The sequence below is a fragment of the Pseudomonas sp. OA65 genome (genome assembly GCF_017498305.1).
GTDB lineage: Bacteria > Pseudomonadota > Gammaproteobacteria > Pseudomonadales > Pseudomonadaceae > Aquipseudomonas > Aquipseudomonas zanjanensis.
The window spans coordinates 115,343-173,013 of record NZ_JAGDEZ010000004.1 but is presented as its reverse complement, the minus strand read 5'-3'; the positions used below and the strand labels follow the sequence as shown (position 1 = coordinate 173,013).

Annotated in this window: 49 protein-coding genes (2 of these 49 running past the window's edge); 26 read left to right on the top strand and 23 right to left on the bottom strand. The window is 60.4% G+C overall.

The window, feature by feature from the left end; genetic code table 11:
- The 4 genes from pip to mdoH form a co-directional block, all read left to right on the top strand.
- A protein-coding gene (gene pip, locus J3361_RS05100) for a prolyl aminopeptidase (protein WP_003196909.1) crosses the window boundary here: on the top strand, nucleotides 1-382 show its 3' end. It extends 590 nt beyond the left edge of the window; only the last 382 of its 972 coding nucleotides appear in the window; its start codon lies beyond the left edge, outside the window; the stop codon is at nucleotides 380-382.
- The gene (gene dtd / locus J3361_RS05095) at nucleotides 379-816 is read left to right on the top strand and encodes a D-aminoacyl-tRNA deacylase (RefSeq protein WP_207963016.1); all 438 of its coding nucleotides are present in this window, start codon (nucleotides 379-381) and stop codon (nucleotides 814-816) included. Before pip ends, dtd begins: the two co-directional genes overlap by 4 nt.
- Before the next feature lie 321 nt (nucleotides 817-1,137).
- Entirely contained in the window at nucleotides 1,138-2,907 is a 1,770-nt protein-coding gene (locus J3361_RS05090) for a glucan biosynthesis protein G (RefSeq protein ID WP_347709616.1), read from the top strand.
- The gene (mdoH, locus tag J3361_RS05085; RefSeq protein WP_207963013.1) at nucleotides 2,900-5,470 is read left to right on the top strand and encodes a glucans biosynthesis glucosyltransferase MdoH; all 2,571 of its coding nucleotides are present in this window, start codon (nucleotides 2,900-2,902) and stop codon (nucleotides 5,468-5,470) included. The genes J3361_RS05090 and mdoH overlap by 8 nt, the downstream gene beginning before the upstream one ends.
- A gap of 61 nt (nucleotides 5,471-5,531) precedes the next feature.
- On the opposite strand, the gene J3361_RS05080 is transcribed toward mdoH, so the two are convergent.
- The gene (locus J3361_RS05080; RefSeq protein WP_207963011.1) at nucleotides 5,532-6,605 is read right to left on the bottom strand and encodes an RHS repeat-associated core domain-containing protein; all 1,074 of its coding nucleotides are present in this window, start codon (nucleotides 6,603-6,605) and stop codon (nucleotides 5,532-5,534) included.
- A 511-nt stretch (nucleotides 6,606-7,116) separates the two neighbouring features.
- On the opposite strand from J3361_RS05080, the gene J3361_RS05075 reads away from it, so the two are divergent.
- Nucleotides 7,117-8,301 (top strand): aminotransferase class I/II-fold pyridoxal phosphate-dependent enzyme, encoded by a 1,185-nt coding sequence (locus J3361_RS05075; protein WP_207963010.1) that lies wholly within the window; start codon nucleotides 7,117-7,119, stop codon nucleotides 8,299-8,301.
- The gene (locus J3361_RS05070) at nucleotides 8,298-9,239 is read left to right on the top strand and encodes an NAD(P)-dependent oxidoreductase (RefSeq protein WP_207963006.1); all 942 of its coding nucleotides are present in this window, start codon (nucleotides 8,298-8,300) and stop codon (nucleotides 9,237-9,239) included. Before J3361_RS05075 ends, J3361_RS05070 begins: the two co-directional genes overlap by 4 nt.
- Nucleotides 9,240-9,372: 133 nt before the next feature.
- On the opposite strand, the gene J3361_RS05065 is transcribed toward J3361_RS05070, so the two are convergent.
- The 11 genes from J3361_RS05065 to ubiE all read right to left on the bottom strand — a co-directional run bounded on the left by J3361_RS05065 (nucleotide 9,373) and on the right by ubiE (nucleotide 18,366).
- Nucleotides 9,373-9,810 (bottom strand): VOC family protein, encoded by a 438-nt coding sequence (locus J3361_RS05065; RefSeq protein ID WP_207963004.1) that lies wholly within the window; start codon nucleotides 9,808-9,810, stop codon nucleotides 9,373-9,375.
- 345 nt (nucleotides 9,811-10,155) lie between these two features.
- Nucleotides 10,156-12,072, bottom strand: coding sequence for a methyl-accepting chemotaxis protein (locus J3361_RS05060; RefSeq protein WP_207963002.1), 1,917 nt, complete (start codon nucleotides 12,070-12,072; stop codon nucleotides 10,156-10,158).
- Nucleotides 12,073-12,275: 203 nt separating this feature from the next.
- A complete protein-coding gene (locus tag J3361_RS05055; RefSeq protein WP_207963000.1) occupies nucleotides 12,276-12,983 on the bottom strand; it encodes a 16S rRNA (uracil(1498)-N(3))-methyltransferase in 708 nt (235 codons plus the stop codon).
- Nucleotides 12,980-13,777 (bottom strand): twin-arginine translocase subunit TatC, encoded by a 798-nt coding sequence (tatC, locus tag J3361_RS05050; protein ID WP_207962999.1) that lies wholly within the window; start codon nucleotides 13,775-13,777, stop codon nucleotides 12,980-12,982. The genes J3361_RS05055 and tatC overlap by 4 nt, the downstream gene beginning before the upstream one ends.
- Complete coding sequence (gene tatB, locus J3361_RS05045) at nucleotides 13,774-14,193, bottom strand: Sec-independent protein translocase protein TatB (protein WP_207962994.1); 420 nt, start codon at nucleotides 14,191-14,193, stop codon at nucleotides 13,774-13,776. The genes tatC and tatB overlap by 4 nt, the downstream gene beginning before the upstream one ends.
- A 10-nt stretch (nucleotides 14,194-14,203) precedes the next feature.
- Nucleotides 14,204-14,491, bottom strand: coding sequence for a twin-arginine translocase TatA/TatE family subunit (locus J3361_RS05040; RefSeq protein WP_207962993.1), 288 nt, complete (start codon nucleotides 14,489-14,491; stop codon nucleotides 14,204-14,206).
- Between the two features lie 24 nt (nucleotides 14,492-14,515).
- Nucleotides 14,516-14,848 carry a phosphoribosyl-ATP diphosphatase gene (locus tag J3361_RS05035; protein ID WP_186706101.1) on the bottom strand — a complete coding sequence of 111 codons (333 nt, stop codon included), beginning with the start codon at nucleotides 14,846-14,848 and terminating at the stop codon, nucleotides 14,516-14,518.
- The gene (gene hisI / locus J3361_RS05030; protein ID WP_003196931.1) at nucleotides 14,841-15,239 is read right to left on the bottom strand and encodes a phosphoribosyl-AMP cyclohydrolase; all 399 of its coding nucleotides are present in this window, start codon (nucleotides 15,237-15,239) and stop codon (nucleotides 14,841-14,843) included. Before hisI ends, J3361_RS05035 begins: the two co-directional genes overlap by 8 nt.
- A gap of 131 nt (nucleotides 15,240-15,370) precedes the next feature.
- Entirely contained in the window at nucleotides 15,371-16,975 is a 1,605-nt protein-coding gene (gene ubiB / locus J3361_RS05025; RefSeq protein WP_207962991.1) for a ubiquinone biosynthesis regulatory protein kinase UbiB, read from the bottom strand.
- 3 nt (nucleotides 16,976-16,978) lie between these two features.
- Nucleotides 16,979-17,596, bottom strand: a complete 618-nt coding sequence (locus J3361_RS05020) for an SCP2 domain-containing protein (RefSeq protein WP_207962987.1) — start codon at nucleotides 17,594-17,596, stop codon at nucleotides 16,979-16,981.
- Nucleotides 17,596-18,366, bottom strand: coding sequence for a bifunctional demethylmenaquinone methyltransferase/2-methoxy-6-polyprenyl-1,4-benzoquinol methylase UbiE (ubiE, locus tag J3361_RS05015; protein WP_207962986.1), 771 nt, complete (start codon nucleotides 18,364-18,366; stop codon nucleotides 17,596-17,598). The genes J3361_RS05020 and ubiE overlap by 1 nt, the downstream gene beginning before the upstream one ends.
- A gap of 155 nt (nucleotides 18,367-18,521) precedes the next feature.
- On the opposite strand from ubiE, the gene J3361_RS05010 reads away from it, so the two are divergent.
- From J3361_RS05010 to J3361_RS05000, 3 genes are all read left to right on the top strand, one after another.
- Nucleotides 18,522-18,797: a polyhydroxyalkanoic acid system family protein gene (locus J3361_RS05010; protein ID WP_053117622.1), complete on the top strand. Its 276-nt coding sequence runs from the start codon at nucleotides 18,522-18,524 to the stop codon at nucleotides 18,795-18,797.
- A gap of 254 nt (nucleotides 18,798-19,051) precedes the next feature.
- Nucleotides 19,052-19,474, top strand: coding sequence for a phasin family protein (locus J3361_RS05005; protein ID WP_207962985.1), 423 nt, complete (start codon nucleotides 19,052-19,054; stop codon nucleotides 19,472-19,474).
- 10 nt (nucleotides 19,475-19,484) lie between these two features.
- Nucleotides 19,485-20,420: a phasin family protein gene (locus tag J3361_RS05000; RefSeq protein ID WP_207962984.1), complete on the top strand. Its 936-nt coding sequence runs from the start codon at nucleotides 19,485-19,487 to the stop codon at nucleotides 20,418-20,420.
- 218 nt (nucleotides 20,421-20,638) lie between these two features.
- On the opposite strand, the gene J3361_RS04995 is transcribed toward J3361_RS05000, so the two are convergent.
- From J3361_RS04995 to J3361_RS04950, 10 genes are all read right to left on the bottom strand, one after another.
- Nucleotides 20,639-21,259, bottom strand: coding sequence for a TetR/AcrR family transcriptional regulator (locus J3361_RS04995; protein ID WP_207962982.1), 621 nt, complete (start codon nucleotides 21,257-21,259; stop codon nucleotides 20,639-20,641).
- Between the two features lie 60 nt (nucleotides 21,260-21,319).
- Nucleotides 21,320-23,002, bottom strand: coding sequence for a class II poly(R)-hydroxyalkanoic acid synthase (phaC, locus tag J3361_RS04990; RefSeq protein ID WP_207962980.1), 1,683 nt, complete (start codon nucleotides 23,000-23,002; stop codon nucleotides 21,320-21,322).
- A 112-nt stretch (nucleotides 23,003-23,114) separates the two neighbouring features.
- On the bottom strand, nucleotides 23,115-23,972 hold the full coding sequence (gene phaZ / locus J3361_RS04985; RefSeq protein WP_003186648.1) for a poly(3-hydroxyalkanoate) depolymerase: 858 nt from the start codon (nucleotides 23,970-23,972) through the stop codon (nucleotides 23,115-23,117).
- A gap of 91 nt (nucleotides 23,973-24,063) precedes the next feature.
- A complete protein-coding gene (gene phaC, locus J3361_RS04980) occupies nucleotides 24,064-25,743 on the bottom strand; it encodes a class II poly(R)-hydroxyalkanoic acid synthase (protein ID WP_207962978.1) in 1,680 nt (559 codons plus the stop codon).
- 277 nt (nucleotides 25,744-26,020) lie between these two features.
- Nucleotides 26,021-26,398 carry a DUF971 domain-containing protein gene (locus tag J3361_RS04975; protein ID WP_207962976.1) on the bottom strand — a complete coding sequence of 126 codons (378 nt, stop codon included), beginning with the start codon at nucleotides 26,396-26,398 and terminating at the stop codon, nucleotides 26,021-26,023.
- 81 nt (nucleotides 26,399-26,479) lie between these two features.
- Nucleotides 26,480-27,817: an ATP-dependent protease ATPase subunit HslU gene (hslU, locus tag J3361_RS04970; protein WP_207962974.1), complete on the bottom strand. Its 1,338-nt coding sequence runs from the start codon at nucleotides 27,815-27,817 to the stop codon at nucleotides 26,480-26,482.
- 50 nt (nucleotides 27,818-27,867) lie between these two features.
- Nucleotides 27,868-28,398, bottom strand: coding sequence for an ATP-dependent protease subunit HslV (hslV, locus tag J3361_RS04965; RefSeq protein ID WP_003196958.1), 531 nt, complete (start codon nucleotides 28,396-28,398; stop codon nucleotides 27,868-27,870).
- Nucleotides 28,399-28,673: 275 nt separating this feature from the next.
- Entirely contained in the window at nucleotides 28,674-29,378 is a 705-nt protein-coding gene (locus J3361_RS04960; RefSeq protein ID WP_039592418.1) for an SPOR domain-containing protein, read from the bottom strand.
- 1 nt (nucleotide 29,379) lies between these two features.
- Entirely contained in the window at nucleotides 29,380-31,116 is a 1,737-nt protein-coding gene (gene argS, locus J3361_RS04955) for an arginine--tRNA ligase (RefSeq protein WP_207962972.1), read from the bottom strand.
- A gap of 243 nt (nucleotides 31,117-31,359) precedes the next feature.
- A complete protein-coding gene (locus J3361_RS04950) occupies nucleotides 31,360-33,579 on the bottom strand; it encodes a primosomal protein N' (RefSeq protein ID WP_207962970.1) in 2,220 nt (739 codons plus the stop codon).
- A 291-nt stretch (nucleotides 33,580-33,870) separates the two neighbouring features.
- Here J3361_RS04950 and rpmE point away from each other — a divergent pair, with 291 nt between their 5' ends.
- The 3 genes from rpmE (at nucleotide 33,871) to J3361_RS04935 (ending at nucleotide 36,372) form a co-directional block, all read left to right on the top strand.
- Complete coding sequence (gene rpmE / locus J3361_RS04945) at nucleotides 33,871-34,095, top strand: 50S ribosomal protein L31 (RefSeq protein ID WP_053117645.1); 225 nt, start codon at nucleotides 33,871-33,873, stop codon at nucleotides 34,093-34,095.
- Between the two features lie 11 nt (nucleotides 34,096-34,106).
- Nucleotides 34,107-34,919 carry a thermonuclease family protein gene (locus J3361_RS04940; protein WP_207962969.1) on the top strand — a complete coding sequence of 271 codons (813 nt, stop codon included), beginning with the start codon at nucleotides 34,107-34,109 and terminating at the stop codon, nucleotides 34,917-34,919.
- A gap of 184 nt (nucleotides 34,920-35,103) precedes the next feature.
- Nucleotides 35,104-36,372 (top strand): malic enzyme-like NAD(P)-binding protein, encoded by a 1,269-nt coding sequence (locus J3361_RS04935; protein ID WP_207962968.1) that lies wholly within the window; start codon nucleotides 35,104-35,106, stop codon nucleotides 36,370-36,372.
- Nucleotides 36,373-36,725: 353 nt separating this feature from the next.
- Here the strand turns inward: J3361_RS04935 and J3361_RS04930 are convergent, their stop codons facing one another.
- A complete protein-coding gene (locus J3361_RS04930; protein ID WP_207962967.1) occupies nucleotides 36,726-39,173 on the bottom strand; it encodes a penicillin-binding protein 1A in 2,448 nt (815 codons plus the stop codon).
- Between the two features lie 205 nt (nucleotides 39,174-39,378).
- Between J3361_RS04930 and J3361_RS04925 the strand changes: the two genes are divergently transcribed.
- The 14 genes from J3361_RS04925 to J3361_RS04860 form a co-directional block, all read left to right on the top strand.
- The gene (locus tag J3361_RS04925) at nucleotides 39,379-40,443 is read left to right on the top strand and encodes a pilus assembly protein PilM (protein WP_207962966.1); all 1,065 of its coding nucleotides are present in this window, start codon (nucleotides 39,379-39,381) and stop codon (nucleotides 40,441-40,443) included.
- Nucleotides 40,443-41,009, top strand: a complete 567-nt coding sequence (locus J3361_RS04920) for a PilN domain-containing protein (RefSeq protein ID WP_207962965.1) — start codon at nucleotides 40,443-40,445, stop codon at nucleotides 41,007-41,009. The genes J3361_RS04925 and J3361_RS04920 overlap by 1 nt, the downstream gene beginning before the upstream one ends.
- Nucleotides 41,006-41,629, top strand: a complete 624-nt coding sequence (pilO, locus tag J3361_RS04915) for a type 4a pilus biogenesis protein PilO (protein ID WP_207962964.1) — start codon at nucleotides 41,006-41,008, stop codon at nucleotides 41,627-41,629. Before J3361_RS04920 ends, pilO begins: the two co-directional genes overlap by 4 nt.
- Nucleotides 41,626-42,156 (top strand): pilus assembly protein PilP, encoded by a 531-nt coding sequence (locus J3361_RS04910; protein WP_207962960.1) that lies wholly within the window; start codon nucleotides 41,626-41,628, stop codon nucleotides 42,154-42,156. The genes pilO and J3361_RS04910 overlap by 4 nt, the downstream gene beginning before the upstream one ends.
- Before the next feature lie 13 nt (nucleotides 42,157-42,169).
- Nucleotides 42,170-44,257, top strand: coding sequence for a type IV pilus secretin PilQ (gene pilQ, locus J3361_RS04905; protein WP_207962959.1), 2,088 nt, complete (start codon nucleotides 42,170-42,172; stop codon nucleotides 44,255-44,257).
- Between the two features lie 4 nt (nucleotides 44,258-44,261).
- Nucleotides 44,262-44,780: a shikimate kinase AroK gene (gene aroK / locus J3361_RS04900; protein WP_207962953.1), complete on the top strand. Its 519-nt coding sequence runs from the start codon at nucleotides 44,262-44,264 to the stop codon at nucleotides 44,778-44,780.
- 148 nt (nucleotides 44,781-44,928) lie between these two features.
- The gene (gene aroB, locus J3361_RS04895) at nucleotides 44,929-46,029 is read left to right on the top strand and encodes a 3-dehydroquinate synthase (RefSeq protein WP_207962950.1); all 1,101 of its coding nucleotides are present in this window, start codon (nucleotides 44,929-44,931) and stop codon (nucleotides 46,027-46,029) included.
- A gap of 10 nt (nucleotides 46,030-46,039) precedes the next feature.
- A complete protein-coding gene (locus J3361_RS04890) occupies nucleotides 46,040-47,632 on the top strand; it encodes an AAA family ATPase (RefSeq protein ID WP_207962948.1) in 1,593 nt (530 codons plus the stop codon).
- 350 nt (nucleotides 47,633-47,982) lie between these two features.
- Entirely contained in the window at nucleotides 47,983-52,431 is a 4,449-nt protein-coding gene (gene gltB, locus J3361_RS04885; protein WP_207962947.1) for a glutamate synthase large subunit, read from the top strand.
- Between the two features lie 126 nt (nucleotides 52,432-52,557).
- The gene (locus J3361_RS04880; RefSeq protein ID WP_207962946.1) at nucleotides 52,558-53,976 is read left to right on the top strand and encodes an FAD-dependent oxidoreductase; all 1,419 of its coding nucleotides are present in this window, start codon (nucleotides 52,558-52,560) and stop codon (nucleotides 53,974-53,976) included.
- Nucleotides 53,977-54,156: 180 nt separating this feature from the next.
- The gene (hemE, locus tag J3361_RS04875) at nucleotides 54,157-55,224 is read left to right on the top strand and encodes a uroporphyrinogen decarboxylase (RefSeq protein WP_207962942.1); all 1,068 of its coding nucleotides are present in this window, start codon (nucleotides 54,157-54,159) and stop codon (nucleotides 55,222-55,224) included.
- 331 nt (nucleotides 55,225-55,555) lie between these two features.
- Nucleotides 55,556-57,022, top strand: a complete 1,467-nt coding sequence (gbpA, locus tag J3361_RS04870) for an N-acetylglucosamine-binding protein GbpA (RefSeq protein WP_207962941.1) — start codon at nucleotides 55,556-55,558, stop codon at nucleotides 57,020-57,022.
- 67 nt (nucleotides 57,023-57,089) lie between these two features.
- Complete coding sequence (locus J3361_RS04865) at nucleotides 57,090-57,632, top strand: cytochrome b/b6 domain-containing protein (RefSeq protein WP_207962938.1); 543 nt, start codon at nucleotides 57,090-57,092, stop codon at nucleotides 57,630-57,632.
- Nucleotides 57,629-57,671: the 5' end (the start) of a type II secretion system protein N gene (locus J3361_RS04860; protein WP_207962936.1), read on the top strand. It continues 485 nt past the right edge of the window; only the first 43 of its 528 coding nucleotides appear in the window; its start codon is at nucleotides 57,629-57,631; its stop codon lies beyond the right edge, outside the window. The genes J3361_RS04865 and J3361_RS04860 overlap by 4 nt, the downstream gene beginning before the upstream one ends.

The following is a 57,671-nucleotide window of genomic DNA, read 5'->3' as shown; positions in this document are numbered from 1 at the left end:
GTCCACCTGGGAGGGTCGTACCGCGACCCTGCGTCCGAACCCGCTGGTGGTCGATCGCTTCTCCGAGCCGCAGCGAGCGCTGTCGATCGCCCGGATCGAATGCCACTACTTCACCAACAACGCGTTCCTCGAACCCAACCAGTTGATTCGCGACATGGGCAAGATCGCCCATTTGCCGGGCGTCATCGTGCATGGTCGCTACGACGTCATCTGTCCGCTGGACAATGCCTGGGAATTGCATCAGAACTGGCCCAACAGTGAGTTGCAGGTGATTCGCGACGCCGGTCATGCAGCCTCGGAGCCGGGCATCACCGATGCGCTGGTGCGCGCCGCTGCGCAAATGGCCCGGCGCCTGCTCGACCTGCCGCCCGAAGAAGCATGAAGGGCCTGTTGCAACGTGTGCGCGGCGCACGGGTCGAAGTAGCCGGTGAGATCGTCGGGGCCGTAGACCAAGGCTTGCTGGTGTTGGTGGCCGTCGAGCCCGGGGATACCCGGGCCAGCGCCGACAAACTCCTGCACAAGCTGCTTAACTATCGTGTGTTCAGCGACGCCGAGGGCAAGATGAACCTGTCCCTCGTGGATGTCGGCGGTGGGCTGCTGCTGGTGTCGCAGTTCACCTTGGCGGCGGACACCAAAAGCGGCCTGCGTCCAAGTTTTTCCACGGCCGCGCCTCCGGCCTTGGGCGAAGAGCTGTTCAACTATTTGCTGGCCCAGGCGAAACAGGTGCATGGCACTGTGGCATCAGGTAGATTCGGCGCCGACATGCAGGTGCATCTGGTCAATGATGGTCCGGTAACCTTCCTGTTACAGTCCTGAAAGCGTTTGAAACATCTTTTCGGTTCTGTTTCGAGGCTAAACAGGGAGTTTTCTCGATAAATACTTTGCTACCCCTGATGCGTTGTCACGCGGGCTACTAGATAATCGCGCGCTACGGGGGATCAGCGTTCGCTGGTCCATTTGACTTTAGGTAGAGACTTGTCCTGAACCGTTTGGGGAATCATTTTGCCCCGTCGGAGTCGGAACAATGCTCGCCAACTTGGCAAGAGTGGTCGGCAGGGACGGTTTTTCAGCGCCGTTACCGTGCAGATACTTTATCTGGCCGTTGGTTTTTTGATCAGTTTTCGGCGAGGGTTGCTCGTGATTGTTAGTCCCTGTAATGCACCAAAAATGACTGCCAAACGGCTTAGACGCGCCATGGTAGCGGGCTCGGCCCTGCTGTGCCTGCTCGGCGCGGGCCAACTGTGGGCATTCAGCCTGGATGATGTATCGGCGAAGGCACAAGAACTGGCCGGGCAGAAATTCGAAGCCCCGCGCAGCAATTTGCCGAACGAATTCCGCGAAATGAAGTTCGCCGATTATCAGAAAATCCGTTTCCGCACCGAAAAAGCGGAATGGGCCGACCAGAAGACCCCGTTCCGGCTGTCCTTCTATCACCAGGGCATGCATTTCGACACCCCGGTGAAGATCAACGAAATCACCGCGACCACCGTCGACGAGATCAAGTACGACCCGACACGGTTCGATTTCGGCGACGTGAAGTTCGATCCCAAGGCCACGGAACAGCTGGGTTACGCCGGTTTCCGCGTGTTGTACCCGATCAACAAGGCCGACAAGCAAGACGAAATCATGACCATGCTGGGCGCGAGTTATTTCCGCGTCATCGGCAAGGGCCAGGTCTACGGCTTGTCCGCGCGTGGCATGGCCATCGACACCGCCTTGCCATCCGGTGAAGAGTTCCCACGCTTTCGCGAGTTCTGGATCCAGCGTCCGAAACCAACCGACAAGCACCTGGTGATCTTCGCCCTGCTGGATTCGCCACGGGCCACTGGCGCTTATCGCCTGACCGTGCGTCCGGGCACCGACACCGTTGTCGACGTGAAATCCCGGGTGTTCCTGCGCGATCGCGTCAACAAACTGGGTATCGCCCCGTTGACCAGCATGTTCCTGTTCGGCGCCAACCAGCCGTCCAAGGTGCTCAACTACCGTCGTGAACTCCACGATTCCAGCGGCCTGTCCATCCATGCCGGCAACGGCGAGTGGATCTGGCGTCCGCTGAATAACCCGAAACACTTGGCCGTGAGCAACTTCTCGGTAGAAAACCCGCGTGGTTTCGGCCTGCTGCAACGGGGTCGTGACTTCAGCCACTACGAAGATCTGGATGACCGTTACGAGAAACGGCCAAGCGCCTGGATCGAACCGAAGGGCGATTGGGGCAAGGGCTCCGTCGACCTGGTCGAGATCCCGACCGCCGACGAAACCAACGACAACATCGTTGCGTTCTGGAGCCCGGAAAAGCTGCCTGAGCCAGGCCAGCCGCTGGACTTCGCCTACCGTCTGCACTGGACCCTCGACGAAGCCAACCTGCACTCGCCAGACAGCGCCTGGGTCAAGCAGACCCTGCGTTCCACCGGTGACGTGAAGCAGTCCAACCTGATCCGTCAACCGGACGGCAGCGTGGCTTATCTGGTGGATTTCGAAGGGCCGTCCCTGCAAGCGCTGCCTGAAGACGCCGAAGTGCGTAGCCAGGTGAGCGTTGGCGACAACGGCGAGATCGTTGAGAACAGCGTGCGCTACAACCCTGAAACCAAGGGCTGGCGCCTGACGCTGCGACTGAAGATCAAGGACCCGAAACAGGCCACCGAGATGCGTGCGGCACTGGTTCGTCCGTTGACGCCTGTCGAAGCCCCGGCCGCTTCGCATTCCGCGACCACGACCCTGGCCAAGGCTGACAAGATCGCCCGCCAGCAGACTGAAAAAGAGCTCGCCAAAGAAAAAGCGCAAGACGAAGCCAAGGCTGTCCAAGCGGACACCGCTGCTGTTGAACCGACCCCAACCCAGCAGGAACCGGAACCGACTGAACAAGTCCTGACCGAGACCTGGAGCTATCAGTTGCCAGCCGATGAGTAATACTCCAGTACAGCCAGAGACGCTCAGTGAGTACCTGGCCCACTTGCCCATGACTGACGAGCAGCGCGCCGAATTGGCGGGCTGCAAGTCCTTCAGCGAATTGCACGAACGCCTGTCGTCTTCGACGTTCGACGCACCCGGCGAGGCAGCGCAAGCCTCGGTGGGCCGCCGGTTGACCCTGAGCACCGCCGAAGAGCTCGAAGAGGCCGAAATGCTGGGGCTCGACGCCAGTGGCCGGGTGTGCCTGAAAGCGACGCCGCCGATTCGCCGGACCAAAGTCGTGCCGGAGCCGTGGCGCACCAATATCCTGGTGCGTGCCTGGCGGCGCCTGACCGGTCGCACCAACCCGCCGAAGCCGCCCAAGGATGAGCGCGTGCTGCCCCATGCACGCTGGCGTACCGTGGGTTCGATCCGCCGCTACATCCTGCTGATCCTGATGCTCGGCCAAACCATTGTTGCCGGCTGGTACATGAAAGGCATCATGCCGTACCAGGGCTGGTCGTTCGTCGATCTGGAAGAAGTCCTGCACCAACCGCTGTTGCAGACGGCCACGCAAGTGCTGCCGTATGCGTTGCAAACCAGCATCCTGATTCTGTTCGGGATCCTGTTCTGCTGGGTTTCGGCAGGTTTCTGGACAGCGCTGATGGGCTTTCTCGAATTGCTCACCGGCCACGACAAATACCGCATCTCCGGCGCCAGCGCCGGCAACGAGCCGATTCCCAAGGACGCCCGCACCGCGTTGGTGATGCCGATCTGCAACGAAGACGTGCCGCGGGTGTTCGCCGGTTTGCGCGCGACCTTCGAGTCGGTGGCTGCCACCGGTGATCTGGATCGCTTCGACTTCTTCGTGCTCAGTGACAGTAACGAAACCGATATCTGCGTGGCCGAACAGCAAGCCTGGCTGGACGTCTGCCGTGAAGCCGGGGGCTTCGGCAAGATTTTCTACCGTCGTCGTCGCCGTCGTGTGAAACGCAAGAGCGGTAACCTCGACGATTTCTGCCGTCGTTGGGGCAGTGACTACAAGTACATGGTCGTGCTCGACGCGGACTCGGTGATGAGCGGCGAATGCCTGACCAGCCTGGTGCGCCTGATGGAAGCCACGCCGGACGCCGGCATCATCCAGACCGCGCCACGGGCTTCGGGCATGGACACGCTGTATGCGCGCATGCAGCAGTTCGCCACACGGGTGTACGGTCCGTTGTTCACCGCCGGTTTGCACTTCTGGCAGTTGGGTGAATCCCATTACTGGGGTCACAACGCGATCATCCGCATGAAGCCGTTCATCGATCACTGCGCCTTGGCGCCGTTGCCGGGTAAAGGTGCGTTCTCGGGCGCGATCCTCTCCCACGACTTCGTCGAAGCCGCGCTGATGCGCCGTGCCGGCTGGGGCGTGTGGATTGCCTATGACCTGCCGGGCAGCTACGAAGAGCTGCCGCCGAACCTGCTGGACGAACTCAAGCGTGACCGTCGCTGGTGCCACGGCAACCTGATGAACTTCCGGCTGTTTCTGGTCAAGGGCATGCACCCGGTGCACCGTGCAGTGTTCCTGACCGGCGTGATGTCCTACCTCTCGGCGCCGCTGTGGTTCTTCTTCCTGGTGCTGTCCACCGCGCTGCTGGCGGTGAACACGCTGATGGAGCCGCAGTACTTCCTCGAGCCACGCCAGCTGTATCCGCTGTGGCCGCAATGGCATCCGGAAAAAGCCATCGCCTTGTTCTCGACGACCATTGTGTTGCTGTTCCTGCCCAAGCTGCTGAGCATCGTGCTGATCTGGGCCAAAGGCGCGAAAGAATTCGGTGGCAAGTTCAAGGTAACCATGTCGATGTTGCTGGAGATGCTGTTCTCCATGCTGCTGGCGCCGGTGCGGATGATCTTCCACACCCGTTTCGTCCTTGCCGCTTTCCTGGGCTGGGCCGCGACCTGGAACTCGCCGAAACGTGACGACGACTCCACGCCCTGGAGCGAAGCGGTCAAACGCCACGGTCCGCAAACCTTGCTGGGCTTCTTCTGGGCCTTGCTGGTGATCTGGCTGAACCCGAGCTTCCTGTGGTGGCTGGTGCCGATCGTCGGGTCGCTGATCCTGTCGATCCCAGTGTCGGTGATCTCCAGTCGCGTGGGCCTGGGCTTGAAATCCCGTGATGAGAGCTTGTTCCTGATTCCCGAGGAATACGCACCGCCCCAGGAACTGCTGTCGACGGACCAGTACACCCATGAGAACCGTTGGCACGCGCTGAACGACGGTTTCATTCGGGCGGTGGTCGATCCACAACAGAACGCCTTGGCGTATGCATTGGCGACCTCGCGTCACGGTAAGGCCGAGCCGATTGAGTGGCTGCGGGTCGAACGTGTTCGTCACGCTTTGAAGGTCGGCCCTGCCGGTCTCAATAACGCTGAGCGGCTGGCCTTGCTGAGCGACCCGGTGGCCTTGTCCCGCTTGCATGAGCAGGTCTGGAGCGAGGCGCATCCCGAGTGGCTGGCGGCATGGCGTGAGTCGGTGAAGGCCGATCCTCATGCGCCGTTGCTGCCGCTACAGCCAGTGAGCGTACAGCCTCAAGTGGCATGACGAAGAGCCCCGCTAACCAGCGGGGCTTTTTGTTTGTGCTCGGTCAGTCACAGGTCAATTGCTAATAAGAACTACTTCGGATACGGAAAGCACTTTGCGTAAACCTGTATTCGCCTTGGTCAAATATTCTCCTTTGTTTGTCAAAATTTTTTTTGTGAAAAACTCGATTTCTTGGAGTCGTCGAGGAAATAGGTAAGGAAGCTGGAGGTTCTCGGGGGCTGATAGGTATTGGCGAACGACTACTGCGCCCAACAATAAAGTCACGGTGACCACTGTGGTATGGCTTCAATGGATTCCGAATTCGGGGCAGTTGAGCTCGTTTATGCAGCAAAGCACCAAAACCACTCACCGTGCCAATCGCCGCCAGCGCCACCAGGGCGATCAGGAGCGGGTCATTGACGGGTGATTCAGGATGATGCTCCTCCATTCGGTTCAGCACTATATAGCTGACGGTGCCTGCGAAGGCGCTGGTGGCTGCCACTACTTTGGCGGCGCGCCCGAATTTGGCGCCAGCGACAAATGGAAGCCGTCGTACCAGCGCTTTAGGAGCAAGAAACGGAAGTACATAGCTTCCGCCGAACTCCATCAGCCCGTTTGCAAACCACAGCAACCCATGCGGAATCCGTCCCGTGGGATCCGTACGATTAATGGGGTCTCCCTGACAATATGCATAACAGTTCAGTCCTCCGTCTCCAAAGGGGCTCAAGCTGTCAGGGCTGTTAAAACGCATCAGAACAGGATTGAACGCACGGTGCCCGTTTCCCAGCAAGTAGCAACCCGTAATCGTATCGTTCCGTTCGCCGTTGAAAGCCAGAAGGCTGCTCAGGCCCCCTTGAGCGGTGCGATGACCATAAGGCGTATAGGTTGAAGTGCCGTCGCTGCTCTGCAGCACCGATCGATGCTTGTCGGTCAGCAGGAGTGATGTACGCGGGGTGTTTCCTCCGTGGCTTTCCGCCAGCAAGACATCCAAGGTCTGAAAAACCTGATACTGAAAGGACCCATGGATTTCTGTAGCGAGCCGATCTGATAGATAGAAGCGGTCACGACGGGGTTGGTTGGCAGGCACGCAGCCAACCAGACGATCGAGAGCATCGTATAGATACTGGACTAATAGTCTGTCAGCAGTGTTCGACATCAATTTTCGTCCAGGAAATAGACAACTCATTCAGTCTCGGCCGGAATGAGAATGTTGTCTACTATCAGAACTGATAGGTTTTTTAGCGTGCTCGGCGTGTACGAGAATAAGTGTCAAGCGCCTTCACTGAAAGGTGACAGGTTGTAACTTTTTTAATAGTTTATCTTCTGCTTGGTAAAGGAATACAAATTATTGCTGCGAGATATTTTGAAATGCGGATTGGGCTGTTGGGTGTGTTGCGAGTAGGCGCGCTTGAAGGCGAGTTGTGATAGCAATGCTTTAACCTATAAAGTAGATAATTGTTCGAATATCTACGTTACAAAAAATACCGTCATAAGTATCGGCTTGGTCCGTCTGTTAAGAGTGGGAAATATTTAGATAGCTTGTTGCGGGTATGTCAACTTTACATGTGGGCGCCTGGTTATTAAGGTTCGGTTCGTCAAGGAAGGCAGTCCTGGATCAAGGTCGAACTAGATATTGAAATTATCCAATAGGAAGCCCGATGAGTCTTATGTCTGATTACAAAAACCAGAGCCTGACTGAACATGAAGTTTTTGGGTTGTCGGCACAATATAATCTTGCCGATGGTCATAGCTACATTTCTGCGAAAACGCATTTTAGCAGTGTGTTGCCTGAGTTGCCTGACTTATGGAGTTCAGCGGTCGAGACGCCTATTCCGCAAATGGAGATGGCGTTCAAAGACATTTTCGCCGATTATTTCGCGCTGCCTGGTTTAAAAAACCATAAACATTTTTCGGTCTGCCCTACCGCGTCAAACAGCATAGACATAGTGGGAGCATGGGCGCGATCAAAGCAGTTAAAAATAGGCCTTGTCGAACCCACCTTTGACAACCTCGCCCAGTTGCTTAGGCGTAGGGAAGTCGAGCTTCAAGCTGTTCCAGAAAACGTATTTTCAGACTTGGGTTTGCTGGAAAGGCTTATTCAGGACAAAAAGCTTGACGCTTTGTTTATGGTCAATCCCAATAACCCTACAGGTTTCGTCATTGATGCAGTCATGATGAGAAATATTGTGGAGCTCTGCCATCGGCTCAATATAATTTTAATTCTCGATACCTCTTTTCGGTTCTGTCACAAAACCGCTATCGACGAATATGCACTCCTGGTTGAAAAGGGAGCGTCATTTATCATTCTGGAGGATACCGGTAAGCAATGGCCAACATTGGATGCCAAGGCCAGCCTGCTGTCATATAGCAAGAATCTGGCACAGGAAATCAGAGCCATCTACGAAGAAATTTATCTTTGCTGTTCCAATTTTGTACTGAGAGTGATCATTGCATTTATCGAGGCGACGCTAAAAAGAGGGGGGCTTTCGTATGTGCACTCGATTGTTACCCAAAATGCAGAAATAGTACGTTCCCAGCTAGCAGGAACACGGGTCAGTGTTGATTCGCCGCATTCGTATTCGGGCATGACGGTTATGTGGCTTAACATAAAACGAACTGGGCTTTCGGATCTTGAATTAACTGACTACCTTGCAACTTATGACGTGGCCGTGTTGCCGGGGAGATATTTCTATTGGGACAGTCATGAGGTCGCAGGGCACGACCGTATAAGAATTGCGCTTTTGAAACCTGATGGCCAATTCAAGTTTTCGCTCTCGCGCTTGAGACAGGCCCTACTCGAGCTTGAATCGGCCAAAGACTACAATAATTGTGTAGAGAAGATTTCGGAATGAGAAAGGTCCTGGTAACTGGGGATTTTGATATTGACAAAGCGGTATTTCCAGACAGCATTGAGCTCATCCATATTAGACGTCCTATTGATGAGCGGCAAATTTTAGAGGTGTTACCCGATGTGCACGACTATATTTTAGGTGGGCCGGAATACCTGTCTGCGGAGCTGATTGACGCCGCCACTCGGTTAGAGAATATTGTTGTAATGGGAACAGGCACCTCCAGTTTCGTGGACGTGAAGTGTGTTTCCGATAAAGGCATAAAATTAGCCAATACCCCCAACCTAAACGTGCAGGCGGTGGTTGAATTTACATTGGCAATGATTGTCCTCTGTTCGGCAAGGGTTTTTGAAAGCGCTGAAAGTGTAAAGGCCGGCAACGCTTGGATACAGGCACCCAGGCGATCATTGTTGAATCTCAAAGTTGGCTTCGTTGGCATGGGATCGATTGCAAGTGAGGTGGCATATCAGCTTCATATGCGTGGATCCGCAAATATGCGCTATTGGTCCAGGAAGCGGAAGGAACCGCTGGAAAAGTCATTGGGCTTGCACTATACCTCTCTCGGTGATCTGGTCAGCACCGTTGACGTTTTATGCATTCATCTTAGTGGTTGTGCCGAAACCTTCAATCTTATCGATGAATCGGTGTTGGCCTGCGCGTCAACGGGGCTGATGATATTGAATTTGTCCAACCCAAAAATTATCTGCCCGCGTGCGCTCAAGACTTACCTCAATCGCAATGCGGATGCATTTTGTTTTATAGATGGCTACTACAACGAATGGGTGGCTAACAAGGGCCAATATGATGATCCCTATGGTTTGCTCTCATTACCCTCAAAAAAAATGGTGGTCACTTCGCATTTGGCGGCACAGGAGCAAGTAACTGTTAAAAATATTTTTCTTCAGGCTGTGAAAACTCTTCATTGTATCAGTGGGCGTTAAGTTCAATGGCCTTTCATTTGAATGGCTTTAAAACGTTCGCATGCGGCGTGATGTTTTATTGCCCCTTTATGAGGTGTTCGGGTGGCGAGCACTCACTTTCTCCAGGAAAGTGAGTGTTCAGTCAAGCATTTACTTACTTTAGTTCGTTGTGGCTGGATTTTGAACCTAAGTATTGAGCAAACCTAAGTAAATAGCCATCTGGGTCTAATATGAGGAAATTGCTTTGACCTTGAAGCAAATCATTTTCTTTGTACCAACATTCTTCTATCGGTTTATGCAACTTGTATCCCGAAACCATTAATGATTTTGCTAACGCTCTGACATCAGGGCAATCAATCGAGAGGTTCATTCCGCGTCCATAAGGTTTTTGTAGCGGGCCCACACGCCATGGCGATTCTTTGCGATCGTCTTGCTCCAGCATTAACTGGCTGCCGTGATAGGAAATGAATATAAAGCCGTCGTTCGGTCTTTCATACTCAACGCTGAATCCGATGACCTTGCAATAAAAACTTGAGCTTGCCTTGATGTCGGACACAATCAGTTCAGGTATAAGCTTGTTAAAGGCGACCATAATTCCTCTTCCGTGAAGAATGTTTCATTAGTTAATGGAGGTGCCATTCTGTCGTGAACGCTAGAAAAGTCCAATCGATTTTTCTGATGCGTTCGTCATTTTTATGATGGCAGCGATCATTTGACGATATGTGGCAGTTATAAATTATGTCTGAAGTTAAAGTAGGCAGGCGGCCAAGCAGCGAGGGTTGTTTAACGATAATTAAACCAGCAGTGGCGCATGTCGAATATCACTTATCGATAAAGCAGTGCTCTCAGCTCCGATAGGGACTGATGCACTGCTTCATGCATTCTGTGTTTGGAAAAACCAGCTAAGCGGCCATTCGTTATAAAAGCCACTACGCCTCTAAACTTTGAACCGCCCCACCAGCGTCTGCAGGTGAACGCCCAGCCGCGCCAATTCCGCGCTCGAAGCAGCAGTCTCCTCACTGGACGCCGCCGTTTGCTCCGACACATCACGCACATTCAGCACACTACGATTAATCTCCTCAGCCACCGCACTCTGCTGCTCGGCCGCTGCGGCAATTTGCTGATTCATCGACTGGATCGCCGAAACCGTCCGAGTGATGTTCTCCAACGAGCTCCCCGCACGACGGGTCAGTTGGACGCTGCTGTCGGTCAGGCTACGGCTGTTGTCCATGATGGTCGCGACCTGTTCGGTACCGGTCTGCAGGCCCACGATCAGTTCTTCAATCTCTTCGGTGGATTTCTGGGTGCGCTGGGCCAGGCTACGGACCTCGTCGGCCACCACGGCGAAGCCCCGACCGGCTTCGCCGGCACGGGCTGCCTCGATGGCTGCGTTGAGGGCCAGCAGGTTGGTCTGCTGGGCCACGGACTTGATCACGTCCAGGACGCTGCCGATCTTGTCGCTTTCACGCTTCAAATCGCCCATGGCGGCGGTGGAGTTGCCTACTTCCTTGGCCAGGCGCTCGATCTGGGCGATGGCTTCGCCAACGACCTTGTCGCCTTCACGGGCTTGCTGGTCGGCGGCGACGGCGGCTTCGGACGCTTCCTCGGCGTTGCGCGCCACTTCCTGCACCGTGGCGGTCATTTCGTGCATGGCGGTGGCGACCTGATCGGTTTCCACTTTTTGGCTGTTGACCCCGGCGCTGGTCTGTTCGGTCACGCTTGAGAGTTGTTCAGCGGCGCTGGCGATCTGGGTAACGCCTTCGCCGATGCCACCGATCAATTGCCGCAGGCCGACGGTCATGCTTTGCATGGCACGTTGCAGTTGGCCGAGTTCGTCGCGGCGCTCGGAGGAGAGATTGTGGGTCAGGTCGCCAGCGGCGACGCGCTCTGCCACCTTCAGGGTCTGATCCAGCGGGCCGACGATCTGCCGCGTAATGAGCAGGGCGGCGATCACGCCAAACAGTAGCGCTAGGGCGGCGGCTGCGATCAGGACGCTCTTGGCCTGGGCGGTGTCGTGGTCGCGCACGGCGGTCTGGGACACGGTGAGCTTCTGGCTGGAATCGATCAGTACCTGGCCCTGCTGACTCATGCTCTGCAATGCGGCGCCGTTATCAAGTTGGGAATCGCGGAACTGGCTGACCGCCGCACGATAGATGTTCATCGAGTCGCTGGCCTGTTGGAGCTTGTCGGCATGTTCTTCGGGCAACTGCGCCGGCAAGCGCGCCAAGAGTTTCAAGACATCGGTGATTGCATCGATGGCCGGTTGTTGGGCCTCGCTTTTACCGCTGTAGGTGTAGCCGCGAACCTGATAACGCGCCTGTTGGATGGCCTTGCTCAAGGTCACGATGCTGTTGAACTGGGTGATGTCGCCACCTTGCAGCAGCGCTTTTTCCACTTCGGCGACCCGGGCCACGGTGTTGTCGGCGCTGGCACCCAGCTTGCTGCGGGCATCTTCGCGGCTGACGGTGGCGCTGGTCATCTGGGCGAAGGCGCTTTTGTATTCGGCGACGGCGGCCAGTTGCTGGTCGATCAATGCAACATCGGCTGGCTGTTCGATCAACTCGCGAGCGGTTTTCAGCCCGGCTTCGAGTTTGCCAAGCAGGTCGTTGACCTGTTGCGGCCCTTTTTCGCCCCGCGTGGTGTTGTAGTCGATGCTGGCCAGGTTCAAGTCCTTGCTCAAGTCATTGAGACTGGCAATGAACCCCAGCTTATCGCCCCGGCTGATGACATTGCCCAGGCCGGACCAACCGGTGAACGCAATCATCAAGGTGAGGAGCAGCACCAGGCCAAAGCCTGCGCCGAGTTTGCGGTTAACGCTTACATTTCCCAGACCCTGGGCAAGCCACCCGAACATGCTGATACTCCCTTGGAGCGCTGATTTGGTTTTATGGGGACTGTATCGGCGGCTTTGGTGGGATCTGTAGGAACTGCTGGAGATTTCGTGGCGAGGGAGCTTGCTCCCGCTCGGCTGCGAAGCAGTCGTAAATCTGGAGAGTGTTGGTGGCCGCTTCGCGACCAAGCGGGAGCAAGCTCCCTCGCCACAAGATCAACGAGGGGTCAGAACAACCGTGCAAGCAGCGCCGTAACCGCGGTCTCCACCCGCAGGATCCGCTCGCCCAGCTGCACCGGTTGCAAGCCGGCCTTGCTCAGCAGGTCGATCTCGTAGGGGATCCAACCGCCTTCGGGGCCGATGGCCAAGGTCACTGGTTCCGTGAGCGCTCGCGGGCAGGGCGGGTGGTTGCCTGGGTGGCCGACCAGCCCGAGGGTTCCGTCCACAAGGGCCGGCAGGCGGTCTTCGACGAAGGGCTTGAAGCGTTTTTCAATGACGATTTCAGGCAGCACGCTGTCCCGAGCCTGTTCCAGGCCCAGGATCAATTGCTCACGAATCGCCTCGGGCTCCAGGAACGGCGTCTGCCAAAAGCTCTTTTCCACGCGATAGCTGTTGACCAGCACTACCCGCGGTACGCCCATGGTGGCGATGGTCTGGAACACGCGCCGGAGCATTTTCGGACGCGGCAGGGCGAGCACCAGGGTCAGCGGCAACTTGGCCGGTGGCGCCTGGTCGAGGATCACTTGCAGTTCGGCTTCCCGAGCTTCCAGGCGCAGCACCTGGGCTGTGCCCATCAACCCGCCGATGCGCCCGACCCGCAGGCTGTCGCCGACGGCGCTGCGGTGGACTTCCTGCATGTGGGTCAACCGGCGATCGCTCAGGATGACGCGGTCAGGCCCGATGAAATCGGCCTCTTCGAGCAGCAGCAGGTTCACGCTTGGGTCGCTGGCGGCTGATCGTTGTGGTCATCGACCGGTTGGTCCTCGGGGTCTTCCTGCCGACGTTTGCGCACCAGGCCGCCGAACAGGATGCCGATTTCGAACAGCAGCCACATCGGCACGGCCAGCAGGGTCTGGGAGAAGATATCCGGCGGGGTCAGGATCATGCCGACCACGAAGCAGCCGATGATCACGTAGGGGCGGATCTTCTTCAGGTAGGCAACGTCGACCACGCCGATCCATACCAGCAGCACCACCGCCACCGGGATTTCGAACGCCACGCCGAAGGCGAAGAACAACGTCATGACGAAATCCAGGTAGCTGCTGATGTCGGTCATCATTTCCACGCCCGCCGGGGTGGCGGCGGCGAAGAACTTGAAGATCAGCGGGAACACCAGGTAATAGGCGAAGGCCATGCCGGTGTAGAACAGCATGATGCTCGACACCAGCAGCGGCACGGCGATGCGTTTTTCATGCTTGTACAGGCCCGGTGCGATGAAGCCCCAGATCTGGTGCAGGATCACCGGGATCGCCAGGAACAGCGAGACCATCATCGTCAGCTTCAGTGGCGTCAGGAACGGCGACGACACGTCGGTGGCGATCATCGTCGCCCCTACCGGCAAGTACTGGCGCAGCGGCGTGGAGACGAAGGTATAGATCTGCTGGGTGAAGGAAAACAGCCCTGCGAAGATGATGAAAACCGCCGCGACGCAACGCAGCAGGCGGGTGCGCAACTCGGTGAGGTGCGATACCAGCGGCATCGGCTGGTCGTTTTCAGGGATATCGCTCATGGGGCTCGCGGCGGCAAAGTAGGGTCGTTAGGCGCAGGGGCAGCGGTGGGGGCTGTGTCCGCTACCGTCGGTGTCGCTGGCGCCGGTTCTGCCACCGGCACGCCGCTTTCTGGCGTTTGGGAAGCCATCGTCGGCTCGGACACAGGCTGGACCGGCGTCGGTTCCTGTTGGGTCGGCGTGAAGATTTTCCGCGCTTCCTGCTCCAGGGACAGAATATGTTCGTTGTGCAGTTGCCGACGGATGTCGTCGGCGCCGATTTCACGTTCAACTTCCTGTTTGATCGCATTGAAGCTGCGCTTCAGGCGCCCGATCCACAGACCGGCGGTGCGCGCAGCCCCCGGCAGACGCTCGGGGCCCAGTACCAGCAGGGCGACGAGGCCGACGAGCAGCAGTTCAGTGAAGCTGATCCCAAACATTAGTCAGTGCTCACGAGTCTTTGCGGATGGGCTCTTCGACTTTCTGGGCCTGCACGTCGATGGTATTCGGTGCATTCACAGGCTGGGTGGCCTGCGGGTGTACCGGTTGGGTCGGTTGTGCGGGCTGCGCTTGGGTGCTCGTCGGATCGGCCGGTTTCTCATCATCGTTCATGGCCTTGCGAAAACCCTTGATCGATTCGCCGACATCGGTGCCGAGGTTTTTCAGTTTCTTGGTGCCGAACACCAGCACCACGACGACCAGGATGACGACCCAGTGTTTCCAGTCAAAGATACCCATGTGGCTACTCCTCTCAAAAATTGATCAGGCGGACGGGCGCGAGGCTTTCTCGACGTGCCCGGATAGACCGAAACGACGGTCCAGTTCATCCAGTACGGCCTGCGGATGCTGCCCCAGTTGGGCCAGCATGACCAGGCTGTGGAACCACAGGTCGGCGGTCTCGTAGATCACGTCGCTGCAGTCGCCGCTGACAGCGGCGTCCTTGGCGGCGAGGATGGTCTCGATCGACTCTTCGCCCACTTTCTCCAGAATCTTGTTCAAGCCCTTGTGGTACAGGCTGGCGACATAGGAACTGTCGGCCGCGGCGCCCTTGCGCTCTTCCAGCACCTGGGCCAGGCGGGTCAGGGTGTCACTCATGGGTATGTCCTGAATAAATGGCATGCGGGTCCTTGAGCACCGGGTCGACGGTTTTCCAATCGCCGTTCTCGAAGACGCGATAAAAGCAGCTTTGACGGCCGGTGTGGCAGGCAATCTCGCCGACCTGCTCGACCATCAGGATGATGACGTCGCCGTCACAGTCCAGGCGCATCTCGTGCAGGTGCTGCACGTGGCCGGACTCTTCACCCTTGCGCCACAGCTTGCCACGGGAACGTGACCAATAGATGGCGCGGTTCTCGGCAGCGGTCAGGGCCAGTGCTTCGCGGTTCATCCAGGCCATCATCAATACGCGCCCGGTCTTGTGGTCCTGGGCGATGGCCGGCACCAGGCCGTCAGCGTCCCACTTGATCTCGTCCTGCCAGTTTTTCATCGTTGGTCCTGACGGCAGCGGCAAGCTTTAAGCTTCAAGCTGCAAGTAAAAGCGATTCTGTGTTGGGTTGAGCGATGGGTTCAACCGTTTTAGCTTGAGGCTTGCAGCTTATCGCTTGCAACTGATCCGTGCTATCGACGAACGACCAGATACAGACCGACCACCATCATGATACCGGCCGGCCAGTGGCCCAGTTGGCTCAGCGGCCCGCCGGTCGCCAGCACCGCGCCGCCACCCAGGTGAGCCGCGCCAAGCAGGCGCAACAGCCAGTCGTCCTTGCGTCGGTGCCACGGCGGCGGCGGGTCGTGGGCGTGGGGCTGGGACATGCGTTCGAGCAGGTCGCGGGTCATGTTGGCCAGGTGCGGGAGCTGCTCGAACTGGCTTTGCACGTTGCCCAGCAAGGTTTTTGGGCTGACGCGCTCGCGCATCCAGCGTTCGAGGAACGGCTGTGCGGTGTTCCACAGGTCGAGGTCCGGGTACAACTGGCGGCCGAGGCCTTCGATGTTCAGCAGGGTTTTTTGCAACAGCACCAACTGTGGCTGGACTTCCATGTTGAAGCGGCGCGCGGTCTGGAACAGGCGCATCAGCACTTGGCCGAAGGAAATATCTTTTAACGGTTTTTCGAAGATCGGTTCGCACACGGTGCGGATCGCCGCTTCGAATTCGTTGAGCTTGGTCTCGGCCGGCACCCAGCCCGAATCGATGTGCAGTTGCGCGACGCGACGGTAGTCGCGCTTGAAGAAGGCGAACAGGTTGCGGGCCAGGTAGTCCTGGTCTTCAGGGGTCAGGCTGCCGACGATGCCGCAGTCGATGGCAATGTACTGCGGGCTCCACGGCTGCACGGTGCTGACGAAGATGTTGCCCGGGTGCATGTCGGCGTGGAAGAAGCTGTCGCGGAACACCTGGGTGAAGAAGATTTCCACGCCGCGTTCGGCCAGCAGCTTCATGTCGGTGCGCTGGTCGGCCAGGGTCGCCAGGTCAGTCACCTGGATACCGTAAATGCGCTCCATCACCAGCACTTTCGGCCGGCACCAGTCCCAATAGACTTGCGGCACATAGAGCAGCGGCGAGCCCTCGAAGTTGCGGCGCAACTGGCTGGCGTTGGCGGCCTCGCGCAGCAGGTCGAGTTCGTCGTAGATGGTTTTTTCGTAATCCTGGACCACGTCCACCGGGTGCAACAGACGGGCATCGGCCGATAACCGCTCGGCGGCACGGGCGAGGATGAACAGCCACGCCAGGTCTTGGGCGATGATCGGCTTGAGGCCCGGGCGAATCACCTTCACCACCACCTCTTCGCCGCTCTTGAGCTGGGCGGCGTGAACCTGGGCCACGGAGGCCGAGGCCAGGGGTTCGACATCGAAACGGCTGAAGACTTCGCTGATCTTCTTGCCCAGCTGTTCCTCGATCAGTGCCACCGACAGCTTGGAATCGAACGGCGGCACTCGGTCTTGCAGCAGCATCAGTTCATCGGCGATGTCTTCGGGCAACAAGTCGCGACGGGTCGAGAGGATCTGCCCGAACTTGATGAAGATCGGTCCCAGGTCCTGCAGAGCCAGGCGCAAGCGCGCGCCGCGCGTCAGGTCCAGGGTTCGCCGGGGAAACCAGCGCCACGGCAGCACGAAACGCAGCGCCAGGAGAAACCAGGGCAGCGGCAGGGCGAACAGCAGGTCATCGAGGCGGTAGCGGATCACGACGCGCTGGATGCGCAACAAACGGCGGACGGCAAGCAGCTTCATGCGTTATCGCTTGGTTTCAAGGGATCGGGAAAGGCGCTCGAAACGCGCCTCGAGACGTTCCAGGTCAAGCTTGACCTGGTCCAGTTCATCAAAACGGGCCTGGGCCTCGCGTTGGCCTACGAGGGTACGCGATTCTTCGGCCAGGTATTCACTCAGATTCTGTCCCAGGCTGGCGAAGCCCTGGCTATACCAGCGGTGGCGGCTGCGCAGATGGCCGCTCAGCAGTTGGGTCGCCACCGGACCGATCCAGCGGGACACTTCGTATTCCCAGTCCAGCTCCAGGTCCTGGAGAATCGCCGCCAGTTCCAGCAGTACGCCGCTGTCGCCGTCGAGCTCGACGTCGGGGCTGTGCAGCACCGCGCTCTTGTCCTTGCCCAGGGCCAGGTTCAGCAGGCTCGACGCCGGGGCACGCAGGGTGCAATCCGCTTCGGCTTCCCAATGGGCGGCGAGCATCAGGCCTTCGTCGCTGGGCAGGATGAACAACCGCAACGCCGGGCTACGGCAGTCGACGGCGATCACTTTGCCGCTCAAGTGCGCCAGGCGCGGGAGCGCCGTGCTGTCCAGGCGCAGCACCCGGTTGAGGCCGAGTTCGACGCTGGCGAGCAGGCCGGTGAGCAACATCAGGGTTTGATACCGCGATGCAGGGCGACGATGCCTGCGGTCATGTTGTGGTAGGTCACGCGGTCGAAACCGGCCTCGACCATCATCGACTTCAGGGTTTCCTGGTTCGGGTGCATGCGGATCGATTCGGCCAGGTAGCGATAGCTTTCCGAGTCGTTGGTGATCAGCTTGCCCATCAGCGGCATGAAGGCGAACGAGTAGGCGTCATAGGCCCTGGACATCAGCGCGTTGGTCGGCTTGGAGAATTCCAGCACCAGCAGGCGGCCGCCGGGCTTGAGCACGCGCAGCATCGAGCACAGGGCGTCTTCCTTGTGGGTGACGTTGCGCAGGCCGAAGGCGATGGTCACGCAGTCGAAATGGTTGTCGGGGAACGGCAGCTTCTCGGCATCGGCCTGGACGAACTCGACATTGCCGGCCACACCCAGGTCCAGCAGGCGGTCGCGACCGACCTTGAGCATGGACTCGTTGATGTCGGCCAGGACCACCTGGCCGGTCGGCCCGACGATGTGGGAGAACTTCTTCGTCAGGTCGCCCGTGCCGCCGGCGATGTCCAACACGCGATTGCCGCTGCGCACGCCCGACAGCTCGATCGCGAAACGCTTCCAGAGACGGTGCATGCCGCCCGAGAGCAGGTCGTTCATCAAGTCATACTTGGCCGCTACGGAGTGAAAAACCTCGGCGACTTTTTCCGCCTTCTGGCTTTCCGGCACGTTCTTGAAGCCGAAGTGAGTGGTGGGTTCGGCATCGCTGCCTTTGCGCTGATCAGTCATATCGCGGTCACCAAAAAAGAATGCGGGACATTCTAATCCCGGTGGAGGGCTTTGTCTTGGCAAGGCTGAAGGTAAGATGGGCAACCGCCGGGACGTTTTGACGCAGCCAGGGTTTGAAACGTTCAGGCAAGTCCCGATAAAACAGGAGTCACCCGATGGCCCGTATAACTGTTGAGCGTGCCCATGGCCTGGGCAAGGAAGCGGCGCGAGAGAAGGCCGACAAGCTGGCGCAGAAGTTGTCCGACAGCTATGGCCTGGAGCCGCAGTGGGTGGGCGATACCCTGAAACTCAAGCGGTCCGGGGTCAAGGGCGAAGTGCACGTAGGCGAGGATTCGATCCGCGTCGACGTGGAGCTGGGCATGTTGATGTCGGCCATGAGCGGCACGATCAAAGGCGAAATCGAAAAGGCGTTGGATAAGGCGTTGGCTTGATTGAAGTGGCGAGGATTGAAGTCCATCACTTATCAACTGTGGGAGCGAGCCTGCTCGCGAATGCGGTGGATCAGCAACATCGATGTTGAATGACACACCGCTTCGCGAGCGGGCTCGCTCCCACATTGAAAATCATCGCCCTCAGGTTTTGTGTCAGTTGTTAGGGTGCCGTTTCTAATTATTGTCACTACTTTGTGCCTGAGCCCGACCGTGTGCGGGCAGTTCCTCAAACCTTTTTTCGAGTGAGGTGCACCATGGCCAAAGTTATTCTGAAGAAAAAAACCGACGTTGAATCTTCCACGCTCAGCGACGTGAAAACGTACGCGCGCAAGATCTGGCTGGCGGGCCTGGGCGCCTACACGAAGGTCGGCCAGGAAGGCGGTGAGTATTTTCAAGAGTTGGTAAAAGCTGGCGAAGTTATTGAAACCAAAGGCAAAAAGAAAATTGCCGGGAAACTTGAAGCGGCCAACAGCGAATTGATTGAAGCCAAGACCGACGTCAACACTTTCAAGGCTCGGGTTGAAGTACAACTCGATAAAGTCGAGAAGGTATTCGATGCCCGTGTTGCAAGTGCCTTGAATCGTATCGGCATTCCGTCTAAACATGACGTTGAGACACTCTCTGCTAAGCTCGATGAGCTGACAGCATTGCTCGAACGTGTCGCGCGTAAACATTAAGGAGAACGGGATGGCTGGCAAAAAAATCACAGAAAAAGAAGGCAGCTCGTGGGCCGGGAAGATTGAAAAATATTCCCGCAAAATCTGGCTGGCTGGTTTAGGCGTGTACTCGAAGATCGACACTGACGGCAGCAAGCTCTTCGAGTCCCTGGTTAAGGACGGCGAAAAGGCCGAAAAACTCACCAAGACGGCGGTCGGCAAACAAGTCGATGCAGCCAAGGACTCTGCCGAGTCCGCCAAGTCGCGAATCGGCGGCGTGAAAGATCGTGCATTGGGCAAATGGGACGAACTGGAAGGGGCTTTCGACAAGCGCCTGAACAGTGCGATCTCCCGCCTGGGCGTGCCGAGCCGTAATGAAGTCAAGGCGCTGCACAGTAAGGTCGACACACTGACCAAGCAGATCGAAAAACTCACTGGCGCCAAAGTTGCCCCAGTGGCGACCAAGACAGCAGCGGCCAAGCCGGCGACCAAAACGGCAGCCAAGCCACTGGTCAAGGCAGCGGCAAAACCCGCTGCCAAGCCCGCGGCGAAAGCAGCGGCCAAGCCAGCGGCTAAAACCGCAGCGGCCAAACCTGCTGCCAAGGCGGCAGCCAAACCGGTAGCGGCGAAAGCGGCCGCCAAGCCTGCTGCAAAACCTGCAGCCAAACCGGCTGCCAAGACGGCGGCAGCTAAACCTGCTGCGGCTAAACCTGCTGCGGCTAAACCAGCGGCTAAACCCGCTGCCAAGCCTGCGGCAAAAGCGGCGGCCAAACCCGCTGCGGCGAAAAAGCCCGCCGTGAAAAAAACGACCGCGCCAAAAGCTGCCGCACCCAAGGCACCCACCGCCGCTGCGAAACCGGCAACTTCGGCAACCCCGGCGAGCACGACGAACTCCGCCGCGGCTCCAACTCCGGTCGCCACTCCAGCACCGGCGCCGACTCCAACGACGCCTTCCACCCAGTCCTGATATCAGGGCTGATAAAAATGCCCGGTCTATGTAGGCCGGGCTTTTTTATGCGTATGCATTTGAACGCACTGCGGATCCATCCTGTGGGAGTGGGCTTTGTGGGAGCAAGGCTTGCCCGCGATGAAAACGCCGCGGTCTCTTGAGGACCGCAGCGCCTGGATCGCGAGCAAGCTTTGCTCCCACAAAGCTCGCACACAATAGTCTTCCACTGCTGGCCGTTAGTCGTGCTCTTCCAGGTATCGCAGCGCCAATCGCTCCGTCGCCACTTTGGTCGCAGGCGGCAGGTGCGGGGCTACCAGCATCATGATCTGGTACACCACCAATCGAACCTCGCCCTCGCGACCGAGGATCCGCTGATAGTCCAGGGAGAACAACAGGGTCATGGTGATCTGTTCCACCAGCTGCCCCAGGGCCTGGGTATCGCTGACCAGCAACTCCTGGGCCTTGAGTTGCGCCAGTAGCGAGGCCAGGGTTCGCTTCAGGCCATTGAGCAACTGGCGGATGCCCTTGGCCAGCTTTGGCAGGCGTCCAGCCAGGTTGGACAGGTCCTGGAACAGGAACCGGTAGTGGGCCAGGCGCTCGACGATCAAGTGCAGGAACAGCCAGTAGTCTTCCGGCGCCAACTGCGCGTCCGCCGGTGGGTCGAGCAGCGGCGCCAGCTCGCTCTGGAAGCGCTCGAACAAGCCCAGGATCAGCGGTTCCTTGCCATGGAAGTGGTAGTAGAGATTGCCTGGGCTGATGCCCATTTCGTTGGCAACTTCCATCGTCGATACGTTCGGCTCGCCCTTTTCGTTGAATAATTGCAGGGCACACTCAAGGATGCGGTCGCGGGTTTTCATCCGGTCTTCTTAATGATCAGGTCGTACCACGGCCAAGCGCCTGGCCGTGGAGTGGGGCCTTCAGCGCACGCGAACATAGGTTCCAGGGGCGGCGTCCAGCGGCGGGTAATTTGCGTTGCCCAAGGTCATCTGGGTTTCGTGCTGGGCGCCGGAGCGTGCCTGGATCCAGCCCAGCCATTGGGTCCACCAGCTGCCTTCGACGTGCGTGGCGTCGTAGTACCAGGCTCGCGGGTCACTGCTCAGTTTCGCGCTTTCGATGTAGTTGGCCTTGGGGTTGCCTGGCGGGTTGAGGATGCTCTGGACATGGCCGCTGTTGGAGAGCACGAAGCGTTTTTCACCGCCTAACAGGAGGGTTGAGCGATACACCGCGTCCCAAGGCGTGATGTGGTCGTTGATACCGCCCACGCTGAAGCTGTCCACCGTCACTTTTTGCAGGTCGATGGGCGTGCCGCACACTTCCAGGCCGCCGGGATGGGTCAGTGGGTTGTGCTTGAAGAAGTCCAGCAGATCGCCGTGGTAGGCCGCCGGTAGCCGCGTGCAGTCGTTGTTCCAGTAGAGGATGTCGAAGGCCGGCGGCTCCTTGCCCAGCAGGTAGTTGTTGATGAAGTAGGTCCAGATCAGATCGTTGGGGCGCATCCAGGCAAACACCCGGGCCAGGTCGCGGCCATCGAGGATGCCTTTCTGGTAGGAACGACGCTTGGCGGCTTCGAGGGTCTGCTCGTCGATGAACAGTGTGGCTGGACTGTCGATCTGGCTGTCCAGCAGGCTCACCAGGTAGGTGGCGCTGGCGACCCGGCGCAGCTGGCGCTTGGCTTGCAGGTGGCCTTGCAGGGCCGCGATGGTCATGCCACCGGCGCAGGCGCCCATCAGGTTGACCTCGCGGGCGCCGGTGATCGCCCGGCACACATTCATCGCTTCTTCCGTGGCCTCGACATAGCTGGACAGGCCCCATTCGCGGTGCCGTACATCAGGGTTGCGCCAACTGATGATGAAAACCTGCAAACCGTTTTTCAGGGCGTACTGGACGAAGCTGTTGGAGGGGCTGAGGTCGAAGATGTAGAACTTGTTGATTTGCGGCGGGACGATCAGCAATGGCTTGGCGTACTGCTTTTCGCTCATGGGCCGGTACTGGATCAGTTCGAGCAATTCGTTGCGAAACACCACCGCGCCGGGTGTGGTCGCCAGGGTCTTGCCGATTTCAAAGGCGTGGGGCGTGGTTTGGCGCGGCAAGCCGTCGTTGTGCAGCAGGTCGTCCACCAGGTGGCTGATGCCTCGAATCAGGCTGGAACCGCCGGAGTTGAACAGCTCCTTGACCGCCAGCGGATTGAGCAAGGTATTGGACGGCGCCACGGCGTCGTTGAGCAGGGCGAAGGCGAAGTGGGCGCGGGCACGGTCGTCCTCGCTCATGTCGCTTTCGTCGATCCAGCTCTTGACCTGTTTTTGCCAGCTCAGATAGGCCTGCAAACTGCGGCGATAGAAGGGGTTGAGCTGCCAGGTGGGATCGGCGAAACGCGGGTCGTTGGGATTGGTGGGGTGCAGGGTCTCGCCCAGCAGCACACGGCCCAATTGACGGCCCAGTTTCAACGCATGCCGGGCACTGTGCACTGGGTTGCGCAAGCCATGAGCGGCCACGCTGCGCAAGGTGGACAGCAGGTCCCTGCCACGCAGGCCGGTGACGGCACTTTGTGCGTTGATGAAACTGGCAGGGGCGGGCATGGAGCCCTTCGCCGGTTTGTCGCGCATGAGTCAACTCCTTCGTCATCAGGCTAAAAACAAACACACCGAACCAGACAACATAGTCGCTGTTTCGGCTTGCTGCGCAATCCGGCGTCCTGCCAGGCGCTAATGGGCGGTTTCAGCCACCGCCCAGCGGCGAGGGATGCGGATGCATCACCGCGCGCTGACGTTCTTCCTCCAGGAATTTCATGATGATCGGCGCCACCGCCTCGGCCCGGGTGATCAGGAACAGATGGCCGTCATCGATGATGTGCAATTGGGCGTTGGGAATGCGCCAGGCCAGCATGCGCATGTTGATCAGCGGAATCAGCGGGTCGTCATCGCCGGCCAGCACCAGGGTCGGCTGGTGGATCTTGTGCAGCCAGTGGATGCTGGTCCAGCCGAGGCCGGCGAACAGTTGCCAGTAATAACCGAGCTTGCCCGCCGAACGCACCTTGGCCGCGTGGCTGGCCGCCAGGCTCGGGTCGCGGCGGAACGAACCGCCGTAGATCAGCGGTGCAATACGCATTACATGGGACGGTTGAACATAGCGCCGGGGGCTGGCCATCATCCACAGTACCTTCGGTTTGCCCGGCACCATCACTGCCCCAGCCGCCGTGGCGGCCAATACCAGCTTCTTGCAGCGCTCCGGGTAGTCGTAGGCGAACTGCTGGGCCAGGGCGCCCCCCCAGGACACGCCGATCACGTTGACCTGCCCGTAGTCGAGGTAATCGAGCATCCGCGCGGTGAGTTTGGCCAGGCCCGGAAAGCGATACGGCCGGTTGGGCGTCGATGAACCGCCGACGCCGGGCACGTCAAAGGCGATGACTTCCAGGTCCGGGTCCAGGGCCTGGATGAACGGGAACACCAGCTCCAGGTTGGCGCCGATGCCGTTGAAAATCAGCAATGGCGTCAAGTGAGGCTTGCCGGGACGTACCGCGGTGCGCAAGGTCTGGCCATCCAGATCGACGGTACGGAAGATGTACGGTTGCGGCATGCTTCAAGCCCTGGGGGTGGAAAAGCAGATTTTAGCTTCAAGCTTCAAGCTCCAAGAGAACAGCTTGCAGCTTGCAGCTTGAGACTTATAGCTATCTTTCATGCACATAGGTGCCGGGCGCCGCTTCACCGGCCGGGTAGGCCTTGTTGCCCAGCACGGTCGGGGCCTTTTTCAGTTTGCCCGAGCGCTCGGCCTGCCAGGCCTGCCAGTGCAGCCACCAGGAGTCGGTGTGTTTGGTGGAGTTTTCCTGCCAGTCCTCGGCCTTGGCCGGCATGTCCTCGCCGGTCATGTAGCGCGACTTGGGGTTGCCGGGCGGGTTGAGAATGCTCTGGATATGGCCGCTGCTCGACAGCACGAACTCTACTTTGCCGCCGAATAATTGCGCGGACTTGTAGCAGGACTTCCATGGCGTGATGTGGTCGTTGGTGCCAGCCAGGGAGAAGATGTCGGCGGTGACCTGCTTGAGGTCGATGGGCGTGCCGCACACTTCCAGTGCGTTGGGACGGATCAGTGGATTGTTCTTGAACATTTCGATGAGATCGCCGTGGAACGCCGCCGGCAACCGCGTGGTGTCGTTGTTCCAGAACAGGATGTCGAACACCGGCGGTTCGTTGCCCAACAGGTAGTTGTTGACCCAGTAGTTCCAGATCAGGTCGTTGGGGCGCATCCAGGCGAAGACCTTGGCCATGTCGCGGCCTTCGAGTACACCGGCCTGGTAGGAGTGGCGCTTGGCCGCTTCCAGGGTCTGCTCATCGACGAACAGCGCCACGTCGGTGTCCAGGGTCGTGTCGAGCACACTCACCAGCAAGGTCAGGGCATTGACCTTTTTTTCGCCGAGGGCGGCGTAATGGCCCAGCAGCGCGGTGCAGGTGATGCCGCCGGAGCAGGCACCGAGCATGTTCACGTCCTTGCTGCCGGTGATGGCCGTGACCACGTCCACCGCTTCCTTGAGCGCCTCGATGTAGGTCGACAGGCCCCACTCGCGCTGTTCCTTGGTGGGGTTGCGCCAGCTGACGATGAAGGTCTGCACGTTGCTGCGCAGGCAGAAGCGCGCCAGGCTTTTGTCCGGGCTCAGGTCGAAGACGTAGAACTTGTTGATCTGTGGTGGCACCACCAGCAGCGGTCGCTCGTGGACCTGCTCGGTGATGGGCCGGTACTGGATCAGCTCCAGCACGTCGTTGCGAAACACCACGGCGCCTTCGGTCACACCCAGGCTCTTGCCGACCTCGAATGCGCCCATGTTCACCTGGCTCGGCATTCCGCCGTTGTGCACCAGGTCCTTGGCCAGGTGAGACAGGCCATCGAGCAGGCTCTTGCCGCCGGTTTCGAAGAAACGCTTGACCGCCGCCGGGTTGGCCGCCGAATTGGTCGGGGCCATGGCTTCGGTCATCAGGTTGATCACGAAATGCCCGCGGCTGATGTCCGCGGGCGAGAGGTTGCTGTCGTCGATCCAGGCGTGCAGCTCCTTGCGCCACGCCAGGTAGGTTTGCAGGTAACGTTTGTAGAGTGGGTTCTGGCTCCACGCCGGGTCGGCGAAGCGACGGTCGTCGCCGGCCGGTTGCAGCTCGGACTTGCCGAACAGGACGTTCTTGAGCTCGACGCCGAAGTGGGCGACGTGCTTGACGCTGTGCAGTGGTTGCTTGATGGCCTGGGTCAGCACCATCCGGGCAGAGGCCAGCAGGTCTTTCCTGCGCAAACCGACGACGGGATTCAACCCCAGGGTATTTTCCGAGGCTTGGTACTTCAGGTCATCGTTGTTCTTGTTGCTCATCTACGACGCTCCATTGTCCTTCAGACGAGTACCCGGATGTGCCGTGAAGCCACACAGCCGATACCAGGTACGCTGCTCGGGTGACCAATAATTCCGCATCGAGGGCCAATGAGGAAACGTGTGCCAGGAACTCGCCGGTTCCTTTGCAGGGAACTTGCCAGCTCCATTGGTTACCCGAGTTTAATTTTTTTCGCAAGCAGGCCAGTCATTGACGTTGCTGCGCGGGCATTCAAGCAGATGAGTCTAGAAAAATCGCCCTAAAGCGCCAGCCCTTGAGTTAGAGCATCAGCTTGACGACGGACTCGTTCGGATCGCGGGTTTTTCCGGCGGCCTTGAGTTCATCAAGATAATCGTTCCACAAGTCTTGCTGGCGCACCGCCAACTGGTACAGATAGTCCCAGGTGAACAAGCCGCTGTCGTGGCCGTCGTCGAAGGTCAGTTTCAGTGCGTACTGGCCGGCCGGTTCGACCTTGGTGAGGGCGACGTTGAGCTTGCCGTATTGCAGGATGGGTTTGCCGTGGCCCTGGACCTCGGCGGAAGGCGAGTGCACCCGCAGGAATTCGGCGGGCAGGTGATACTCCTCGTCCGGCGCGTATTTGAGCGTCAGGGTCTTGGAGGCTTTGTGCAGGTTGATGGCGGTGGGGAGTTTGGTCATGGAAGCAGCTTACAAGCTACAAGCTACAAGCTACAAGCCAGAGGTGACCTGCTTGCAGCTTGCAGCTAGAAGCTTGCCGCTTTAAAGAATATACCGCGACAGGTCTTCGTTCTGCGCCAGCTCACCCAGGTGGCTGTTGACGTACTCGGCGTCGATGAGGATCGGCGCTTCGTTGTGGGCGCTGGCCAGGTCGCCGGCGCTGAACGACACCTCCTCGAGCAAGCGTTCGAGCAGCGTGTGCAGGCGACGGGCGCCAATGTTTTCGGTCTTCTCGTTGACCTGCCAGGCAATCTGGGCCAGGCGCTTGATGCCTTCGGGCGTGAACTCGATGTTCAGGCCTTCGGTCTTGAGCAGCGCGCAATATTGCTCGGTCAACGACGCATGGGGCTCGCTCAGGATGCGTTCGAAGTCTTCCGGCGTCAGTGCCTTGAGTTCGACACGGATCGGCAGGCGACCCTGCAGCTCCGGCACCAGGTCGCTCGGTTTGCTCAGGTGGAACGCACCGGACGCGATGAACAGGATGTGGTCGGTCTTGACCATGCCCAGCTTGGTGTTGACCGTGCAGCCTTCGATCAGCGGCAGCAGGTCGCGTTGAACGCCTTCGCGGGACACATCGGCGCCGCCGACATTGCCGCGCTTGGCCACCTTGTCGATCTCGTCGATGAACACGATGCCATGTTGCTCGACCGCTTCCAGTGCCTTGGCCTTCAACTCTTCTTCGTTGACCAGGCGTCCGGCTTCTTCATCGCGCACCAGTTTCAGCGCTTCCTTGACCTTGAGCTTGCGGCTCTTCTTCTTGCCCTTGCCCATGTTGGCGAACAGGCTCTGCAACTGGTTGGTCATTTCTTCCATGCCCGGTGGCGCGGAAATGTCGACGCCGGCCATTTCGGCCACTTCGATCTCGATTTCCTTGTCGTCCAGCTGGCCTTCGCGCAGGCGCTTGCGGAACAACTGGCGGGTATTGGAATCCTGGGTCGCGGCGGCGTCAGCGTTGAAGCCCATGCGCGCCGGTGGCAGCAGCGCGTCGAGGATGCGTTCTTCGGCGGCGTCTTCGGCGCGGTGGCGGACCTTGGTGATTTCCTGTTCGCGCAGCAACTTGATCGCAGCGTCGGCCAGATCACGAATGATCGACTCGACGTCGCGGCCGACATAACCGACTTCGGTGAACTTGGTGGCTTCGACCTTGATGAACGGCGCATTGGCGAGCTTGGCCAGGCGACGGGCGATTTCGGTCTTGCCGACACCGGTCGGGCCGATCATCAGGATGTTCTTGGGGGTTACTTCGACGCGCAGCTCTTCGGGCAGCTGCATCCGGCGCCAGCGGTTACGCAGGGCGATGGCGACGGCGCGCTTGGCATCGTCCTGGCCGATGATGTGGCGGTTGAGTTCGTGGACGATTTCGCGGGGAGTCATGGACATAATAATTGGCGGTCCTCAAGCAAGAATGAGCCAGTGCGCGGGGCGCAGGCTTATTCGGCGAGGTCCTGCTCCTCAATGGTCTGGGTGTGGTTGGTGAAGACACAGATGTCGCCGGCGATGCCCAAGGCAGTCTCGACGATCTCGCGGGCCGACAGGTCGGTCTTTTTCAGCAAGGCGCTGGCTGCGGCCTGGGCGTAGGCTCCGCCGGAACCCATGGCGATCAAGCCATCCTCGGGCTCAACGACGTCGCCGTTGCCGGTGATGATCAAAGAGGCGTCCTTGTTGGCGACCGCGAGCATGGCTTCGAGGCGGCTCAGGGAGCGGTCGGTGCGCCATTCCTTGGCCAACTCCACGGCGGCGCGGACCAGGTGGCCCTGGTGTTTTTCAAGCTGACCTTCGAAACGCTCGAACAGCGTGAAGGCGTCGGCGGTGGCCCCGGCGAAACCGGCGATGACCTCGCCGTGATACAGGCGGCGGACTTTTTTCGCGTTGCCTTTCATCACGGTGTTGCCCAGTGAAACCTGGCCGTCGCCGCCCATGACGACTTTGCCATGACGGCGGACTGAAACGATGGTGGTCAAGGGAAGAGTCTCCACGCAGCGGGGCGAAAATGCCCGGATGGAACTCATATGGGGGTGGCGTGGGGTTTTTCAACTACGGGGTGGGGCAGGGGACGAGTGGCGTCCCGAGGGCCAATCAAGTTTGTGGCAAAGGCATTCATTGTGGCGAGGGAGCTTGCTCCCGCTGGAGCGCGCAGCGGTCCCAAGCTTTTGGGGCTGCTACGCAGCCCAGCGGGAGCAAGCTCCCTCGCCACAAAAGGCTGTCGCCATCAATCGGTACCAGAGGGATGCGGAAATCAGCGGCTCTGACGTTGTTGTAACAACAGGTTGCTGAAGCCGCTGCCCGCCAATAGTTTCTGGGCCTTGGTCAGTTCCTCGCGGTTGCTGAACGGCCCGACCAATACTCGGTACCAGGTTTCTTCCTTCACTGTCCCGGACTCCACGGACACCGATTGGCCCAGCAGAATGATCTGCGCGCGGACCTTGTCGGCGTCGGCTTCCTTGCGGAACGAACCGGCTTGCAGGAAGAACTTCGTCACCGGCGCGGCTTTCTGCACGGGCGGGGCCGGTGGCGGCGTGATGCCGGCCAGGGCCGCCTGGGCGCGGGCGGTGTCGATTTTCGCCGCTTCGGCCGGGGTCACCGGCGTGGTAGGCACCTGCGGCACTTGCGGCGTCGGCAGGGTTTTCTCCGGCACGGCCTCGGGCGGCACGATGACTTCCGATTCCGGCAGCAGGGTGTAGAAGTCGTACTTCGGCTTCACCGGTTGCGTCGGGCTCGGCGGGGTCTTGTTGGCCTCGGCGATACGCGTGGCTTTCTGCTGCTCTTGGCGGACGCGCTTGACGTCATCGCCCTGGCCCGGCTCCAGCTTCATCAAAAACACAATGAACGCGCCGACGGTCAGGCCGATGGCCATCCACAACCAGCCCGGAATCGGCTGTTTGGCTGGAGGCTGGTAACGACTGGCGCCGCGCTTGGGTGCCGGTTTTTTCTTGGCGGCCAACTTACATGCGCTCCAGGGTTTCCAGGCCGAGCAGTTCCAGGCCTTGCTTGAGCGTGCGCCCGGTCAATGCGGCGAGGCGCAAGCGGCTCTGCATTTGCTCCGGGGTTTGCGCGTTGAGGATCGGGCAGTTCTCGTAGAAGCTGGAGAACAGGCCGGCGACATCGTACAGGTAGGCGCACAGCGTGTGCGGCGTGCCCTTGTCGGCGACGTTGTTCAGCACTTCGCCGAACTGCGCCAGTTTCGCCGCCAGCTCCTGCTCGTGCGGGGCCTCGAGCACAATCTGGCCGTCTATTTCATTGAAGCCTTTGCCGAGCTTGCGGAACACCCCTGCCACACGGGTATAGGCGTACAGCAGGTACGGCGCGGTGTTGCCTTCGAAGTTGAGCATCAGGTCGAAGTTGAAGCTGTAGTCGCTGGTGCGGTGCTTGGACAGGTCGGCGTATTTCACCGCGTCGATACCCACCACTTTGGCGATCTTGCGCAGTTCGTCTTCGGCCAGGTCCGGGTTCTTGCCCTTGACCAGGCTGTAGGCGCGGTCCTGGGCTTCGGTCAGCAGGTCGATCAGCTTCACCGTGCCGCCGTCGCGGGTCTTGAACGGACGGCCGTCGGCACCGTTCATGGTGCCGAAGCCCATGTGCTCCATCTCCATCGGATGAGTCACGAAGCCGGCCAGGCGTGCCACTTCGAACACTTGCTGGAAGTGCAGGGCCTGGCGCTGGTCGACGAAATACAGCACGCGATCGGCTTTGAGCACGCCGTTGCGGTAGCGCACGGCTGCCAGGTCGGTGGTGGCGTAGAGGTAGCCGCCGTCGGCCTTGACGATGATCACCGGCAGCGGCTCGCCATCAGCGGTCTTGAACTGGTCGAGGAACACGCACTGGGCGCCGTTGCTTTCCACCAGCATGCCTTTGGCCCGGAGGTCGTTGACCACGTTGACCAGATCGTCGTTGTAGGCGCTTTCGCCCATCACGTCGGCCATGGTCAATTTGACGTTCAGCAGCTCGTAGATTTTCTGGCAATGGGACAGGGAGATGTCCTTGAACTTGGCCCACAGCGCCAGGCACTCGGCATCGCCGGCCTGCAGCTTGACCACCAGGCCACGGGCGCGGTCGGCGAACTCCGGCGACTCGTCGAAGCGTTGCTTGGCGGCGCGGTAGAAGTTCTCCAAGTCCGACAGCTCATCGCTGGTGATCGGGTTTTCCTGAAGATAGGCCATCAGCATGCCGAACTGGGTGCCCCAGTCGCCGACGTGGTTCTGGCGGATCACGGTGTCGCCAAGAAACTCCAGTACGCGAGCCACGCCGTCGCCGATGATGGTCGAGCGCAGGTGGCCGACGTGCATTTCCTTGGCGAGGTTGGGGGCCGAGAGGTCGACCACGGTGCGCTGCAACGGGCCGGCCTTGCGCACGCCGATGCGTTCGTCGGCCAGGGCCGCGTCCAGGCGCGAAGCCAGGGCTTGCGTGTTCTGGAAGAAATTGATGAACCCGGGGCCGGCGATGTCAGCCTTGCTGACGTTCTCGTCGGCCGGCAGCGCGGCGATGATTTTTTCCGCCAGGTCGCGCGGTTTCATGCCGGCCGGCTTGGCGAGCATCATCGCGATGTTGCTGGCGAAGTCGCCGTGGGTCTTGTCGCGGGTGTTCTCGACCTGAATCGCCGGCGACAGGCCTTCTGGCAGCACACCTTCAGTGACGAGTTGGGTGATGGCTTGCTGGATGAGCTGGCGAATGGTGTCTTTCATGGTCTTCTCTTTCAACCGCAGGCGCGGCGGCGCATAGATGCGCTGGTGGAAAAACTGGGCATTATCCGTGGCGCGGGCGAGCTTGCCAACTGTAGCGGGTTGGTTGGTAACTATTCCAGATGGTCAGCATGCACTCGGACCCTGTGGGAGCGGGCTTGCTCGCGAAAGCGGTGGCACAGCCAATATCACCGCAACTGACCCACCGCCTTCGCGAGCAAGCCCGCTCCCACAGGGGGGCAGTGGTCAATACAAATCCACCGGATCCACATCCAGCGACCAGCGCACCGCCCGCCCGCTGGGCATCTGTTCCAGCGCCAGCAGCCATGCACTTAACAATCGATGCAACGGCGCCCGGGCATTGGCCTGTAATAAAAGCTGCGCGCGATAGCGCCCGGCCCGCCGCTCCATCGGCGCCGGGACCGGGCCCAAGAGTTCGATGCCGGTGAGATTCTGCTCCGCAAGCAAGCGCTCTGCCTCGCTGCACGCCTCATCGAGGAAACCTTCGGCCTGCCCCGGCTTGTGGGCTTCGGCCCGCAACAGCGCCAGGTGGGCAAAGGGCGGCAGGCCGGCGCTGCGGCGTTCGCTCAAGGCCTGTTCGGCGAAGGCGAAATAACCTTGTTCGGTCAGTTGGATCAGCAGCGGGTGATCGGCCAGGTGCGTCTGGATAATCACTTTGCCCGGTTCCTCGGCCCGTCCGGCCCGGCCCGCGACCTGGACGATCAACTGCGCCATGCGCTCGCTGGCGCGGAAGTCGCCGGAGAATAGCCCGCCATCGGCGTCAAGGATCGACACCAGGGTGACCCGTGGGAAGTGATGCCCCTTGGCGAGCATCTGCGTGCCCACCAATATGCACGGCTGGCCCTTCTGGATCGTGGCGAACAGTTGGTTCATCGCGTCCTTGCGCGAGGTGCTGTCGCGATCCACTCGCAAGACCGGGTAATCCGGAAACAGGATGCCCAGCCGTTCTTCGGCGCGTTCGGTGCCGGCGCCGACCGGGCGCAAGTCCACTTTGCCGCACTGTGGGCAATGCCGTGGCACGCGCTCGACGTGTCCGCAATGGTGACAGCGCAGCTCGCCGTGGCGTTGATGCACGGTCATCCGCGCGTCACAGCGTTCGCAGCCAGACATCCAGCCGCAGTCGTGACACAGCAGGGTCGGGGCAAAACCGCGACGATTGAGGAACACCAGGACCTGTTGCCCGGCGGCCAGGGTCTGGCCGATGGCTTGCTGCATCGGCCCGGAAATGCCGCTGTCCAGTGGCCGACTTTTTACGTCCAGGCGCAGGAAACGTGGTTGCTTGGCGCCGCCGGCCCGTTCGTTGAGGCGCAGCAGGCCGTAGCGGCCGGTGTAGGCGTTGTGCAGGCTTTCCAGTGAGGGCGTGGCCGAGCCGAGCACAATCGGGATGTTCTCCTGGCGGGCGCGCACCAATGCCAGGTCGCGGGCGTGATAGCGCAGGCCTTCCTGCTGTTTATAGGAACCGTCGTGCTCTTCGTCGATGATGATCAGGCCAGGGTTCTTCATTGGCGTGAACAGCGCCGAGCGGGTGCCGATGATGATGTCCGCCTCGCCGTCGCGGGCGGCGAGCCAGGCTTCCAAGCGTTCACGGTCGTTGACCGCCGAGTGCACCAGGGCGATCCGCGCATTGAAGCGTTGCTCGAAGCGCGCCAGGGTTTGGGGGCCAAGGTTGATTTCCGGAATCAGCACCAGGGCCTGCTTGCCGGCCTCCAACGTCTGGCGGATCAGTTGCAGGTAGACCTCGGTCTTGCCGCTGCCGGTGACGCCCGCCAGCAAAAAGGCGTGGTAACTGTCGAAACCTGCGCGAATCGCTTCGCAAGCGGCCCGCTGTTCGGCGTTGAGCGGCAGTTCCGGCTGGGCCAGCCAATGTTCATGGCGGGCGCCGGGGGCGTGCCGGCGGATTTCCACCTGGACCAGATCCTTGGCCAGCAACAAATCGAGGCTGTCCTTGCTGAGCATCAACTTGCTCAGCAGTTGATGGGCAACGCCGTGGGGATGCTGGGCCAGGGTCGCCAAGGCTTCGCGTTGGCGCGGGGCGCGAGCGATGCGCGGATCGTCCAGCGAGGCCCCCGGGGCCACCGACCAGAACCGCTCCTGGCGTGCCTCGGCCAACTCGCCCTGGCGCAGCAGCACCGGCAGCGCCCAACTCAGGGTATCGCCGAGGCTGTGCTGGTAATACTGGGACGTCCACAGGCACAACTTGAACAGCGAGGCGGGCAGCGGCGGCGTGGCATCGAGCAGCGCCAGGGCCGGTTTGAGCTTGTCGGCCGGGACCTCGCTGTGGTCCGTGACCTCCACCAGGATACCGATCATCTCCCGCCGGCCGAACGGCACCCGCAGGCGCATGCCCGGCTGCAACTGGGCGCGCAGGACCCCGGCCGGGGCGCGGTAATCGAACAGACGGCGCAGGGGCGAAGGCAGGGCGAGGCGCAGGATGGCGTCGGGCACGCGAGAGGGTCTCGATAAACAAGCAAATTCAGAAAACTGGCGCGATCCTTATGGGAGCGAGCCTGCTCGCGAAAGCGGAGTGTCAGGCAATACTGATGTAACTGACCCACTGCCTTCGCGAGCAGGCTCGCTCCCACAAAAGAGCTTGCGCATGAGGCCGGGAGCCTAGCAGACGGTTGGTACAAGGCATAGCTTGCGCGAATGACGATGTCTGGTAGAATCCGCGGCCTAATTACGTGCGGTATTCAACAATAGTGTTGGGTGGCGGCACGCTAGCCTGAGGAAAACAGCATGAAAACCGATATCCATCCGGAATACCCAGAAATTGCCGTAACCTGCAGCTGCGGCAACAAGTTCGAAACGCGTTCGACCTACGGCAAAGCCCTGGCGATCGACGTTTGCAACGAATGCCACCCGTTCTACACCGGTAAGCAAAAGACTCTGGATACCGGCGGCCGCGTTCAGAAGTTCGCCGATCGTTTCGGTGCTTTCGGCAAAGTTACTCCAAAAGCCTGAGGCTGATCATTTTGGATGGTCGTCTCGACTGCTCCAGACTGATAAAGAAGGCGTCCCTCGCGGGCGCCTTTTTTGTGTCTGCGATTTGGCTCTGCGGTGCCCAGGCGGCCTGCCCTTCGCCGGGCAACCTGCCCCAAGTGGCGGTTCAGCGCGTGGTGGATGGCGACACCTTGTACCTGGAGGATGGCCGACGCATTCGGATGATCGGCCTCAATAGCCCTGAGTTGGGCAAGCGCGGCCGCGCCGACGAACCGTTCGCCGTGGCGGCGCGCCAGCGACTCGAGGCACTGGTGGCTGCCAGCGGTGGCCGGGTGGGCGTATTGCCTGGCAAGGACGATCGGGATAATTACGGTCGCACACTGGCCCATGTCTACAACGCCCAGGGCGAGAACCTCGAAGAGCGATTGATTGCCGAGGGGTTGGGGTTTCTGGTGGCAGTCGCGCCCAACGTCGACCTGGTCAGCTGCCAGCAAATGGCCGAACGTCATGCGCGCCAGGCCGGATCAGGTGTTTGGAAAAAATCCCCCGTGGTGCGAGCGGAGCAGATCAATGCCCCCGGCTTCGTGCTGACCCGTGGGCGAGTAGAGAGTGTTCAACGCAATCGCGGTGGCATCTGGATTGAATTGCAGGGTGCGGTTGTCCTGCACATTGCGCCCAATTTGCAGAGACGTTTTGATGCCTCGGCCCTGGAGCGGCTCAAAGGACGGACGATCGAGGCGCGTGGCTGGGTTATCGACCGCGCGCGGCGTGGCGGAAACAAAGCCGGGCAAGCTCGATGGATGTTGCCGTTGACCGATCCGGCCATGCTGGAAGCAGTCCTGTAGGAAAAAATTGTAGACATTTCGTCGTTATATTGTATGCATGTAGCCCTTGTGTTTCGCGGCTCTTGGCCCAAAGTCGTAGGGCAGGGCGCTTGACAGCAGTGACTGGTCAGTCTTGTGGGGACTTTGCGAGGCGCGTATCCTCGGCGGTCCGTCTGTCCAACACAGTAAAAAGCGGAATGCCCACATGTCTGATCTGAAAACTGCCGCTCTCGAATATCACGCTCATCCTCGTCCAGGAAAGCTGAGTGTCGAGCTCACCAAGGCCACCGCTACTGCTCGCGATTTGTCGCTGGCCTACAGCCCCGGCGTAGCCGAACCAGTCCGCGAAATCGCTCGCGACCCTGAACTGGCCTACAAATACACCGGTAAAGGCAACCTGGTTGCAGTCATTTCCGATGGCACCGCGATCCTCGGCCTGGGTAACCTCGGCCCATTGGCTTCCAAGCCAGTCATGGAAGGCAAGGGCGTGCTGTTCAAGCGCTTCGCCGGTATCGACGTATTCGACATCGAAGTCGATTCCGAGAGCCCGCAGGCCTTCATCGACACCGTCAAGCGTATCTCCATCACCTTCGGTGGCATCAACCTGGAAGACATCAAGGCACCTGAGTGCTTCGAGATCGAGCGCGCCCTGATCGAACAGTGCGACATTCCGGTATTCCACGATGACCAGCACGGCACCGCGATCGTTACCGCGGCCGGCATGATCAACGCCCTGGAAATCGCCGGCAAGACCCTGCCGGAAGCCAAGATCGTCTGCCTGGGTGCCGGCGCTGCGGCCATCTCCTGCATGAAGTTGCTGGTGAGCATGGGCGCCAAGATCGAAAACATCTTCATGGTCGACCGTACCGGCGTGATTCACTCCGGCCGTGATGACCTGAACCAGTACAAAGCCGTGTTCGCCCACGCGACCGACAAGCGCTCCCTGGCGGACGCGCTGGACGGTGCCGATGTGTTCGTCGGCCTGTCGGGCCCGAACCTGCTGAGCGCGGAAAACCTGCTGCGCATGGCACCGAACCCAATCGTGTTCGCCTGCTCGAACCCGGACCCGGAAATCGCTCCGGAACTGGCTCACGCGACCCGTAACGACGTGATCATGGCCACCGGCCGTTCGGATTACCCGAACCAGGTCAACAACGTACTGGGTTTCCCGTTCATCTTCCGTGGTGCCCTGGACGTTCGCGCCAAGCGCATCAACGAAGAAATGAAAGTCGCGGCCGCCAACGCCCTGCGCGAACTGGCCAAGCTGCCGGTGCCTCAGGAAGTATGCGACGCCTACGGCGGCATCAAGCTGGAATTCGGTCGTGAGTACATCATCCCGAAACCAATGGACGCGCGCCTGATCACCCTGATCTCCGACGCCGTGGCCAAGGCCGCCATCGAGACGGGCGTGGCCACCCTGCCGTATCCGAAGAACTACCCGCTCAAGAGCGTGGATGACGTGTTTAACGGCTAAGCCGTTGTAGCGCTTCAACAAAAAGCCCCGGCTCTGTGAGTCGGGGCTTTTTTGTGCCGGTTTTGTATGAGCACCGCAGATCCCCTGTGGGAGCCGAGCTTGCTCGCGATGACTGTCTTCAATTCACCCCGGGCCTCTCAGCCCAACGCTCGAGCCTCAATCCAACCCTGTGGCGAGGGAGCTTGCTCCCGCTCGGCTGCGCAGCAGTCGCAAACCGGGCAATGCGGTCGGTCTATAAACATGCAGGGCCCGCTGCGCAGGCCAGCGGGAGCAAGCGCCCTCGCCACGGGTTTTGGGTTGCCTGGGCTGGCGCCATCGCGAGCAAGCTTGGCTCCCACAGGGATGTGGATGGGTCAGAACAAATCGATCGGTGCCGCTTCATCCGCCGGCAGCGGGCTGCCCGGGGCGACGCCGTTGCCCAGCTCGTTGACCGACGGCGGCGTGTCTTCGCTCTTGAACAGCTCGAAGTACGCTCCTGGGGTGCCTGGCGTGGCCGCGCGGCCGCTGACCGGATCGACCCGCAGGCTGAGGATGCCTTCCGGCTCCGGCTGGGTGTGTGGTGGTTTGTCCTTGAGGGCGGCGCTCATGTAATTCATCCAGATCGGCAGTGCCACGGTGCCGCCGAACTCGCGGCGACCCAGGCTTTCAGGCTGGTCGAAACCAGTCCAGACGGTGGTCACGTAGTCGGCGTTGTAGCCGGAGAACCAGGCGTCCTTGGATTCGTTGGTGGTGCCGGTCTTGCCCGCCAGGTCAGTGCGGCCCAGGGCCAAGGCGCGACGGCCGGTGCCGAGCTTGATCACATCCTGGAGCATGCTGTTGAGAATGTAGGTAGTGCGGCCATCGACAATGCGCTCAGCGACGGCGGGCGCTTGCGGCAGGCCTGGGGCCGTCGCGGCTTCGCCTGGTGTCGCATTGACCGTGAACGTCTCGGTGGACGGTGCGGCGACGCCATCGCTGGCCTGCTCGCCCGTGGGGACCCGTGGCGGGTTGGCGACGAACAAAGTCTCGCCATTGCGACTTTCGATCTTGTCGATGATATACGGAGTGATCTTGTAGCCGCCGTTGGCGAACGTGCTCCAGCCCGTGGCGATTTCCATCGGCGTCAGGGTCGCGGTGCCCAAGGCCAGGGACAGGTTGCGCGGCAGGTCCTGCTTGTTGAAGCCGAACTTGCTGATGTAGTCGATGGTGCGATCCACGCCCAGCGCCTGCAGCAGGCGGATGGATACCAGGTTGCGGGACTTGTACAAGGCTTCGCGCAGGCGAATCGGGCCCAGGAACGTATTGGTGTCGTTCTTCGGTCGCCAGACCTTGTCCAGATACTCATCGACGAACACGATCGGCGCATCGTTCACCAGGCTGGCGGCGGTGTAGCCGTTATCCAGGGCGGCGCTGTAGACGAATGGCTTGAAGCTGGAGCCTGGCTGGCGCTTGGCCTGCAGGGCGCGGTTGTAATTGCTCTGCTCGAAGGCGAAGCCGCCCACCAACGAGCGGATAGCACCGTTCTGCGGGTCGAGGGATACCAGTGCGCCCTGGGCGGCCGGGATCTGGCTGAACTTGAGGGAATTGTCCGGCTGGCGCTGCACTCGGATCAGGTCGCCGACCTGGGCCACATCCGACGGTTGCCGCGGGTTGGCGCCCATGCTGTTGGTGTTGAGAAACGGACGGGCCCATTTCATGGTGTCCCAGGCCACATGTTCTTCCGCCTCGCCGCTGCGGGTCAGCACCTTGATGCCGTCCTTGTCCACCGAGGTGACGATCGCCGGTTCCAGGCTGCTGATGGTGCGTTGCTTGGTCAGTTCCTGGGCCCAGGCTTCCTTGGTCTTGCCCGGCAGGCGCGATTCAGGGCCCCGGTAGCCGTGGCGCTGGTCGTAGGTCATCAGGCCCTCGTGCAGCGCGGTGTTGGCCATTTCCTGCAAGTTGCTCGGCACCGTGGTGGTGACGCGGAAACCTTCGGTGTAGGCGTCGCTGCCATAGCGCCCGACCATCTCGGCACGTGCCATCTCGGCGATGTAAGGGGCGTTCACTTCCGGGGTCGGCACGTGATAACTGGCGTTCAGCGGCTCATTGATCGCGGCGGTGTAGTCGGCCTCGGTGATCTTGCCGAGCTTGTACATGCGCCCCAGGATCCAGTCGCGGCGTTCCTTGCTGCGCGCCGGGTTGGCCAGCGGGTTGAAGCGCGACGGTGCCTTGGGCAGGCCGGCGATCATCGCCATCTGCGCCAGGCTCACATCGCGGATCGACTTGCCGTAATACACCTGCGCCGCCGCCTCGATGCCGTAGGCGCGGTTGCCCAGGTAAATCTTGTTCACGTACAGCTCAAGGATTTCATCCTTGGTCAGTTGCCGTTCGATCTGCAGGGCCAGGAGGATCTCGGTGGTCTTGCGCGAAAAGCTGCGCTCGCTGGTCAGGAAGAAGTTCTTGGCCACCTGCATGGTGATGGTGCTGCCGCCGGACTGGATGTGCCCGCTCTTGACCAACTGGCTGGCCGCGCGCATCAGGCTGCCAGGGTCGACGCCGTAGTGGTTGGCGAAGTTATCGTCTTCAGCACTTAGTAACGCATTGATGAAATTGGGGGGAATGTCGGCGAAACGGATCGGTGTGCGGCGCATTTCGCCAAATTCGGCGATCAACTTGTCATCGCTGCTGTACACCCGCAAAGGAATCTGCAACTGAATACTTCTCAGCGCCTCCACGGACGGCAATCCCGGACTAAGGTAAAGAAAAGCACCGCTCAGGCCCAAGAGCAGTCCGCAGAAAACAGCGACGATGGACCATCCGAAAAATTTCAGCAGACGAATCAAGGCTTTTGGATATCCAGGCAAAGAATGAAAAAGGCGCCAGGTGCAGGGATGGACCCGTGCTTGCAACAAAGCGAAAAAAAACGCTGGGCATTATAAGCATTTTTTTTCGCCAGGCATGCCATCCGGACGTCCGTCGGACGGTCGTGATTGAACGCAATGCATATTAGAGAGTCCGTAACTCACGGATAGTCATAGGGAATTGGTAGTGCTACGACTCTTCAATAAAAAAGCCCATGCGCTTCTGGGGATCGACATCAGTTCGACGTCGGTGAAGCTGCTCGAGCTGAGTCGCCAGGGCGAGCGATACCGCGTCGAGTCCTACGCGGTCGAACCGTTGCCGGCCAACGCCGTGATCGAGAAGAACATCGCCGAGCTCGAAGGGGTGGGGCAGGCGTTGTCGCGGCTGCTGGCGAAGGCCAGGACGCCCCTGCGCAGCGTGGCGGTGGCCGTGGCTGGCTCGGCGGTGATCACCAAGACCATCGAGATGGACGCTGGCCTGTCCGACGACGAGATGGAGAACCAGCTCAAGATCGAGGCCGATCAATACATCCCTTATCCACTGGATGAGGTGGCTATCGATTTCGAAGTGGTGGGCGTTTCGCCTCGCAGCGCCGAGCGCGTCGAAGTATTGCTGGCGGCCTGTCGCAAGGAAAACGTCGAGGTCCGCGAGGCGGCGTTGGCGCTCGCCGGGCTGACGGCCCGGGTGGTCGATGTCGAGGCGTATGCATTGGAACGAGCGTTTGGCCTGCTCGCCACGCAACTGGCCGCGTCGCAGGAGCGGCTGACCGTGGCGGTCATCGACATCGGCGCCACCATGACCACCCTCAGCGTGCTCCACAACGGGCGCATCATCTATACCCGCGAACAATTGTTCGGTGGCCGCCAGCTGACCGAGGAGATCCAGCGCCGCTACGGCCTGACACCCGAGCAGGCGGGCCTGGCAAAGAAGCAGGGTGGGCTGCCGGACGATTATCTCGGCGAAGTGTTGCAACCGTTTCGCGAGGCCTTGGTGCAGCAGGTTTCGCGCTCCCTGCAATTTTTCTTCGCCTCGGGCCAGTACAGCGCGGTGGATCACATCCTACTGGCCGGGGGCACGGCTTCGGTCGCCGGCCTGGATCGGTTGATCGAGCAGCGCCTGGGCACGCCAACCCAGGTGGCCAACCCGTTCACCAACATGGCCCTGAGCAGCAAGGTCAATGCCGGTGCCCTGGCCAGTGATGCGCCGGCGCTGATGATCGCCTGTGGGCTGGCCCTCAGGAGTTTTGACTGATGGCGCGGATCAACCTGCTTCCCTGGCGCGAAGAGCTGCGCGAAGAGCGGCGCAAGCGCTTTCTGCTGGCCTTGGTGGGCGCGCTGGTCGGAGCAGTCGGGGTGATTCTGGTCGCCGTCCGATACATCGACAACGCCATCGACCACCAGGTCGCTCGCAACAGCCATCTTTCCGAGCAGATCGCCGTGCTGGACGAACGCATCAAGCAGATTAGCGAATTGAAAGCCCGTCGCCAGCAATTGCTGGAACGCATGCGCATCATCCAGGACTTGCAAGGGAATCGGCCGGTGAGTGGACGGATCTTCGACCAGTTGGTGCGGACCTTGCCGGACGGCGTGTACTTCACCGAAGTGAAGATGGAAGACCGGACGCTGTTCATCAAGGGCGCTGCGGAATCGAACAACCGGGTCTCGGACCTGATGCGCAACCTGGACTCGTCGGACCTGTTCGATGCGCCCAGTTTGACGGAGGTCAAGGCGACCACCGCCGGCCAGCTCGACCAAGCCAATGTTTTCCAGCTGACGGTTCGCCAGACCCGCCCGGTCGAAGTGGAGGACGCCGAATGAAGCCGGGGGAGTGGTTCGACGCGCTGCGCAAGATCGACATCAATGACCTGGACACCGACAACATCGGCTCCTGGCCGGCGCCGATCAAATGGCTGGCCGGCATCCTGCTGGTGGCCCTGGTGTTGGGGCTGGGCTATAACTTTGCCTTGAGTGACCTGGAAAACCAATTGCAGCAGGTGCGCGAGGAAGAGAACACGCTCAAGGCACAATTCGCGGGCAAGGCCCACATGGCCGCGAACCTGGAACGCTACACCGAGCAAATGAAACAGATGGAGACGTCTTTTGGTGTGCTGTTGCGGCAATTGCCCAGCGATACCGAGGTGCCGGGCCTGCTGGAAGACATTACCCGCACCGGGTTGGGCAGCGGCCTGGAGTTCGAGGAAATCAAGCTGCTGCCGGAAGTCACCCAGCCTTTCTACATCGAGCTGCCGATCCAGATCACCGTGACCGGCGGCTACCACGACCTGGCGACGTTCGTCAGTGGAGTGGCCGGGCTGCCCCGGATCGTCACGCTGCATGATTTCGAGATTGCCCCGATGGAGCCCGAGGCAGGCACGAAGCTGCGCATGAGCATCCAGGCCAAGACCTACCGCTACAACGAGCAGGAGGCGCAACCATGAGGTCGGTGGTGTGTCGCCTCTGTCTGCTGGCAGGCCTGGTCGTGTTGGCAGGCTGCAACAATGACAACGGGTTCAGCGACCTGGACGCCTATATGAATGAAGTGCGCCTGCGCCCACCCGGCAAGATCGAGCCGACGCCGACGTTCAGGCCCCAGGAGACCTTTACCTACAGCGCCGCCGACCTGCGCAGCCCATTTTCTCGCCAGGTCCGCGTGGACCAGGCCGACCGGCAGCGCGGCTCGCGCAATGTCCGGCCCGACCCCAACCGGGTCAAGCAGTACCTGGAAGGCTTCAACATCGAGCAGTTTGAAATGGTCGGTACGATCTCCAACGCCGCTGGCTCCTTCGCGCTCCTGCGGGGCGCGGGCGGGGTGCATCGGCTCAAGGTCGGCGACTATCTGGGGCGCAACGACGGGCGGATCGTCGCCATCAGCGCCACCCAGGTCGATGTGGTCGAAATCGTTCCCGATGGCGAGGGTGCCTGGCTGGAGCGACCACGGACCATTCCTTTGAAAGAGCATTCATAGTGGAACTCGAACAATGAACAGGTTTTTTTCAGCCATCGGTATCTCGCTATGGATAGCGCTGTTATCACCGATGGTTCATGGCGCCAGTCTGAAGATGCTGGATGTGGCGGCGCTGCCGGGGGATCGTGTCGAGTTGAAGCTCACTTTCGACGGGCCACCGCCGAAACCGCGGGGCTACACCACCGAACAACCGGCCCGGATTGCACTGGACCTGCCGGGCGTGACCAATCAACTGGCCAGTAGAAGCCGCGACCTGGGTGGGGGCAACGCGCGCAGCGCCACCGTGGTCGAGGCGGGGGATCGCACCCGGTTGATCATTGGCCTGACCCAACTGGCGCCCTATGACACCCGGATCGAAGGTAATAATCTGTTCGTGGTGGTCGGCAAGGGCGCCGCCCCGAAGAGTACTGCTGCGAAGAGCACTGCCCAGGCGCCGCGCCCGGCGGTTGCCAGCGCGGCGCCTGCCAGGAGCAGTGCGCCAATGGGCAAGGCGATCCGTGGGGTGGACTTCCAGCGCGGGACTCAGGGCGAAGGCAATGTGGTGATCGATTTGTCCGATCCGTCCATCGCCCCGGACATCCAGGAGCGCGAAGGCAGGATCATCCTCAATTTCGCCAGGACCCAATTGCCCGAGCCTCTGCGGGTGCGCCTGGACGTCAAGGACTTCGCCACCCCGGTGCAATTCGTCAATGCCAGCGCCGGTAGCGACCGGGCGACCATCAGTATCGAGCCCAGCGGCACCTTCGACTACTCGACCTACCAGACCGACAACAAGCTCACCGTCAGCGTCCGGCCCATGACCGTCGACGACCTGCAAAAACGCAACGCCGACCGTGCCGCCTACAGCGGCGAGAAACTCTCGCTCAACTTCCAGGACATCGAAGTGCGTTCGGTCCTGCAACTGATCGCCGATTTCACCAACCTTAACCTGGTGGCCAGCGACACGGTGCAGGGCGGCATCACCCTGCGCTTGCAGAACGTGCCTTGGGACCAGGCGCTGGATCTGGTGCTCAAGACCAAGGGCCTGGACAAACGCAAGGTCGGAAACGTGCTGCTGGTGGCCCCGGCCGATGAAATCGCAGCGCGCGAACGCCAGGAACTGGAGTCGCAAAAGCAGATTGCCGACCTGGCGCCGCTGCGGCGTGAGCTGTTGCAAGTCAACTATGCGAAGGCGGCAGACATCGCCAAGCTGTTCCAGTCGGTGACCAGCGCCGAGGCGAAAGCCGATGAGCGCGGCACGATCACGGTGGATGAGCGAACCAACAACATCATTGCCTACCAGACCCAGGACCGGCTCGACGAACTGCGCCGGATCGTGGCGCAGCTGGATATTCCGGTACGCCAGGTGATGATCGAGGCGCGAATTGTCGAGGCCAACGTCGACTACGACAAAAGCCTGGGCGTGCGCTGGGGTGGGTCGATACAGAACAAGGGCAACTGGAATTCCTCGGGGGTGACCACCGGTACCTCCACCACCATCGGCACGCCGGGCAGTACCGGCACCAACCAGCCATTCGTCGACCTGGGCGCCTCGGGCAATACTTCGGGAATCGGCATTGCGTTCATCACCGACAACGTACTGCTGGACCTTGAGCTGACGGCCATGGAGAAAACCGGTAACGGGGAGATCGTTTCGCAGCCCAAGGTGGTGACGTCCGACAAGGAGACAGCCAAGATCCTCAAGGGCACGGAGATTCCTTATCAGGAAGCCAGCTCCAGCGGTGCCACCTCGGTGTCGTTCAAGGAGGCCTCGCTGTCCCTGGAGGTGACCCCGCAAATCACCCCGGACAACCGCATCATCATGGAGGTCAAGGTCACCAAAGATGAGCCGGACTACCTGAACAAGGTGCAGGATGTGCCGCCGATCAAGAAAAACGAAGTCAACGCCAAGGTCTTGGTCAACGATGGCGAGACCATTGTGATTGGCGGGGTTTTCTCAAATACTCAGAGCAAGGTCGTAGATAAGGTGCCATTTCTTGGCGATGTGCCGTATCTTGGCCGCCTTTTCCGGCGTGATGTGGTTTCGGAGAAAAAATCCGAGCTGCTGGTGTTCCTCACTCCGCGTATCATGAATAACCAGGCGATTGCTGTGAGTCGTTGATTCTGTGCGAAATTTGATTCTTGTTGGGCCGATGGGCGCTGGAAAAAGCACCATCGGCCGTTTGCTGGCCAAAGAGCTGCGCCTGCCGTTCAAAGATTCCGACAAGGAAATTGAATTGCGCACGGGCGCCAATATCCCATGGATCTTCGATAAGGAAGGCGAGCCGGGCTTTCGCGACCGCGAGCAGGCGATGATCGCCGAGCTGTGCGCGTTCGATGGGGTGGTGCTCGCCACCGGTGGCGGCGCGGTGATGCGCGAAGCCAATCGTCGTGCGTTGCATGCCGGAGGACGAGTGGTCTATTTGCACGCCTCTGTCGAGCAGCAGGTAGGCCGCACCGCCCGGGACCGCAACCGGCCGCTGTTGCGCACCGCCGACCCGGCCAAGACCCTGCGCGACCTGCTGGCGCTGCGTGATCCGCTGTATCGGGAGATCGCCGACCTGGTGGTGGAAACCGACGAGCGGCCGCCGCGGATGGTGGTGCTGGACATTCTCGATCGTCTTCAGCAACTAGCGCCCCGTTAATGCGCCTGGCGAAATGCGCTATCCTCGACGTCCCGTTTTGGCCGGTCTGGGGCGTGGCGTATGGCCATTAACTGGCATCAGGGCAAGCACCGTGGACTTTCGTTAATTGCAGGCAGGACGCCTGATTCCATCTTCACTGTGGGGACACATGCAGACACTTAAGGTCGACCTGGGCGAGCGCAGCTACCCGATTCATATTGGCGAAGGCTTGTTGGACCAGCCCGAACTGCTGGCGCCGCATATCGCCGGGCGGCAAGTGGCGATCATTTCCAATGAAACCGTCGCGCCTCTGTATCTGGAGCGTCTGACCCGCAGCCTGTCGGCCTTCTCGGTGATTTCCGTGGTGTTGCCCGACGGCGAAGCCTTCAAGAACTGGGAAACCCTGCAACTGATTTTCGACGGCCTGCTGACCGCACGGCACGATCGTCGCACCACGGTGGTTGCCCTGGGCGGCGGTGTGATCGGCGACATGGCCGGTTTTGCCGCCGCCTGCTACCAGCGTGGCGTCGATTTCATCCAGATCCCCACTACGCTGCTGTCGCAAGTCGACTCGTCGGTGGGTGGCAAGACCGGGATCAACCATCCGCTGGGCAAGAACATGGTCGGTGCGTTCTATCAGCCCAACGTGGTACTGATCGACACCGCCACCCTCAATACCTTGCCGGCTCGCGAGCTGTCTGCGGGGCTGGCGGAAGTCATCAAGTACGGGCTGATCTGCGACGAACCCTTCCTGGGCTGGCTCGAAGAGAACGTCGACCGCCTGCGTGCGTTGGATCAAGCGGCGCTGACCTACGCCATCGAGCGCTCCTGCGCCGCCAAGGCTGCCGTGGTTGGTGCCGATGAGCGTGAGTCCGGGGTGCGCGCCACGCTCAACCTGGGCCACACCTTTGGCCACGCCATCGAAACCCACATGGGCTATGGTGTCTGGCTGCACGGTGAAGCGGTTGCGGCCGGTACGGTCATGGCCCTGGAGATGTCCGCGCGCCTGGGCTGGATCAGCGAACGGGAGCGCGATCGCGGTATTCGTCTGTTCCAGCGCGCCGGGCTGCCGGTGGTTCCGCCCGAGGAGATGAGCGAGGCGGATTTTCTTGAACACATGGCAATCGACAAAAAAGTGATCGACGGTCGTCTGCGCCTGGTGCTGCTGCGCCATATGGGCGAAGCGGTGGTGACCGACGATTATCCGAAAGAAGTTCTACAGGCCACGCTGGGAGCGGACTACCGCGCCCTGGCTCAGCTTAAAGGTTAATAAGACTGCGATGACTAGTTTGCATGCCGACGAGGCTTTCCTCGGCCATTTCCAATTGAGTCATGACCCTTTTGCCCCACGGGTCCCGGGCTTCAAGTTCTTCCCCGCCCAGCGCAAGCCGGTGCTGGGCCAGTTGCATCACCTGGCGCGCTACAGCCAGTTGCTCCTGGTGGTCACCGGTCCCCAAGGCAGCGGCAAGACCTTGCTGCGCCAGGCCCTGGTGGCCAGCACCAACAAACAGTCGGTGCAAAGCGTGGTGGTATCGGCCCGTGGCGCCGGCGATGCCGCCGGCGTGTTGCGCCAGGTGGCCCAGGCGCTGAACGTCGCCCAGGCTGAAGTCGGTGCCATTCTTGATCAGATCGTGCAACTGGCGCTGACCGGGCAGGAAGTCTATCTGCTGGTGGACGATGCCGAGCAACTCGACGAGTCGGCCCTCGAAGCCCTGCTGGCCCTGGCGGCCGGTGCGCCGGAGGGTCGCCCTCATGTGTTCCTGTTCGGCGAGTCGTCGCTGATCGCCGACCTGGACCAGTTGAACCTCGAGGAAGAGCGCTTCCACGTCATCGAACTGGCGCCCTACACCGAGGAAGAGACGCGTGAATACCTGGCCCAGCGTCTTGAAGGTGCGGGGCGGGGCATCGAACTTTTCACCGCCGATCAGATCTCTGAGATTCACGAAAGCGCCGACGGTTGGCCTGGCAACATCAACCAGGTTGCCCGCGATGCTCTCATCGAAGTCATGATTGCCAGCCGCTCAGCGGTGAAGCGTCCAAGTATGGGGTTCAACATGCCGAAGAAACACGTATTGGCAATTTCCGCCGTCGTCGTGGTTGCAGTTGCCGCCGCCTGGCTGATGCCGGGTCGCAGCAAGGCGCCAACCACCGGCGCACCTGCCAACGAACAGGCACAGCTGCCTCTCGGTCAGGGCACGCCGCAACCTAACGGTGGCGCCCCTGCGGTGGAATTTGCCGGCAATACCCAGCCGATGCCGCTGCCGCTGGTCGGTAACTCGCAACCGGTCATGCGTGGGCCCCTGGCGGAAGCCGCAGGTGGAATCACCGAGGGTGACGACGGTGCGCCGCCTCCGATCGAAGACACCAGCGACGTGCCTCCTACCGTGACTACCACCGCGCCGCCTGTGGGCGTTCCGGCTGGTCCTGCACCGACGCCAACGCCAACGCCTGCCCCGGCCGCCAAGCCGACCCCGGCGCCTACTCAGATCGCCACCGCCAAGCCTGCACCGGTTCCAGCGCCTGCGGCCAAGCCCGCGGCGCCAGCACCGGCGGCCAAGCCTGCCGCTACCCCCGCCAAGGCCGCTGGCGGTAGCTGGTACGCCGGCCAGGCACCGGGCAACTACGTGGTGCAGATCCTTGGCACCAGCTCCGAAACTGCGGCGCAGAACTTCGTCAAGGAGCAGGGCGGCGAATACCGTTATTTCAAGAAAGTGCTCAACGGCAAGCCGCTGTATGTCATCACCTACGGCAGCTTTGCCAACCGTGATGCAGCCGTTTCCGCCATCAAGGCCTTGCCAGCGAAGGTCCAGGCTGGTAAACCTTGGCCTCGCACTGTCGCCAGCGTCCAACAGGAACTGGCAGCAACTCGCTGAAGATTCGGCGGCCTTACCCAGGCCGCCTCTCCCGGCAACCTCAAAATTTCCGCAAGGGCGGGCGACCTTTCAGGCCGCGCGCCTTGTGGTGTCTGCGTCACAGTAGCGTTTGAGTCGTAGCGGTCGAATCCAAAAAAGTTTTGACTAGCACAGCATATAGCTTTAAACCTTTCACAAATGCGACATGGATTTGCGACAGTTCGTCGTCAAATTTGTGAGCCCCTGTGTCGGTGTGTACAATGACCTCCCTTTTGCCCCCGCAAAGCTGGCGTACGTTCGGCGCGGCATGCAACTGGTTGAATTGAAAAGAAATTTGCCTCGATAAGAGGCAGCCTGGTGAGAAAGTGTCTATGAAAGCAGGTCTGTACCAACCAGATGAATTCAAGGATAACTGCGGTTTCGGCCTGATAGCCCACATGCAGGGCGAGCCCAGCCATACCCTTTTGCAAACGGCCATTGAGGCCCTGACCTGCATGACCCACCGCGGTGGGATCAACGCCGACGGCAAGACCGGCGACGGTTGTGGCTTGCTGATTCAAAAACCCGACGAGTTCCTGCGTGCCGTAGCCCAGGAAACGTTTGGGGTGACCCTGCCCAAGCAGTACGCCGTGGGCATGGTGTTCTTCAACCAGGACCCGGTGAAAGCCGAGGCGGCCCGCGAAAACATGAATCGCGAGATCCTGGCCGCCGGCCTGCAATTGGTTGGCTGGCGCAAAGTGCCGATCGACACCAGCGTCCTCGGCCGCTTGGCGCTCGAGCGCCTGCCGCAGATCGAGCAGGTGTTCATCGCTGGCGAAGGCCTGAGCGACCAGGACATGTCGATCAAGCTGTTCAGCTCACGTCGTCGCTCGTCCGTGGCCAATGCCGCCGACACCGATCACTACATCTGCAGCTTTTCCCACAAGACCATCATTTATAAAGGCCTGATGATGCCGGCGGACCTCACCGCCTTCTATCCAGACCTCAGTGACGAGCGCCTGAAAACCGCGATCTGCGTGTTCCACCAGCGCTTCTCCACCAACACCCTGCCGAAATGGCCGCTGGCCCAGCCATTCCGCTTCCTCGCCCACAACGGCGAGATCAATACCATCACCGGCAACCGCAACTGGGCCGTGGCCCGACGCACCAAGTTCGCCAACGACCTGATGCCGGACCTCGAAGAGCTCGGCCCGCTGGTCAACCGTGTGGGTTCGGACTCCTCGAGCATGGACAACATGCTGGAGCTGATGGTGACCGGTGGCATCGACCTGTTCCGTGGCGTGCGCATGCTCGTGCCGCCAGCCTGGCAGAACGTCGAGACCATGGACCCGGACCTGCGCGCCTTCTACGAATACAACTCCATGCACATGGAGCCGTGGGACGGCCCGGCCGGTATCGTCATGACCGACGGTCGCTACGCCGTCTGCCTGCTGGACCGTAACGGTCTGCGTCCGGCGCGCTGGGTCACCACCACCAACGGGTTCATCACCCTGGCCTCGGAAATCGGCGTCTGGAACTACCAGCCCCAGGACGTCATCGCCAAGGGCCGCGTAGGTCCGGGCCAGATCTTTGCCGTGGACACCGAGACCGGCCAGATCCTCGACACCGACGCGATCGACAACCGCCTCAAGTCCCGTCATCCGTACAAACAATGGCTGCGCAAGAATGCCCTGCGCATCCAGGCGACCATGGAAGACAACGACCACGGTTCGGCTTTCTATGACGTCGACCAGCTCAAGCAGTACATGAAGATGTACCAGGTGACGTTCGAAGAGCGTGACCAGGTGCTGCGTCCGTTGGGCGAGCAGGGCTACGAAGCGGTCGGCTCCATGGGCGACGACACGCCGATGGCCGTGTTGTCGCAACGCGTGCGTACACCGTACGACTATTTCCGCCAGCAGTTCGCCCAGGTGACCAACCCACCGATCGACCCGCTGCGCGAGGCGATCGTGATGTCCCTGGAAATCTGCCTCGGTGCCGAGCGCAACATTTTCCAAGAGTCGCCGGAACACGCCTCGCGGGTGATCCTCAGTTCGCCGGTGATTTCCCCGGCCAAGTGGCGCTCGTTGACCAACCTCGACCGTCCGGGCTTCGCGCGCCAGGTCATCGACCTGAACTACGACGAAAGCGTCGGTCTGGAAGCGGCGATCCGCAATGTCGCCGACCAGGCTGAAGAGGCCGCGCGCGCCGGGCGTACGCAGATCGTCCTCAGCGACCGCCACATCGCCCCGGGCAAACTGCCGATTCACGCCTCGCTGGCCACCGGTGCGGTGCACCATCGCCTGACCGAAAAAGGCCTGCGTTGCGATTCCAACATCCTGGTGGAAACCGCCACTGCCCGCGATCCGCATCACTTCGCGGTGCTGATCGGTTTCGGTGCCTCGGCGGTGTATCCGTTCCTGGCTTATGAAGTGCTGGGCGACCTGATCCGCACCGGTGAAGTGCTGGGCGACCTCTACGAGGTGTTCAAGAACTACCGCAAGGGCATCACCAAGGGCCTGCTCAAGATCCTGTCGAAGATGGGCATCTCGACCATCGCCTCGTACCGTGGCGCGCAATTGTTCGAGGCCATCGGCCTGTCCGAAGAAGTCTGCGAGCTGAGCTTCCGTGGCGTGCCGAGCCGCATCAAGGGTGCGCGCTTCGTCGACATCGAAGCCGAACAGAAAGCCCTCGCCGCCGAAGCCTGGAGCCCGCGCAAGCCGATCCAGCAAGGCGGCCTGCTGAAGTTCGTTCACGGTGGCGAATACCACGCCTACAACCCGGACGTGGTCAACACCTTGCAAGCCGCCGTGCAGCAGGGCGACTACAGCAAGTTCAAGGAATACACCTCGCTGGTGGATAACCGTCCGGTATCGATGATCCGTGACCTGCTCAAGGTCAAGACCCTCGACACGCCGCTGGACATCAGTGAAGTGGAGCCGCTGGAATCGGTGCTCAAGCGCTTCGATTCGGCCGGTATTTCCCTCGGTGCGTTGTCCCCGGAAGCCCACGAAGCCCTGGCCGAAGCCATGAACCGCCTCGGTGCGCGTTCCAACTCCGGTGAAGGCGGCGAAGACCCGGCGCGCTACGGCACCATCAAGAGTTCGAAAATCAAGCAGGTGGCCACCGGCCGCTTCGGTGTGACGCCGGAGTATCTGGTCAACGCTGAAGTGCTGCAGATCAAGGTAGCCCAGGGCGCCAAGCCCGGCGAAGGCGGCCAACTGCCCGGCGGCAAGGTCAACGGCCTGATCGCCAAGCTGCGCTATGCGGTTCCGGGTGTGACCCTGATCTCGCCACCGCCGCACCACGACATCTACTCGATCGAAGACTTGTCGCAACTGATCTTCGACCTCAAGCAGGTGAACCCCAAGGCGCTGGTCTCGGTGAAACTGGTGGCGGAAGCCGGCGTTGGCACCATCGCGGCCGGCGTGGCCAAGGCCTATGCCGACCTGATCACCATCTCCGGCTACGACGGCGGCACCGGTGCCTCGCCGCTGACCTCGATCAAGTACGCCGGTGCGCCGTGGGAACTGGGCTTGGCCGAAACCCACCAGACCCTGCGCGGCAACGACTTGCGCGGCAAGGTCCGGGTGCAGACTGACGGCGGCCTGAAAACCGGCCTGGACGTGATCAAGGCTGCCATCCTCGGCGCCGAGAGCTTCGGCTTCGGTACCGCGCCGATGATTGCCCTGGGCTGCAAATACCTGCGCATCTGCCACCTGAACAACTGCGCCACCGGCGTGGCGACCCAGAACGACAAGCTGCGCAAGGACCACTACATCGGCACCGTCGACATGGTGGTGAATTTCTTCACCTACGTGGCCGAAGAGACCCGTGAGTGGCTGGCGAAACTGGGCGTGCGCTCCCTTGAAGAGCTGATCGGCCGTACCGATCTGCTGGACATCATCGAGGGTCAGACCGCCAAGCAACATCACCTGGACCTGACCCCGTTGTTGGGCAGCGATCTGATTCCGGCAGACAAGCCTCAGTTCTGCCAGGTCGACCGCAACCCGCCGTTCGACAAGGGCGAGCTGGCCGAGAAGATGGTCGATCTGGCCGCCGCGGCGATCAATGACCAGAGCGGTGCCGAGTTCGAACTGGACATCTGCAACTGCGACCGTTCCATCGGTGCGCGGATCTCCGGCGAAATCGCGCGCAAGCACGGCAACCAGGGCATGGCCAAGGCACCGGTGACCTTCCGCTTCAAGGGCACCGCGGGCCAGAGCTTCGGCGTCTGGAACGCCGGTGGCTTGAACATGTACCTGGAAGGCGATGCCAACGACTACGTGGGCAAGGGCATGACCGGCGGCAAGCTGGTCATCGTTCCGCCCAAGGGCAGCGTCTACAAGACCCAGGACAGTGCCATCATCGGCAACACCTGCCTCTACGGCGCCACGGGCGGCAAGCTGTTCGCCGCCGGCACCGCGGGCGAGCGTTTTGCCGTGCGTAACTCCGGCGCCCACACCGTGGTGGAAGGCACCGGCGATCACTGCTGCGAGTACATGACCGGTGGTTTTGTCTGTGTGCTGGGCAAGACCGGTTATAACTTCGGCTCTGGCATGACCGGTGGTTTTGCCTACGTGCTCGATCAGGACAACACCTTCGTTGACCGGGTCAACCACGAACTGGTGGAAATCCAGCGGATCAGCGGCGAGGCGATGGAGGCCTATCGCAGCCACCTGCAAAACGTGCTGAACGAGTACGTCGCGGAAACCGACAGCGAGTGGGGTCGTGAACTCGCCGAGAACCTCGATGACTACTTGCGTCGTTTCTGGCTGGTCAAACCTAAGGCGGCGAGCTTGAAATCTCTGCTCTCCAGTACTCGTGCGAGTCCGCAGTAAACGACGCACCAGCAAGCGGCAAGCTTCAAGCCGCAAGTTAACAGCAGTGCGCGTTGTGCCTGCCACCGTGATTGTCTTGCAGCTTGAAGCTCGTAGCTTGAAGCTGTCGTGTAAGAGGTTTTGAAGATGGGCGAACGTCTCAGCAACGACTTCCAATTCATCGATGTCGGGCGCAAGGATCCGAAGAAGAAACTGTTGCGTCAACGCAAGAAAGAGTTCGTGGAAATCTACGAGCCCTTCAAGCCCCAGCAGTCGGCCGACCAGGCCCACCGCTGCCTGGGTTGCGGTAACCCGTACTGCGAATGGAAGTGCCCGGTGCACAACTTCATTCCCAACTGGTTGAAATTGGTGGCCGAGGGCAACATCCTCCAGGCCGCCGAGCTGTCCCACCAGACCAACACCCTGCCGGAAGTCTGCGGCCGGGTGTGCCCGCAGGATCGTCTGTGCGAAGGCGCTTGCACCCTCAACGACGGTTTTGGCGCGGTGACCATCGGTTCGGTGGAGAAGTACATCACCGACACCGCGTTCGCCATGGGCTGGCGCCCGGACATGTCCAAGGTCAAGCCGACCGGCAAGCGCGTGGCAATCATTGGCGCGGGCCCGGCGGGCCTGGGTTGTGCCGACGTGCTGGTGCGCGGTGGCGTGACCCCGGTGGTGTTCGACAAGAACCCGGAAATCGGCGGTTTGCTGACCTTTGGCATCCCCGAGTTCAAGCTGGAAAAGACCGTGCTGAGCAATCGTCGCGAAGTTTTCACCGGCATGGGCATCGAGTTCCGTCTGAACACCGAGGTGGGCAAGGACGTGACCATGGAGCAACTGCTCGAAGAGTACGATGCGGTCTTCATGGGCATGGGCACCTACACCTACATGAAGGGCGGCTTTGCCGGCGAGGACCTGCCGGGTGTTTATGACGCCCTCGATTTCCTGATCGCCAACGTCAACCGCAACCTGGGTTTTGAAAAATCGCCGGAAGATTTCGTCGATATGAAAGGCAAGAAGGTCGTAGTGCTTGGCGGTGGCGACACGGCAATGGACTGCAACCGCACGTCAATTCGCCAGGGCGCCAAGTCGGTGACTTGTGCCTACCGTCGTGACGAAGCGAACATGCCCGGCTCGCGCAAAGAGGTGAAGAACGCCAAGGAAGAAGGCGTGAAGTTCCTCTACAACCGCCAGCCGATCGCCATTGTCGGTGAAGACAAGGTCGAAGGCGTGAAGGTGGTCGAGACCCGTCTCGGCGAACCGGACGCCCGTGGCCGCCGCAGCCCTGAGCCGATCCCGGGCTCCGAAGAGATCATCCCGGCCGACGCCGTGGTCATCGCCTTCGGCTTCCGCCCAAGCCCGGCGCCGTGGTTTGAGCAATTCAGCATCCAGACCGACAGCCAGGGCCGCGTCGTGGCGCCGGAGCAGGGCCAGTACAAACACCAGACCAGCAACCCGAAGATCTTCGCCGGTGGCGACATGGTCCGCGGTTCCGACCTGGTGGTAACGGCGATCTTCGAAGGCCGTAATGCGGCGGAAGGGATCCTGGATTATCTGGGGGTCTGAAGACCCCAGCTACAAGCTACAAGCTACAAGTTGAAAGCAGATGCACTTGTGGCTTGCAGCTCATAGCTTGTGGCTGCTGTTATGCGACAAATTGCCCCGATAGATAAAAGGCACGGCTCTTGCCGTGCCTTTTGCGTCGCGCTCTGAGAAAATGCCCGCACTTTTTTTCCGGATGCCGACATGACTGCCCTGAAGAACGACCGTTTCCTTCGCGCCCTGCTCAAGCAACCCGTTGACGTCACCCCCGTGTGGATGATGCGCCAGGCCGGTCGCTACCTGCCGGAGTACCGCGCCAGCCGCGCCAAGGCCGGTGACTTCATGAGCCTGTGCATGAACCCGCAGTTCGCCTGCGAGGTCACGATGCAGCCGCTGGACCGTTATCCACAGCTGGACGCGGCGATCCTGTTCTCCGACATCCTCACCATTCCCGACGCCATGGGCCAAGGCCTGTACTTCGAGACTGGCGAAGGCCCGCGCTTCAAGAAAGTCGTCAGCACCCTGGCCGACATCGAGGCCCTGCCGATACCCGATCCGCAGAAGGACCTGGGCTACGTCATGGACGCGGTCAGCACCATTCGCCGTGAACTCAACGGTCGCGTGCCGCTGATCGGATTCTCCGGCAGCCCGTGGACACTTGCGACCTACATGGTCGAAGGCGGCTCGTCGAAGGACTTCCGCAAGACCAAGGCGATGCTCTACGACAATCCGCAAGCCATGCACCTGTTGCTGGACAAACTGGCGCAGTCGGTGACGTCCTACCTCAACGGCCAGATCCTGGCCGGTGCGCAAGCGGTGCAGATTTTCGATACCTGGGGCGGCAACCTGTCGGCGGCGGCCTACCAGGAATTTTCCCTGGCCTACATGCGCAAGATCGTCAGCGGCCTGATCCGCGAGCACGAAGGTCGCAAAGTCCCGGTGATCCTCTTCACCAAGAACGGCGGCCTATGGCTGGAAAGCATTGCCGAGGTCGGCGCCGACGCCCTGGGCCTGGACTGGACCTGCGACATTGGCAACGCCCGCGAGCGCGTCGGTCACAAGGTCGCTCTGCAAGGCAACATGGACCCAACGGTGCTTTACGCCAAGCCCGAAGCGATCCGCGCCGAAGTCGGGCGTATCCTGGCCAGCTATGGCAGCGGCAGCGGCCATGTCTTCAACCTTGGCCATGGCATCACTCCAGAAGTCGACCCGGAACACGCCGGTGCTTTCCTGCGGGCGGTGCATGAGCTGTCGGCGCAATACCACGTTTGATCCCCCCTATCTCTCCCTGCCTGTCCGGACCCGTGCCGGACAGGCTTTTTTCTGCTCGCTTGTTTAACTGTCTGGCCTATAACCAGCCGGTTATTTTGGGTTGTTTGTTTTGTTTGAAAGTTATTTCGATTCGTAAGATTTTTCTCTATCTAGGTAGGTGAAGTTGAATCAGAGATCATTCCTTCTATCTTGGGAGATTAATCCTACATAGAGAACTCTCATCTTTCTATAAGGTTCCGGGCACTTGCAAGGACAGGCGCTGAACAGTCAGGCGCACCTTTCAAGGCGGCGTTAATACGTCTTCCATTTTGATGACTAGTCTGGAACTTATATGAATACCAGTTTTATCAAGGGCAATTTATTAACGGGATGTGCTTCCTCATTGATTCTTTTGTCGGCCATGGCAGCGTCCCAAAGTGTGTTAGCCCACGGCTTCCTTGAGGTGCCCCCTTCGCGTGCACTGCTGTGCCAAAAAGGCGAAAACAAAAATTGCGGCCAAGCGCAATACGAGCCACAAAGTACCGGTGAAACCTACAAGGGTTTCCCAAATGGAGTGGGCGGTGCCCCGCTCCAAGGCCCTATCGACGGTAAAATCGCCAGTGGCGGCCACGCTATGTTTTCCGCCCTCGATGCCCAGTCGGCCACGCGCTGGCACCTGACTGAAATCAAGGACCGCAATATTGCCTTTCAATGGCAATACACCGCGGCGCACCCAGCGACCAAACACGAATACTTCATCACTCGCGACGGTTGGAATGCCAACGAAGCGCTCAAGCGCAGCTCGTTCGACAGCACGCCGTTCTGTACCGTAGATGGCGGTGATCAACTCCCGGTAGCAGGTGCCCCGCATAACTGCGTCATTCCTGACAGCAAGACGGGTCATCACGTCATCCTGGCCGTCTGGACGGTAGGTGACACCGCTAATGCCTTCTATGATCCGGCGGATGTGAACATTCTTGCCGAAGCCGCATTGCCGGGCGGCTGGCAGCCGGTGGGTAGCATTGCACCAGCGACCCAGCTGCTGGTGGGTGACAAGGTCAAGGCTCGGGCATTCTCTGCCACCGGCGAAAGTGCCCAGTACAGCGTAGAAATCACCATCGCCAACGCTGAAGAAGGCAAGGCTGAAAATTGGTCGTTCAAACTGGCCGAAGCCATCAATAGCGCCCATCCCCTGATTCGTGCCGGTGTTCGTGACGAAGACGGCAATATCACGCCGGTCAAGGGCACCAATCGCCTGTACGCCCAGCAAGAGAGCGGTGTGAGTCGCTATGAAGTGCAGCTGGACATGAAAGAAGATACCAACGCCAGCATGGAAATTTCCTCTCTGCAGCCAGAATACGTGCTCGACAACGGTCGGGTCAGCATGGCTTTCACCGCGCAGACGAACCGCCGGATAAACCTCGAAGCGACATTGTTCGATGAAAAGAACAAGCAGGTTGGCGTCGTGAGCCAGACCGTGGGTGAAGGCAGCACCGGCCTGAACCTGGACGTGCGCAGCGCCCCAGGCGCCCATACCCTGACGCTGGTAGGCACCACCGAAGACGGCCGCACTACTCGCCAGGACACCCAGTCGGTCACCCTGACCGGCGAAGGTGCAGGCGTCGAGTATGACTTCGTGTTCCCTGAAGGCATCAGCGACTACACCGCCGGTACGAAAGTGCTGCAGCCTAAGACTGATGAAGTCTTTGAATGCAAGCCGTTCCCATATTCCGGCTACTGCAAGCAGTACACCCCGACGGCGAACGCTTTCGAGCCTGGTGTCGGCGCTTCCTGGCAGAGCGCCTGGGACAAGCTGTAAGTCCTGACAGGCACAGCCCCAGGTGACCCGCACGGGTTGCTTGGGGCTTCCACACGAGGACGCAGTGATGTCTATCCATTACTCCAGGCGGCGGGTGCTGCTGCACTGGCTGTCGGCGGTCATTATCTTATGGGCGTTGGCGTCCGGTTTTTATGTGGCGTTCAATCCGGTCTCGGCTTCGACCGAGCATTGGGTTGGGTCACTCAATGTGTCGCTGACGACGCTATTCATTCCGTTTTTCCTATGGCGGGCCTGGTTGTTCGTTTGCGAGCTGGAGCCCCGTGGGGCGGCGCTTTCGTTGAGCAAAAGGCTGGCCTTGACCGTACACGCATTGATTTACCTGGTCATCGGCGTTGTGCTGGTGACCGGAGTGCTGATGATGAAAAGTCCCATCAGTGTCTTTGGCCTCCTTCGATTCCCCCAGCCATTGGCTGACCCGACGCTGATCGCACTGGCCAACACCGTCCATACGCTGTCTTGCGTGGTGCTTTCGATGCTGGTCGCGCTGCATCTGTGCGCGGTGCTCTGGCATGAGTTTTCCGGACGCAGGGTGGTACGGCGAATGTCGTTAGCCAAACCTGCAAGCACGCTCCAGCGAGTGCAAAGGTGAGCCTGTCGTTTCGGTTCGGCAGCCGTCTGCCGACGTGGG

Bases quoted from the DNA above. Each gene is read 5' to 3' on its own strand.
- dtd (WP_207963016.1), top strand. From the start codon at position 379: ATGAAGGGCCTGTTGCAACGTGTGCGCGGCGCACGGGTCGAAGTAGCC.
- mdoH (WP_207963013.1), top strand. From the start codon at position 2,900: ATGAGTAATACTCCAGTACAGCCAGAGACGCTCAGTGAGTACCTGGCC.
- J3361_RS05080 (WP_207963011.1), bottom strand. From the start codon at position 6,605: ATGTCGAACACTGCTGACAGACTATTAGTCCAGTATCTATACGATGCT.
- J3361_RS05075 (WP_207963010.1), top strand. From the start codon at position 7,117: ATGTCTGATTACAAAAACCAGAGCCTGACTGAACATGAAGTTTTTGGG.
- J3361_RS05070 (WP_207963006.1), top strand. From the start codon at position 8,298: ATGAGAAAGGTCCTGGTAACTGGGGATTTTGATATTGACAAAGCGGTA.
- J3361_RS05065 (WP_207963004.1), bottom strand. From the start codon at position 9,810: ATGGTCGCCTTTAACAAGCTTATACCTGAACTGATTGTGTCCGACATC.
- J3361_RS05060 (WP_207963002.1), bottom strand. From the start codon at position 12,072: ATGTTCGGGTGGCTTGCCCAGGGTCTGGGAAATGTAAGCGTTAACCGC.
- tatC (WP_207962999.1), bottom strand. From the start codon at position 13,777: ATGAGCGATATCCCTGAAAACGACCAGCCGATGCCGCTGGTATCGCAC.
- tatB (WP_207962994.1), bottom strand. From the start codon at position 14,193: ATGTTTGGGATCAGCTTCACTGAACTGCTGCTCGTCGGCCTCGTCGCC.
- J3361_RS05040 (WP_207962993.1), bottom strand. From the start codon at position 14,491: ATGGGTATCTTTGACTGGAAACACTGGGTCGTCATCCTGGTCGTCGTG.
- J3361_RS05035 (WP_186706101.1), bottom strand. From the start codon at position 14,848: ATGAGTGACACCCTGACCCGCCTGGCCCAGGTGCTGGAAGAGCGCAAG.
- hisI (WP_003196931.1), bottom strand. From the start codon at position 15,239: ATGAAAAACTGGCAGGACGAGATCAAGTGGGACGCTGACGGCCTGGTG.
- ubiB (WP_207962991.1), bottom strand. From the start codon at position 16,975: ATGAAGCTGCTTGCCGTCCGCCGTTTGTTGCGCATCCAGCGCGTCGTG.
- J3361_RS05020 (WP_207962987.1), bottom strand. From the start codon at position 17,596: ATGTTGCTCACCGGCCTGCTCGCCAGCGTCGAACTCGGCCTCAACCGG.
- ubiE (WP_207962986.1), bottom strand. From the start codon at position 18,366: ATGACTGATCAGCGCAAAGGCAGCGATGCCGAACCCACCACTCACTTC.
- J3361_RS05010 (WP_053117622.1), top strand. From the start codon at position 18,522: ATGGCCCGTATAACTGTTGAGCGTGCCCATGGCCTGGGCAAGGAAGCG.
- J3361_RS05005 (WP_207962985.1), top strand. From the start codon at position 19,052: ATGGCCAAAGTTATTCTGAAGAAAAAAACCGACGTTGAATCTTCCACG.
- J3361_RS05000 (WP_207962984.1), top strand. From the start codon at position 19,485: ATGGCTGGCAAAAAAATCACAGAAAAAGAAGGCAGCTCGTGGGCCGGG.
- J3361_RS04995 (WP_207962982.1), bottom strand. From the start codon at position 21,259: ATGAAAACCCGCGACCGCATCCTTGAGTGTGCCCTGCAATTATTCAAC.
- phaC (WP_207962980.1), bottom strand. From the start codon at position 23,002: ATGCGCGACAAACCGGCGAAGGGCTCCATGCCCGCCCCTGCCAGTTTC.
- phaZ (WP_003186648.1), bottom strand. From the start codon at position 23,972: ATGCCGCAACCGTACATCTTCCGTACCGTCGATCTGGATGGCCAGACC.
- phaC (WP_207962978.1), bottom strand. From the start codon at position 25,743: ATGAGCAACAAGAACAACGATGACCTGAAGTACCAAGCCTCGGAAAAT.
- J3361_RS04975 (WP_207962976.1), bottom strand. From the start codon at position 26,398: ATGACCAAACTCCCCACCGCCATCAACCTGCACAAAGCCTCCAAGACC.
- hslU (WP_207962974.1), bottom strand. From the start codon at position 27,817: ATGTCCATGACTCCCCGCGAAATCGTCCACGAACTCAACCGCCACATC.
- argS (WP_207962972.1), bottom strand. From the start codon at position 31,116: ATGAAAGACACCATTCGCCAGCTCATCCAGCAAGCCATCACCCAACTC.
- rpmE (WP_053117645.1), top strand. From the start codon at position 33,871: ATGAAAACCGATATCCATCCGGAATACCCAGAAATTGCCGTAACCTGC.
- J3361_RS04935 (WP_207962968.1), top strand. From the start codon at position 35,104: ATGTCTGATCTGAAAACTGCCGCTCTCGAATATCACGCTCATCCTCGT.
- J3361_RS04920 (WP_207962965.1), top strand. From the start codon at position 40,443: ATGGCGCGGATCAACCTGCTTCCCTGGCGCGAAGAGCTGCGCGAAGAG.
- pilO (WP_207962964.1), top strand. From the start codon at position 41,006: ATGAAGCCGGGGGAGTGGTTCGACGCGCTGCGCAAGATCGACATCAAT.
- J3361_RS04910 (WP_207962960.1), top strand. From the start codon at position 41,626: ATGAGGTCGGTGGTGTGTCGCCTCTGTCTGCTGGCAGGCCTGGTCGTG.
- pilQ (WP_207962959.1), top strand. From the start codon at position 42,170: ATGAACAGGTTTTTTTCAGCCATCGGTATCTCGCTATGGATAGCGCTG.
- aroB (WP_207962950.1), top strand. From the start codon at position 44,929: ATGCAGACACTTAAGGTCGACCTGGGCGAGCGCAGCTACCCGATTCAT.
- J3361_RS04890 (WP_207962948.1), top strand. From the start codon at position 46,040: ATGACTAGTTTGCATGCCGACGAGGCTTTCCTCGGCCATTTCCAATTG.
- gltB (WP_207962947.1), top strand. From the start codon at position 47,983: ATGAAAGCAGGTCTGTACCAACCAGATGAATTCAAGGATAACTGCGGT.
- J3361_RS04880 (WP_207962946.1), top strand. From the start codon at position 52,558: ATGGGCGAACGTCTCAGCAACGACTTCCAATTCATCGATGTCGGGCGC.
- hemE (WP_207962942.1), top strand. From the start codon at position 54,157: ATGACTGCCCTGAAGAACGACCGTTTCCTTCGCGCCCTGCTCAAGCAA.
- gbpA (WP_207962941.1), top strand. From the start codon at position 55,556: ATGAATACCAGTTTTATCAAGGGCAATTTATTAACGGGATGTGCTTCC.
- J3361_RS04865 (WP_207962938.1), top strand. From the start codon at position 57,090: ATGTCTATCCATTACTCCAGGCGGCGGGTGCTGCTGCACTGGCTGTCG.